Raw genomic sequence first — 57,671 nt, forward strand, 5'->3', positions numbered from 1 at the left:
CTCGTCGAGATAGAGCTCCGAGTAGCACTCATCGGAGGCGATCAGGAAGTCGTGCTCGTCGGCGAGGCGAATCAGCTGCTGGAAGTCCTCCAGCGGTGTCACGGCGCCGGTGGGATTGCCCGGCGAGCAGACGAAGACGATCTGGGTGTCACGCCACACCTCGGCCGGCACCGCCGCGTAGTCGGGACGGAAGCCATTCTCGGCGGGGCAGGGCAGGTAGGTGACCTCACCGCCGGCCAGCAGCGTCGCGCCTTCGTAGATCTGATAGAAGGGGTTCGGCACCAGTACGCGCGCTGGACGGCTGCTGTCCAGCGAGGCCTGGATGAAGGCGAACAGTGCCTCGCGGGTGCCGGTGACCGGCAGGACCTGCTGGTCGATATCCGGCGTGGCGTTGAGCGAGAAGCGCTTCTCGAGCCAGTCGGCGATCGCCTGGCGCAATTCCCCCAGACCGCCGGTGGCGGGATACTTGGCCACGCCCATGATGTGCTCGCGCAGGGTGTCGAGCACGAACTCGGGCGGCGCGTGACGCGGCTCGCCGATGGTCAGTGCAATCGGGTCCAGGGCGGGATTGGGCACGACGCCCTCGCGCAGCTTGGCCAGGGTTTCAAACGGGTAGGGCTTGAGCTGGTCGAGATCCGGGTTCATGCACGTTCCATGGGTGATGGCCGTGGCAGCCAGGCTGCCGGCCGAGCAGGGAGGAAGGCGTCCGCGAGTCACCGGACTGCCATGCAGGTCGACTCGCGATTATAGGGAAGCCGGCCGGTCCCCTCAATCGCGGGGTGCCGGCCGGCGCTTTCCGTCTGTACTCTCGTCAAGTGCCGTCACGTGCCGTCACGCGCCGTCACGCGTCTCAGCCGCGCTCGCCGACCTCGAGGACTTCGGTCAGGGCGTCACGCAGGCGTGTCTGGCGCTCGGGGTCGGTGATGGGTTCGCCGGCGCGGTCGGTGATGAAGAAGATATCCTCGACGCGCTCGCCGAGGGTGGCGATCTTGGCGGCATCGATGGCGATCTCGTGCTCCATGAACACGCGGCCGATGCGTGCCAGCAGGCCCGGGCGGTCCGAGGCGATCACTTCCAGCACGCTGCGGCCGTTGGTGTAGTCCTGACTCAGCGTGATGCGCGGCGCGATGCGGAAGTGCTTGAGCTGGCGCGGCGTATGGCGATTGACGATCACCGAGTAGTCATCCGGGTCATCCAGCTCTTCGACCAGATGGGTACGGATATCGGCCAGACGTGCGGCGTCGCGGATCGGTTCACCGTCATCGTCGAGCAGGATGAAGGTGTTGAGCGTCCAGTTGTGGCTCGAGGTGGCGATGCGTGCATCGTGGATCGAGAGCCCCAGCTGCTCCAGCGCCGCGGCGGTGGCCGCGAACAGGTTGTCCACCGAGCGAGTGTGGATGAAGACCTTGGTGCCGCCTTCGGTCATCTCCTCGGTGGGCGCGCTGGTCAGTACCAGCGGCAGCGGCTCGCCATGCTCGTCGAGCTGCGGGGCTGCCTGGCGCGCGAGGATCCCCTGGGTGTGCCAGGCCACCTCGCTGGGGGCATAGCGCACGAAGTAGTCGTCGCCGAGGCTGGCCCACAGCGTCTCGGCGTCAGTGCGGGTGGTGCCCATGCCGGCCAGCAGGGACAGCGCTTCCTCACGGGTCTCGGTGATCCACTCGTGGCGCTCCGGCGGATGCTCGAGGCCACGGCGCAGCGCCCGGCGCGTCTCCATGTGCAGCTGGCGCAGCAATGCCGCACGCCAGCCGTTCCACAGCGACGGATTGGTGGCGTTGATGTCGGCCACCGTCAGCACGTAGAGATAATCGAGGTGCGTCTCGTCGCCGACGATCTCGGCGAAGCGGGTGATGATCTCGGGGTCGGCGATGTCCTGCTTCTGGGCGGTCATCGACATCAGCAGGTGATGGCGCACCAGCCAGCTCAGGGTGCGGGTGTCGCGCGGGCTGAGGTCATGACGGCGCGCGAAGTCCTCGACTTCCTCGGCACCGATCTCGGAGTGGTCGCCACCACGGCCCTTGCCGATGTCGTGATAGAGCCCGGCGATCCACAGCAGCTCCAGCTTGGGCAGCTCGCGGATCAGGGTCGCGGCGACCGGGAATTCCTCCTCGGCATCGGGGGCACGGAATTCCTGGGCGACCTTGAGCAGGCGCAGGGTATGCGCATCGACGGTGTAGACGTGGAAGAGGTCGTGCTGCATCAGCCCGACGGCGCGCCCGAAGGCCGGCAGGTACTTGCCGAGGATGCCGTAGCGCGCCATGCGCTTGAGTACGCGGGGCACGTTGCCGCCACAGCGCATCAGCTCCATGAACAGGCTCTGGTGGCGCACGTCGTCGCGGAAGGCGTCGTCGATCTGGTGGCGATGATCACGCAGCGCGCGGATGGTGTCGGCGCGCACGCCCTCGATCTCCGGGTGCTGCGCCATCAGCAGGAACAGCTCCAGCAGCGCGGCGGGGCGGCGGCGGAACACGCCTTCCTCGCGCAGGCTGATGTAGCCGCTGCGGATCTCGAAGCGCGGATTGAGCGGCACGATGTTGACCGGCTCGTCATGGCGCAGGATGGCCTCGTCGAAGTGCTGCAGCAGCATGTCGTTGAGGCCTGCCAGGGCGGTGACATGGCGGTAGTAGCGCTTCATGAACTGCTCGACCGCCAGATGCTCGGGCGTGTCGCGGAAGCCGAACAGCTCGGCGATGGTGCGCTGGTGGTCGAACAGCAGCCGGTCCTCGGCGCGCCCGGCCAGCATGTGCAGCGCGAAGCGCACCTGCCACAGGAAGGCCTGGCCCTGGCTGAGAATGCGCAGTTCGGCATCATTCATGAAGCCCAGCGCGACCAGATTGTCGTAGCGCTCGACCCCGAAGTGACGCTTGGCGACCCAGCCGATCATCTGGATGTCGCGCAGGCCGCCGGGCGACGACTTGATGTTGGGTTCGAGGTGATATTCGGTGTTGGCGAACTTGTGGTGGCGAGCGATCTGCTCCTGCCACTTGGCCTCGAAGAAGGCTTCGGCCGGCCACAGACGGTCGGTGGCCAGACGTTCGCGCATGGCCTCGCGCAGCCGCTGAGGGCCGGCGATGACACGGGATTCCAGCAGGTTGGTGATCACGGTGACATCGGCGCGTGCCTCACGCTCGCAGTCACTCAGCGAGCGCACGGACTGGCCGATCTCGAGACCGATGTCCCACAGGAAGGTGATGAAGTCGGACAGCGCCTCACGATAGGGCGTGTCGTCGTCCTGCTCCAGCAACAGCAGCAGGTCGATGTCGGAATGCGGGTGCAGCTCGCCGCGGCCGTAGCCGCCCACGGCGAGCAGGGCGATGCCGTCATCCGGCCAGGTCTGGCGCTGCCAGGCGATGGCCAGCAGGCGGTCGATGGCGCGGGCACGACCATGGATGAGGTCGCGGATGTCGGCGCCCGCCTTGAAGCGAGCCTCGAGACGCTCCTGTACCTGTGCCAGAGCCCGCTTGAACAGCGGGATGGGTGTCTTCGTCGTGGCCAGCTCGCCGTCGAAGGTGACGGCATCGTAGAGCGCTTCACGCTCGACGAAGTGATAGTGGTGCAGGAGCATCTTGATCAACCCTCGAGGAAGGAGAGGTCCTCTTCCGTGCGACGTGTCAGTACCTCGACGCCGGTGGCGGTGACCAGCAGGGTGTGCTCCCACTGGGCCGAGAGGCTCTTGTCCTTGGTGACGGCTGTCCAGTCGTCCTTGAGGACCTTCACCTTGTAGCCACCGACATTGACCATCGGTTCGATGGTCAGGCACATGCCTTCCAGAAGCTCGGCGTCGGCACGGGCTTCGTAGCCGTCATAGTGCAGCACCTGCGGGTCTTCATGGAAGCCGGCGCCGATGCCGTGGCCGCAGAAGTCACGCACGACACTGTAGCCTGCCGCTTCGGCATGCTTCTGGATCGCACGACCGATTTCTGACAGGCGTACGCCCGGGCGTACCAGCTCGATGCCTTTATAGAGGCATTCCTGGGTGACGCGGCACAGACGCTCGGCCTGGATGCTCGGCTCGCCGACGATGTACATCTTCGAGGTGTCGCCGTGATAGCCGTCCTTGATCACGGTGATGTCGATGTTGAGGATGTCGCCTTTCTTGAGCTTCTTGTTGTCATCGGGGATGCCGTGACAGACCACGTGATTGATCGAGGTGCAGATCGATTTCGGGAAGCCGTGGTAGTTGAGCGGCGCCGGAATGCAGCCCTGAACTTCGGTGATGTGGTGGTGCGCGATGCGGTTGAGCTCGCCCGTGGTGACGCCGGGACGGACATGCTCGTCGAGCAGCTCCAGCACTTCAGCCGCCAGACGGCCGGCGACGCGCATCTTGTCGATTTCTTCAGCTGTCTTGATGGGAATGTTCATGAGGACTCGAGGCAGGAGATAAGAGGGATGAAACGCCGCCAGGCCGCGCGTGACGGGGGAATGGCGCGACGCATCGCATGCCGCGTCGGGCAGTGGCGACTTCATATCGTGGTCGAGCTATGGTATAAAGCCGCGCGCTTTCCTGCAAATTCTCCTCGATCGGCCACCTCCGGGCGCCTGGCCGAGGCGAGATTGAAGGACTGACGTACATAACCCCAATCCACACACGTTCCGTCACATGGTCCCGGGTGCCGCGCAAGCGGTCGGATCCATGGGGGACGTGGAGGCCCAACCCGATATCCAGGAGATATTCACATGGCGCAAGTCAACATGCGCGATCTGCTCAAGGCAGGCGCACACTTCGGTCACCAGACCAAGTACTGGAACCCGAAGATGTCCAAGTTCATCTTCGGCGCTCGCAACAAGATCCACATCATCAACCTCGAGCACACCCTGCCGGCGCTGAATGAAGCCGTGTCAGTGGTCGAGAAGATGGCTGCCAATGGCAACAAGATCATGTTCGTGGGCACCAAGCGCGCTGCCGGCAAGATCATCAAGGAAGAAGCTCGCAAGGCTGGCCAGCCGTACGTCAACCATCGCTGGTTGGGCGGCATGCTGACCAACTTCAAGACCATCCGTCAGTCCATCAAGCGCCTGCGTGAAATCGAGCAGATGCATGAAGACGGTACCTTCGCGAAGCTGACCAAGAAAGAAGTCCTGATGGCCACTCGTGAGCAGGACAAGCTCGAGCGCTCCATCGGCGGTATCAAGGACATGGGCGGCCTGCCGGACGCAATGTTCGTGATCGACGTTGACCACGAGCGCATCGCGATCAACGAAGCCAACAAGCTGGGCATCCCGGTCATCGGCGTCGTCGATACCAACTCCAACCCGGACGGCGTGGACTACGTCATCCCGGGTAACGATGACTCCATCCGCGCCATCCAGATCTATGTCCAGGCAATTGCAGGCGCCTGTGGCAAGAACAAGGAAGAAGAGCTGGCCGGTGAGTTCGTCGAAACTGCTTCTGAAGAAGACGCAGCAGAGTGATCCTGGCGGCTTGATCTGACTGTCACAAACGCTGCGCTACACTAAGTGCGGCATGGCCTAGCCAGGTGGCAGTCAGGTCAGGCAATGAGGGGGCCACGGCCCCCTTATTTGCGACCGTTCAGCGGTCGTGACCGAATTCCCGTATTCAAAGACGTCGACACGACAGAGGTTTCATCCCATGGCAGCTATCAGCGCATCTATGGTCAAGGAACTGCGTGAGCGTACTGCGCTCGGCATGATGGAATGCAAGAAGGCTCTTACCGAAGCCGGTGGCGACATCGAGCTGGCGATCGAGAACCTGCGCAAGAACTCCGGCCTGAAGGCCGCCAAGAAAGCTGGCCGCGTGGCCGCTGAAGGCGCCATCGTCATCAAGGTCGCCGACGACGCCAGCTACGGCGTGATGGTCGAAATCAACTCCGAGACCGACTTCGTCGCTCGTGATGACAATTTCAAGGCCTTCACCCAGCTGATCGCCGATCGTGTGTTCGCTACCAAGAACACCGACATCGCTTCCCTGATGGAAGGCGAGCTGGAAGACACCCGTGGTCAGCTGGTTCAGAAGATCGGTGAGAACATCTCCGTTCGTCGTGCCGAGCTGGTCGAAGCGCCGGCTGGCGGCGTCGTCGGTGGCTACGTCCACGGCGGCCGCATCGCTGCGCTGACCCTGCTGAACGGCGGTACTGGTGAAGCAGCCAAGGACGTCTCCATGCACGTCGCAGCCGTCAATCCGGTCTGTGCACGTCCGTCCGACATGCCGCAGGAACAGATGGACGCTGAAAAGGCCATCATCCTTGCTCAGCCGGACATGGCAGGCAAGCCGGCGGAAATCGCCGAGAAGATGTCCCAGGGTCGTCTGAAGAAGTACCTGGCTGAGAACAGCCTGACCGAACAGCCGTTCGTCAAGGATCCGAACCAGACCGTCGCCGAGTTCGTCAAGGCAGCCGGTGGTGAAGTGGTATCCTTCGTACGCATGGAAGTCGGTGAAGGTATCGAGAAGGAAGAAGTCGACTTCGCAGCTGAAGTCCGTGAGCAGGCCAGCCGCGCGTAAGGGCTGACTGTTTTCGCTTCTCATGATGGCGTGCGCATAGTCGCACGCCATCGTGTATCTGGCCCCCGCCTTCGGGCCGCCCCGTTCCCCGTATGTCAGTATCAGGAGAGATTCGCATGGCCACCATTTCCGCTGAACGCAATGCCAAGTACAAGCGCATACTGCTCAAGCTTTCCGGTGAGGCCCTGATGGGCGATGGCGATTTCGGCATCGACCCCAAGGTGCTGGATCGCATGGCGCTGGAAATCGGTCAGCTGGTGGGCATCGGCGTCCAGGTCGGCATCGTCATCGGTGGCGGCAACCTGTTCCGTGGCGCAGCCCTGCAGGAAGTCGGCATGGAGCGTGTGACCGGTGACCATATGGGCATGCTGGCGACCGTGATGAATGGTCTGGCGCTGCGTGATGCGCTGGAACGCTCCAACATCCGTTCACGCGTGATGTCTGCCATCCCGATGAGTGGCGTGGTAGAACATTATGATCGCCGTACCGCCATCCGTTATCTGACGTCTGGCGATGTGGTCATCTTCTCCGCCGGTACCGGCAACCCGTTCTTCACTACCGATTCCGCTGCCTGTCTGCGCGGTATCGAGATCGACGCGGATGCCGTCATCAAGGCAACCAAGGTGGATGGTGTCTACGACAAGGACCCGGTCAAGTTCCCGGATGCCGTGAAGTACGACAGCCTCAGCTACGATGATGCGCTGGACCAGAAGCTTGGCGTGATGGATTTGACCGCCATCTGCCTGGTACGTGACCATGACATGCCGGTGCGGGTGTTCAACATGAACAAGGCAGGCGCGCTGCTCAACCTGGTGGTGGGTGGCAAGGAAGGCACGCTGATTGATAGAGGGTAAGACTGTGATCAACGACATCAAGAAAGACGCCGAATCACGCATGAAGAAGACCATCGAGTCCCTCGGTGCCGCCTTCGGCAAGATCCGTACGGGTCGTGCGCATCCCAGCATCCTGGATGCCGTGACGGTCGATTACTATGGTAGCCAGGTACCGCTGAATCAGGTGGCCAACATCACCACCGAAGATGCGCGCACCCTGACTGTCGTGCCGTGGGAAAAGCCCATGGTGCCGAAGGTCGAGAAGGCCATCATGACTTCTGACCTGGGTCTCAACCCGTCCACCGCCGGTGACGTGATTCGCGTCCCGATGCCGATGCTGACGGAAGAGACGCGTCGCGGTTACACCAAGCAGGCGCGTGCAGAAGCGGAAAACGCCCGCGTGGCGCTCCGCAATGTGCGTCGTGACGCCAATGGCGACATCAAGAGCCTGCTCAAGGACAAGGACATCTCCGAAGACGATGCACGTCGCGGAGAAGACGAGATCCAGAAGCTGACCGACAAGTATGTGGCGGAAGTCGACAGTGCTCTGGAGCACAAGGAAACCGACCTGATGCAGGTCTGATCGGGTCTGCCGCCGGCGTTTGCCGGCGGCATCCGGTGCTCGTAGCGAGACCCCATGACGTCACCGAATTCCCCCTCCACGCCACGCCATGTGGCGATCATCATGGACGGCAACAACCGCTGGGCAAAGTCCCGCGGCTGGGCTGGCATACGCGGCCATCGCGCCGGTGCCGAAACCGTCCGCAGTACCATCCGTCGCGCTGCCGAGCAGGGCGTGGAAGTGCTGACCCTGTTTGCCTTCTCCAGTGAGAACTGGAAGCGCCCGGCCAATGAAGTCAGTGCGCTGATGGAGCTGTTTCTGCTGGCGCTCAAGCGCGAGGTCAAGAAGCTTCATCGCCACGATATCCGACTCTCGGTCATCGGCGAGCGCAGTCGTTTTTCCAATTCGATTCAAAAGCATATCCAGAGCGCCGAAGACATGACGCGCGGCAATCGCGGTATGCACGTGGTGATCTGCGCCAATTATGGCGGCCGTTGGGATATCGCCGAGGCCGCCCGCCGTCTGGCGGAGCAGGTCGAGCGCGGCGAGCTCAAGGCCGCGGATATCGACGAGTCACGTCTCGGGGCGGAAGTGTGCCTGAGCGAACTGCCGGAGGTGGATCTGTGTATCCGCACCAGCGGTGAGCAGCGCATCTCCAACTTCCTGATCTGGCAGCTGGCCTATGCCGAGTTCTATTTCTCGCCCGTACTGTGGCCTGATTTCGATGCGGCGGCCTTCGATGAAGCGCTCAGCGCCTACGCCCTGCGTCAGCGTCGTTATGGCATGACCAGCGAACAACTCGACGCCGAGGGGCTCTAGTGCTCAGACAACGAATCATCACCGCGCTCATTCTCGCGCCGCTGGCGCTGTGGGGGCTGTTCGGCCTCGACGGTGCTGCCTTTGCCACCTTCACCGGCGCTGTCGTCGCGTTGGCCGCCTGGGAGTGGTCCAACCTGTCTGGCGTGCGTGCCGGCATGGCGCGCCTGTTGTTCCCGCTGGTGCTCAGCGTGCTGATGCTGCTGGTCTGGCAGTTCGATGGCGCTCTCGCGCGTTGGCCGCTGTATCTGGCGGCACTGGCATGGCTGGTCAATCTGCGCTGGGTAATGCGCTATCCGGCCGCCAGTCAGGAATGGCAGGCGACCGGCGTGCGGCTGGGCGTCGGCGTGCTGGCACTGCTGCCGACCTGGTTCGGCTTCGTGCAGCTCAAGGCCAGTGGCGGCGAGTGGCTGCTGTATGTGCTGCTGATGGTGTGGGCGGCGGATATCGGTGCCTACTTCTCCGGCAAGCGCTTCGGCAAGCGCAAGCTGGCGCCGCGCGTCAGCCCGGGCAAGTCTTGGGAGGGCGTCTACGGTGGTCTGGTGGCCACCGGCCTGCTGGCGACCGGCTATGCGCTGGCGGGGCTGGCCGACTGGCTGCCGCTGCTGCTGGTCACGCTGGGCGTGACCGCCGTCTCGGTGCTGGGTGACCTGCTCGAGAGCATGTTCAAGCGTCAGCGTCAGATGAAGGACTCAAGCCATCTGTTGCCCGGTCATGGTGGCGTGATGGACCGCATCGACAGCCTGACCGCAGCGGTGCCGCTGTTTGCCCTGCTGTTGCCGTGGGTGTTGGGAGGTGGTGCGTGAGCACGAATGTGAACGTGAGCGTGAACCACGAGACTCCTCATGAGGCGCCTGCGCTGCAGCGCATCACCATCCTCGGCGCGACCGGCTCCATCGGGTCCAGCACCCTGGATGTGGTCGCGCGCCATCCCGAGCGCTATCGGGTGCATGCGCTCAGCGCTGCCACGCGTCACGAGGCGCTGCTGGAGCTGTGCCTGACGCATCGCCCGCAGGTGGCGGTGATCGCCTCGTGCGAGGCGGCTGCGTGGCTCAGTGAGGCCCTCAAGGGCGTCGAGAGCTATCAGGGCACGCCCATCGAGGTACGCCATGGTGAGCAGGCACTGGTCGACATCAGCGAGGCGCCTGAAGTCGATAGCGTGATGGCCGCCATCGTCGGTGCGGCTGGACTGTTGCCGACACTGGCGGCGGTGCGGGCTGGCAAGCGCGTGCTGCTGGCCAACAAGGAAGCGCTGGTGTGTGCCGGGCAGCTGTTCATGGATGCGGTGAAGCAGCACGGGGCGACCCTGCTGCCGATCGATTCCGAGCACAATGCCATCTTCCAGTGCCTGCCGGCCCAGCATCGTGATGGCCTGGCGCCGATCGGCGTCGAGAAGCTGTTGCTGACCGCCTCCGGTGGCCCGTTCCGCGATGATGCCGAATGGCCTGCCGAGCGACTGGCCACGGTGACGCCGGACGAGGCCTGTGCGCATCCCAACTGGTCGATGGGGCGCAAGATTTCCGTCGATAGCGCCACCCTGATGAACAAGGGCCTGGAGCTGATCGAGGCCTGCTGGCTGTTCGCCTGCGGGCCGGACGACATTCAGGTGGTCGTGCATCCCCAGAGCGTGATTCACTCGATGGCGGCCTACAGTGATGGCTCGGTACTGGCCCAGATGGGCAATCCGGACATGCGCACGCCGATCGCCTATGCGCTGGCGTGGCCGGAGCGTATCGATGCCGGCGTCGAGCCGCTGGACCTGTTTCAGGTCGCGCGCCTCGATTTCCGTGCCGCTGACGAGACGCGCTTCCCGTGTCTGCGGCTGGCGCGCGAGGCCATCGCGGCGGGCGGCACCTGGCCTGCGGTGATGAATGCCGCCAATGAGGTGGCAGTGGCCGCCTTCCTCGAGGGTCGCCTGGCCTTCGATCGAATCCCGGTAGTGGTGCAGGCCGTCATGCAGGCGCGTCCGCCACTGGTGGTGGATGGCCTCGAGGTGATTCTCGCCGAAGACGCGGCGGCGCGTGAGCTGGCTGCCGCCGAGTTGGCCCTCGCCGGGCCCTGAAATCCTATCTTGCACTGTCTTGTCACTTTATTCGTGAGCGTGGCAAGGCAGGCTGCCCATCTCGGGCACCAATCTCCAGGAGCGCGTGATGGGTGTGATCCAGAATATTCTTGCCGTGATCGTCGTGTTGGGGGTGTTGATCACCATCCATGAGTACGGTCATTTCTGGGTCGCGCGTCGTTGCGGCATCAAGGTGCTGCGCTTCTCCATCGGCTTCGGCAAACCCTTCTGGTCGTGGACCGATCGCCACGGCACCGAGTACGGGGTCGCCGCCATCCCGCTGGGTGGCTACGTCAAGATGCTGGATGAGCGCGAAGGGCCGGTCGATCCGGCCGAGCGTCATCTGGCCTTCAATACCAAGTCGGTGTGGAAGCGTATCGCCGTCGTCTCGGCGGGCCCGCTGGCCAACTTCCTGCTGGCCATCGTCGCCTACTGGGCGCTGTTCGTCGCTGGTACCACCACGGTGGTGCCGATGGTCGGTGCCGTGGCGCCCGACTCGCCAGCTGGCCGCGCCGGCCTTGCGCCGAAGACCGAGATCGTCGCCATCAATGGTCAGGCCACTCCCTCGTGGGATGAGGTCAACCTGCGCTTGATCGGTGCGATCGGCGATGACAGCCTGACGCTCACCACACGTGCCGAGGGTGCCAGCGCCACGCGTGAGCAGTCCCTCGACGTGACACGCTTCCTGGTCGATCAGGACCCGCCGCGTCCGCTGGTGACGCTGGGCATCACGGCCTGGCGTCCTCAGTTGCCGGCGGTGCTGGGGCGTGTGCTGGACGGTGGCGCCGCTCAGGCGGCAGGCCTGCAGGCCGGTGATCGCATCGTCAGCATCGATGGCACCCTGGTGGTCGACTGGATCGATTTCGTCGAGCGCGTGCGCGGTGCGCCGGGCGAGACGCTGTCGGTACTGGTGGCGCGAGATGGCAAGGAAGAGACGCTGTCACTGACCCCCGCCAGCAATTCGCTCGATGACGGGCGTGTGGTGGGGCAGGTCGGTGCCGGCGTCGAGAACGTCAGCTGGCCCGAGCAGTACCAGCGCGAGCTCAGCTTCGGGCCGCTGGCGGCCGTCGGACAGGCCGTCGGCAAGACCGGCGAGATGACGGTGCTGACGCTGGATTCGATCCGCAAGATGCTGGTCGGTCTGATCGCACCGTCCAACCTGTCTGGTCCGATCACCATCGCGCGTATCGCCGGCGACACGGCGCGCTCCGGCCTCGAGGCCTTCCTCGGCTTCATGGCCTACCTCTCCATCAGCCTGGGTGTCCTCAATCTGCTGCCGATTCCGGTGCTGGATGGCGGTCACCTGCTGTTCTATCTGGTGGAAGCCGTGCGCGGCAAACCACTTTCGCAAGAGGTCCAGAATGCAGGGTTGAAGATCGGCATGGCGCTGGTCGGATCCCTCATGCTGATGGCCATCTACTTCGATCTCATGCGTCTTTGGTGACGGATTCGGGGAGTCATCAGCACTCGATGGCTCCCGCAGGATGAACCGAATCTGAACTGTCGATGCCCATGGGGGTCAATTCATTGCACGGGCTGGTCAATGCGATCAACTCCCGTCATCATGCCCACACGACTTCGGCCCCGATTGCCGATCTCACTCGTAGCTGTCTTGTCAGTTGCAGGGGGTTGTGTATAAGGTGCCTGTTCACCCAAGCGGGCGGAATCCAGAGAAGCGAAGCGACTGCATGAAACTCAAGACCATTGGATTGGCAGCTGCGCTGCTCGGGGCCAGTCAGGGCGCCTTGGCCGCATCTTTTAAAATTTCGGACATCCGGGTAGAGGGCCTCCAGCGCGTGTCTGCGGGCACCGTGTTCAACGCCTTCCCCGTCTCCGCGGATCAGAATGTGGAAGAAGAGGACCTGTCCTCGGCTGCGCGTCAGCTGTTCGATACGGGCCTGTTCGACGACATCCGCCTCAAGCGTGATGGCGATGTCCTGATCATCGATGTGGTCGAGCGTCCGACGATCTCCAAGATCGAGATTGACGGCAACTCGCAGATTCCCGACGAAGACCTGCGCAAGGGCCTCAAGGAAGCAGGGCTGGCCGAGGGTCAGGTTCTGCAGCGCTCCACGCTGGAAGAGATGCAGCGTGAGCTCGAGCGTGTCTACCAGGCTCAGGGCCGCTACAGCGCGCGTATCGAGACCTCCGTCGAGGAGCTCGAGCGCAACCGCGTACAGGTCAACATCGACGTCAAGGAAGGCGCGATCGCCAAGATTCATCAGATCAACATCGTCGGCAACGATGCCTTCGATGACGAGACCCTGCGCGAACAGCTGGAGCTGGAAGACAAGCCGAGCTGGTTCTTCGGCTGGTTCTCCGATGATGAATACTCGCGTGAGAAGCTGACCGGCGATATCGAGACCCTCAAGTCCTGGTATCTCGATCGCGGTTACGTCAACTTCCAGGTGCGCTCGACCCAGGTGTCCATCTCGCCGGACAAGTCCGAGATCTTCGTCACCATCAACGTCGATGAAGGCAAGCCGTACAAGATCGGCAACATCGGCTTTGCCGGTGACCTGAAGATGAAGGAAGAGCGCGCCCGCGATCTGGTCAAGCTCGCCCCGGATGCTCTCTATTCCCAGCGTGATGTGACCGCTTCCAGCGAGGCGCTGCGCCAGGCACTGGGTGCCGACGGCTTCGCCTTCGCCAAGGTCAACGCGGTGCCGGAGGTCAATGAAGAGAGCGATACCGTCGATCTGACCTTCGCGGTCGACCCCGGCAAGCGCGCCTACGTGCGTCGCATCAACTTCAAGGGCAACACCACTACTGCAGACGAAGTGCTGCGTCGTGAGATGACCCAGCTGGAAGGTGCACCGGCCTCCACCGACAAGATCAAGCAGTCCAAGCAGAAGCTTGAGCGCCTCGGCTTCTTCAAGCAGGTCGATGTCGACACGCGTCCTGTCGCCGGCGAGCCGGACCAGCTGGACGTCAACTACAGCGTCGAGGAGCAGCCGTCGGGCTCGATCTCGGCGTCGGTCGGTTTCTCCCAGGGTGACGGTGTCATCTACGGGGTGGGCCTGTCGCAGAAGAACTTCCTGGGCACCGGTAACGAAGTCAACATCAACGCCCAGAAGTCGGATGACTACACCAACGTCAGCTTCGGCTATACCGACCCGTACTGGACGCTGGATGGCATCTCGCGCGGCTACAACATGTTCTACCGCAAGGTGGACTACGACGATGATGACGACGTCGCCAGCTACGCGACCGACAGCTTCGGTGGCGGGATCAACTTCGGTTACCCGATCAACGAGCTGTCACGTCTGAACTTCGGCGGCGGTTACGAGTTCGTGCGCGTCAAGGACTTCGACGACAGCCCGGCGGAGGTCACGCAGTTCATCGAGGATGAAGGCGAAGACTTCAATCTCTACAAGCTGACGGCCAGCTGGTCTCGCAACAACCTCAATCGTGGCATCCTGCCCACGGCGGGCAGCTCTCAGCTGCTGTCGCTGGAAGTGGCGGTGCCGGGCTCCGATGCGGATTACTACAAGCTCCGCTACAAGGGATCCAAGTTCTTCGAGCTGAGTCAGGACTGGTCACTCAAGTTCCGTACCGAGCTGGGCTATGCCAACTCGTTCTCCGGCGATACCTATCCGTTCTTCAAGAACTTCTATGCCGGTGGTCTGGGCAGCGTGCGTGGCTACAGCTCCAATACCCTGGGGCAGGCCACCACCGAACAGAACGATGGTGACGACGATACCATCGGCGGCAACATCCTGATCGAAGGTGGGGTGGACCTGATCTTCCCGATGCCCTTCATCAAGGACAAGCGCTCGGTGCAGCCGTCGTTCTTCGTCGATGCCGGTAACACCTATCTGACGTCGTGCTACGACGTGAGCTCCAGTGACACCAGCAGCTGTGAAAGCGGTGTCGATCTGGGCGAGCTGAATTACAGTGCCGGTATCGGCCTGTCGTGGATCACGCCGGTAGGCCCGCTGACCTTCAGTGTCGCCCAGCCGATCGGTGACGATGACGACGATGACACCGAGATCTTCCAGTTCTCGCTGGGCCAGACCTTCTAAGGCCGTACGAGGCCGCACCCGCTTGAGCCGGTGCGGCCTTCGTCACGACCACCGGCGGCGCTGTCCCTGTTCCGTCGCCGGTCCTCGCACCGTCGGTCACTGAGTCATCAGTGACTGAACAACAGGCCTACAAGGAGTTTGTGTGATGCGTAAATTGACCCGCGCCCTGTGTCTGGCTGGTGGCCTTGCCGCCATGGCGACTCCGATGCTGGCACAGGCCACCGAAGTCGCGGTCCTCGACTGGCGCCAGGCGCTGTTGAGTTCCGACTCGGCCAAGATTTCCATGAACCAGCTCAAGAATCAGCTGGCCGGCAAGCAGGACCAGGCCAAGGCACTCGCCAAGGAACTGGAATCCCTGCAGGCCAAGCTGCAGAAGGACGGCGCCGTGATGTCCGATTCCGAGCGTCAGTCCGTGCAGCAGCAGCTGCGCCAGAAGGGCGGCCAGTTCCAGCAGCTGCGTGGCCAGGTCCAGCAGCAGCAGCAACAGGCGGAGCAGACCTTCCTCAAGCAGTCCAAGCCGAAGCTCGACAAGGCCATCCAGCAGGTCGTCGACAAGCATGGCATCGAGCTGCTGGTCGACCGCAATGCGACGGTCTACAGCAAGGACGGTATGGACCTGACCAATGAAGTGACTCAGGTGTTCAACTCGCTCAACTGAGTGCATCCCGCGCGCGCAAGCGTGCGGGATGTGTTGCATCCGAGCATGCCAACGCGAATGCGAGCCAGAGGCGCTCAGCGCCCAGAGACAGAATGAAAAAGCGACAATTCTCTTACACTCTCGAGGATCTGGCTCAGCGGCTGGGCGCTCGTCTCGTCGGTGACCCGGCTGTCCGGGTCACCGGCCTGTCGACGCTGGTCGATGCTGAGCCCGGCGATATCGCCTTCCTCGCCAATCGCGCCTACCTCAAGTATCTCGGGGAAACCGCCGCGACTGCCGTGCTGCTGCATGAAAGCCATCTTGAAGAGTGCAAGGGCAATGCCCTCGTGCTGGACAATCCGTATCTGGCCTACGCTGAGCTGTCGCGTCTATTCGATCCGCTGGCGGTCGAGCCTCAGGCGAGCGTGCACGCCAGTGCCGTCATCGACGAGACCGCAACCCTGGGGACCAATGTCGAGGTCGGCCCGCAGGTCGTGATCGGTCCGGGCGTCAGCATCGGCGACAACACGCGCATTCACGCGGGTTGCGTGATCGGGGCTGACAGCGTGCTGGGTGAGGGCTGTCTGCTGCATCCCAATGTCACGCTCTATCATGGTGTGGTGATCGGGGCGCGCGCGGTACTCCACAGCAGCTGCGTGATCGGTGCCGATGGCTTCGGCTTCGCCCACGATGGCAAGGGCTGGCACAAGATCGCCCAGCTCGGCGGCGTGCTGATCGGCGATGATGTCGAAGTCGGCAGCTGCACCAGCATCGATCGTGGTGCGCTCGGTGACACCATCATCGGCAATGACGTCAAGATCGACTCCCAGGTCCAGATCGCGCACAACGTGCAGATCGGTGACCACTCGGCGCTGGCGGGCTGTGTCGGCATCGCCGGCTCCACCAAGGTCGGTCGCTACTGTCTGATGGGCGGCGGCGTGGGTCTGGCGGGGCACCTGGAGATCGCCGATGGCGTGCAGGTAACCGGCATGAGTCTGGTGACCAACTCCATCACCAAGCCGGGCGTCTATTCCTCCGGCACTGGCGCGATGGACAACGGCCTGTGGCGCAGAAATGCCGTACGTTTCAAGCAGTTGGATCAGTTGGCGCGACGCTTGAATCAGGTCGAGAAGAGTTTGAAGGACAAGTAGTACTGCAAGCCCGGGTAGTACCTGTCCAGAGCAGAGTCTCGCACCTGCTTGGCGCACTGTCGGGCAATGAGCGGCTGCCAGCCACGCGCAAGGACGCTATAATGCGCGCCATTGCCCGAACGGCGGTCCGGACCGTCATTACATGCCTGCCCGCGAGCGGCAGGCATTTCGTTATTTCAGAGGTTGCAAGCCAATGGTTATGGACGTCAACGAGATCCGTGAGTATCTCCCGCACCGCTATCCTTTCCTGCTGATCGATCGTGTCATGGACCTGACCCTTGGCGAGTTCATCGTCGCGCGCAAGAACGTCAGCATCAATGAGCCGTTCTTCAATGGTCACTTCCCGGAGCACCCGATCATGCCGGGCGTTCTGATCGTGGAAGCCATGGCTCAGGCGGCGGGTATTCTCGGCTTCAAGACCGTCGACAAACGTCCCGCCGATGGCTACATCTATTATCTCGTCGGAAGCGACAATGTGCGCTTCAAGCGCCCGGTGATGCCGGGTGACCAGCTCGAGATCAGCGCCCGCGTGCTGCGCGAGAAGCGTGGCATCTGGAAATTCGCCTGTCAGGCCAAGGTCGACGGCGATCTGGTCTGCGAGGCCGAAATCATCTGTGCCGAGAGGAAGGTCGCTTGATACATCCTACTGCCATTGTCGATCCCGGCGCCCGCCTGGCCGATGATGTCGAGGTCGGCCCGTTCTGCGTGATCGGGGCTGATGTCGAGATCGGCGCTGGCACGGTGGTGGGGCCGCATGTCGTCATCAAGGGCACCACCGTCATCGGTGAGCGCAACCGTATCTTCCAGTTCGCGTCAGTGGGCGAGGACTGTCAGGACAAGAAGTACGCCGGTGAGCCGACACGTCTGGAAATCGGGGATGACAACGTCATCCGCGAGGGCGTGACCCTGCATCGCGGCACCGTCCAGGATGCCAGCCTCACGCGTATCGGCAGTCGCAACCTGTTCATGGCCTACTCGCATGTCGGCCATGACTGCATCATCGGTGACGACTGCATCATGGCCAATCAGGCGACGCTGGGTGGCCATGTCCATCTCGGCAACCATGTCATTCTGGGTGGCCTGTCGGCGGTGCATCAGTTCTGCCATATCGGCGAACATGCCATGGCGGGTGGCGGCTCCATCATCACCAAGGACATCGCGGCCTTCGTGATGGTCAATGGCCATCCGGCGGAAGCGCATGGCCTCAACAGCGTCGGCCTCAAGCGTCGTGGCTTCAGTCGCGAGACCATCTCCGCGCTGAACACGGCCTACAAGACGGTCTTCCGTCAGGGCCTGACGCTGGCCCAGGCCCTCGAGCAGCTGGAAGCCGAGCCGCCGCTGGCCGAGCGCGATGTCTTCATCGCCTCGCTCAAGGCGTCCACTCGCGGTCTGACTCGCTGAGCATGCGCATCTACCTGGTAGCCGGGGAGCTCTCCGGTGACATCCTCGGTGCCAGCCTGATGCGCGCGCTCAAGGCGCGCTATCCCGATGTCGAGTTCCGTGGCATCGGCGGCCCGCGCATGCAGGCCGAAGGCTTCGACAGCCTCTACCCGCTGGAAACCCTGTCGGTGATGGGGCTGGTCGAGGTGCTCAAGCATCTGCCGGCGCTGATCAAGGTGCGTCGCCATCTGTTGCGCGACGCCCTTGAGTGGCAGCCCGACGTGATGATCGGCATCGATGCCCCGGACTTCAATCTGGGGCTCGAGCTGCGCCTGCGCAAACGCGGCATCACCACCGCGCACTACGTCAGCCCCTCCGTGTGGGCCTGGCGTCAGGGGCGCGTGAAGACCATTCGCCGCGCCGTCGATCGCATGCTGACCTTCCTGCCCTTCGAGGCCGCCTTCTATCGTGAGCATCAGGTGCCGGTGACCTTCGTCGGCCATCCGCTGGCCGATGAGTTGCCGCTCGAGGATGATCGCGCTGCTGCCCGTGGGCAGTTGGGGATCGACCCGGAAGTGCAGCTGCTGGCGGTATTGCCGGGCTCCCGCGCCAACGAGATCCGCTTTCTCGGCGAGACCTTCCTGGCCGCCATCGAGCGTCTCTGTCAGCGTTACCCCGGCCTTGAGGTGGTGATCCCGGCGGCCACGCCGCTGCGGCGCACCGAGCTCGAGTCCCTGATGGCGGAGCGCGCAGGGCTGGATCGCAGTCGCATCCATCTGGTGGATGGCCAATCGCGTGAAGCGATGACCGCCGCCGATGCCGTGCTGCTGGCTTCCGGCACCGCGGCGCTCGAGTGTCTGCTCTGTCATCGCCCGATGGTGGTGGCCTATCGCATGGCCCCGATGACGCATCGCATCGCGCGGCATATGGTCAAGACCGAGTGGATTTCCCTGCCCAATCTGATCGCCCGCGAGACGCTGGTGCCGGAGCTGATCCAGGACGCCGCCACGCCGGAGTCCATCGAGGAAAGCCTTGCGCCATTGCTGTCGCGTGCCGCCGGTGACGTCGCCCGCCAACGAGAACTGCGTGAGCGTTTCACCGCCATGCATCGTGAACTGACCTGTGATGCCAGCGCCGCGGCCGCCATCGCCATCGGTGAACTGGCCGGACGCTGATCCCGCGTGTCGCCGCCAGACATTGCACTACCCTTGATTGAATCACCTCGACAGGCAGATCGCATTGGCGCTCTGCCTGTTGTCTTACGCCTCGAGATATCATGACCGACTCTGCCGACAGCCACGCCACCACGCCTTCTGCGCGCAAGCGTAAACCCGCCGATGATTTCCCGCCGCTGGTGATTCCCTATCAGGGGCAGTTGCTGGCCGGTATCGACGAGGTCGGGCGTGGGCCGCTGGTCGGCCCGGTGGTGGCGGCAGCGGTGATTCTGGACCCGAATGACCCCATCGAGGGCATCACGGACTCCAAGAAGCTCAGCGAGAAGAAGCGTCTGGCCCTCTACGAGCAGATTCGGGCCCGTGCCTGGGCGTGGGCGATCGCCGAGGCCACCAGCGACGAGATCGATGAGCTGAACATCTATCAGGCCACGCACCTGGCCATGCGGCGCGCCATCGATGCACTGGGCGTGCGCCCGGAATACCTGCTGGTGGATGGCAATCGCCTGCCGGGGCACGAGATTCCCGGCATGGCGGTGGTGAAGGGCGACCTGCGCCACGCCGCCATCGGCGCGGCCTCGATTCTGGCCAAGGTGCATCGCGACGCCCAGATGGCGGCGCTGGATTCACGCTTCCCCGCCTATGGCTTCGCGCGTCACAAGGGCTACCCGACCCGCGAGCATCAGGCCGCCATCGAGGAACATGGCATCCTCACCCTGCATCGCAAGAGCTTCGGGCCGGTCAAGCGGCTGTTCATGTCGGGGCACGTGCCACAGGCCGTGCCGCCGGACGCGCTGATCGCGCTTCCGGCCCCGGAGCCGAGCGAGGCAAGCGAGGCGAGCCAGCAGCCCACGGCAAAAAAGCCGCCAGCCGTGGTCTGACTGATGCCAGTGAGACCACGGCATCCCCGTCAGTCGAGCCTGCCCGGGTGGATGCTGCGCCTTCAGATGCCATGCCTTCAGGCGATGGCGCTAACAGGCTATCCTTGAAGCCCGAGCCCGAGCCTTCAGTCTCGCAGCCGCCGGCGGCACCCGCAGCGACGACAGCACCCGCCGCAACCGAATCCTTCACCGTCACGCCGACTTCACGAGCCGATTCCATGACCACGCCCTTTGTTCACCTGCGCGTTCACACCGAGTTCTCCCTCGTCGATGGTCTGCCCGGCGTCAAGCCGCTGATCAAGGCGACCGCCGCGGCGGGCCAGCCGGCTGTCGCGGTGACTGACGAGGCCAACCTGTTCGGGCTGGTCAAGTTCTACTCCAATGCGCGCGCTGCCGGCATCAAGCCGATCATCGGGGCCGACATGTGGCTGATCAATCCCCAGGATGCCACGCGCCCGTATCGCCTCACGCTGCTGGCGATGAACGACACCGGCTATCGCAACCTCACCGAGCTGATCTCGCGCGGCTGGACCGATGGCCAGAAGCAGGACCGTGCCTACCTCGAGAAACAGTGGATCTTCGAGCAGGCCGAGGGCCTGATCGTGCTGTCCGGTGGCCGTGAAGGCGAGATCGGCCGTCATCTGCTGTCGGACCACGAAGACAGCGCCCGGGCGCTGCTCGGTGAATGGAAGGCGGTGTTCGGGGATCGCTTCTATCTGGAGCTGACCCGCACCCAGCGTCAGTACGAGGAAGAGTGTCTGCACCTGTCGGTGGCGCTGGCCGAGGCCACCGATACGCCGGTGGTCGCCACCAATGATGTGCGCTTTCTCAAGCGGGAGGACTACTGGGCCCACGAGACGCGCGTCTCCATCGGCGAAGGCAAGGCGCTGGATGACCCGCGGCGCGAGACCCGCTACAGCGATGAGCAGTACCTGAAGAGCGCCGAGGAGATGAGCGAGCTGTTCTCCGACATTCCCGAAGCGCTCGAGAACAGTGTGCTGATCGCGGCGCGCTGCTCGGTGACCGTGCAGCTGGGCACCTACTTCCTGCCCGAGTTCCCGGTGCCGGAAGGCATGACGATGGACCAGTTCTTCCGCAAGGTCTCGCATGATGGCCTGACGGAGCGCCTCGACAAGCTGTATCCCCACGCCAGGCATCCGCGCGACAGCGAGGCCTGGGCCGAGATCGAGCAGCGCTATCGCACGCGGCTGGATTTCGAGCTCGACATCATCCTGCAGATGGGCTTCCCCGGTTACTTCCTGATCGTCATGGACTTCATCCAGTGGGGCAAGGACAACGGCGTGCCGGTCGGCCCGGGGCGTGGTTCCGGTGCCGGCTCGCTGGTGGCCTACGCCCAGAAGATCACCGATCTGGACCCGCTGGAATATGACCTGCTGTTCGAGCGCTTCCTGAACCCGGAACGTGTCTCGATGCCCGACTTTGACGTCGATTTCTGCATGGAGAAGCGTGACCGCGTGATCGATTACGTGGCCGAGCGCTACGGGCGCAATGCGGTCTCGCAGATCGTCACCTTCGGCACCATGGCCGCCAAGGCCGTGGTGCGTGACGTGGCGCGTGCCCAGGGCAAGCCCTATTCGCTGGGTGACAAGCTCTCCAAGCTGATTCCCTTCGAGGTCGGCATCACGCTCGAGAAGGCCATCGAGCAGGAGCCGCAGCTCAAGGAATTCATCGACAACGACGAGGAAGCCCAGGAAATCTGGGAGATGGCGCTCAAGCTCGAGGGCACCACGCGCGGCACCGGCAAGCACGCCGGGGGCGTGGTGATCGCACCGACCAAGCTGACCGACTTCGCGCCGCTGCTGTGTGATGAGGACGGCAGCGGTCTGGTGGTCCAGTTCGACAAGAACGACGTCGAGGAGGCCGGGCTGGTCAAGTTCGACTTCCTGGGTCTGCGCACCCTGACCATCATCGACTGGGCGACCGAGATGGTCGACAAGATCCGTGAGCGGGAAGGGCTGGCGCCGCTGGATATCGATGATATCCCGCTGGATGACGCCAAGACCTTCGACATGCTGCAGAAGGCGGAGACGACGGCCGTCTTCCAGCTGGAATCCCGCGGCATGAAGGAGCTGATCAAGAAGCTCAAGCCCGACTGCCTGGAAGACATGATCGCCCTGGTGGCCCTGTTCCGTCCCGGCCCGCTGCAGTCCGGCATGGTGGATGACTTCATCAACCGCAAGCACGGCCGTTCCGAAGTGTCTTATCCACACCCGGATTACCAGCATGAGCTGCTCAAGCCGGTACTGGAGCCGACCTACGGCATCATCCTGTACCAGGAGCAGGTCATGCAGATCGCGCAGGTGCTGGCCGGCTATACGCTGGGTCAGGCCGACATGCTGCGCCGCGCGATGGGCAAGAAGAAGCCGGAAGAGATGGCCAAGCAGCGCGCCGGCTTCATGGAAGGGTGTGCGGGCAAGGGCATCGACAAGGACCTGGCCGGCAACATCTTCGACCTGGTGGAGAAATTCGCCGGTTACGGCTTCAACAAGTCGCACTCGGCGGCCTATGGTCTCGTCTCCTATCAGACCGGCTGGCTGAAGGCGCACTATCCGGGGCCGTTCATGGCCGCGGTGATCTCGACCGAGATGCAGACCATCGAGAAGGTGGTGCCGCTGATCGAGGAGTGCCGTCATATCGGTCTGACGGTCACGCCGCCGGATGTGAACATCGGCGGCTACAAGTTCACCGTCGACCTGGAAGGGCGCGTCGTCTACGGCCTGGGCGCCATCCGTGGCGTCGGCGAGGGCCCGATCGATGCCATCGTCAGCGCGCGCGCCGAGGGTGGCCCGTTCAGCGACATCTTCGACTTCTGCAAGCGCATCGACGCCAAGAAGATCAACAAGCGCACCCTGGAAGCGCTGATCCGCTCCGGCGCGCTGGACAACATCGGCCCGTCGCGTGCGGTGCTGATGCTGGCGGTGGAGGATGCGCTCAAGGCCGCCTCCCAGAATCACGCCAACAACGATGTCGGCATTACCGACATGTTCGGCGACGCCTTCAGCGAGCCGGAAACCGATGTCTACGCCGGCTATCGCAAGGCCCGCGAGTGGACCGACAAGGAGCGCCTCACCGGCGAGAAGGACACGCTGGGGCTCTATCTGACCGGCCATCCCATCGATGAGTATGAGGGTGAGCTCAAGCGCTTCATCAATGCGCGCATCAGTGACCTCAAGCCGTCGCGTGAGCCGCAGCGCATCGCCGGGCTGGTGATCGCCATGCGCACCATGAAGTCCAAGCGGGGCGACACCATGGCCTTCGTGACCCTGGATGACCGCACCGGGCGCATCGAGGCCTCGATGTTCGGTGAGCTCTATGATCAGGTGCGCAACAAGCTGGTGCCTGACAGCGTGGTGATCGTCGAGGGCGAGGTCAGCCAGGATGATTACTCCGGTGGCCTGCGTCTGCGCGGCAAGGACGTCACGCCGATCATCGATGCGCGGGCGCGCTTCGGTGAGGCGGTCGAGATGAGCATCGCCGCCGAGGACATCGGCGGTCGCTTCACCCAGCAGCTGACCACCTTGCTGACGCCGCATCTGGCCAGCGAAGGCCTGCCGATGCGCCTGCGTTATCGCAATGCCGCGGCGGAGGCCTGGCTGGAGCTGGGCGAGCAATGGCGCGTTGCGCCCAGTGACGAGTTGTTGATTCAGCTGGGTGAGGTGGAAGGCCAGCGCGGTGTGCGCCTCAAGTACCGTGACTGAGGTGCTGGCCCGCAGGATGGTGCCTGCCTCGCCAAGCGGCGGGGCAGGCGCAGCACCGAGATGAGCGGCGTGGGCGCAGAGTTAATCCACGCCTAACAGGCGGGCAAGGTTTGCACCTGTCGAACAGGGTGCGATAATGCCTGTCCATCTTTTCCGTACCCAATTCCATGCCGACTGTGACCGCCGCGAGCCACAGATCGCCTGAGCGTGTGCTCAGGGGGAGTGACCCGGCCGACTCGCTTTCCTGGCTGCCCGAGACGACGAACGAAACGCCTTATGAATCCCAATTATCTGGACTTTGAACAGCCGATCGCCGAGCTGCAGGCCAAGATCGAGGAACTCCGTCTGGTCGGTAACGACTCCCAGGTCAACCTGTCTGACGAGATCGCTCGCCTGCAGGAAAAGAGCACCAAGCTCACCGAGTCCATCTTCAAGGACCTCGGCGCCTGGCAGGTATCTCAGCTGGCACGTCACCCGCAGCGCCCGTATACCCTCGACTACCTCGAGAATCTGTTCACGGATTTCGATGAGCTGCACGGCGACCGCCACTACGCGGACGACGAAGCGCTGGTCGGCGGTATCGCGCGTCTCGACGACAAGCCGGTGATGGTGATCGGTCACCAGAAAGGCCGCGACGTGAAGGAAAAGGTGCGTCGCAACTTCGGCATGCCGCGTCCGGAAGGCTACCGCAAGGCCTGCCGTCTGATGGAAATGGCCGAGCGTTTCAAGATGCCGATCCTGACCTTCATCGACACCCCGGGCGCCTATCCGGGCATCGGTGCCGAGGAGCGCGGTCAGTCCGAGGCCATCGCCTACAACCTGGCGGTGATGTCACGTCTGAAGACGCCGATCATCTCCACCGTCATCGGTGAGGGTGGTTCCGGCGGCGCACTGGCCATCGGCGTGTGTGACGAGCTGAACATGCTGCAGTACTCCACCTACTCGGTGATCTCGCCGGAAGGCTGCGCCTCCATCCTGTGGAAGAGCGCCGAGCGTGCCGCCGACGCCGCTGATGCGATGGGCATCACGGCCTCGCGCCTCAAGGAGCTGGGCTTCGTCGACAACCTGATCAAGGAGCCGCTGGGTGGCGCGCATCGCAACCCGCAGTCCGCTGCCGACAGCATCAAGGCTGCGCTGGGCGAAGGTCTGGAGCGTCTTGGCGCCCTGGATACCGATGCCCTGCTGGAGCGTCGTTACCAGCGCCTGATGAGCTACGGCGCCCCGGCATGATCCCGGTGCCTCTCGCGTGATGCGCGATCGGCTCATGCCCGCGTGACCAGGACGCCTCCGGATTCTTCCGGGGGCGTTCTTGCGTTCAGGGTCGGCGCTTTCTTCTCCACTTCCTTTTCTCCACCACTTCCTTCATCCGCTTCGCGTCAGGAGCCCGACATGTCTCTGTCCCCCTCACTGGTTTCGCTGTGCCTGCGCGCTCAACCGCTGAGCGAGATGGCGGAGTCGCGGGCACTCGTCGCCGTGCGCGAGGCGCTCGAGGCCAGCGATGCCAGGCGCACGGTGTGGATCGCGCTCTCGGGCGGGCTGGATTCGGTAATGCTGGCGCGGCTGGCGGCTCGCGCGGTCAAGGACTGCCCGCGCCGACTGCGGCTGGTGCATGTGCATCACGGCCTGCAGGCAGCCAACGATGATTTCGAGCAGCTGGCGCGCAGGCTGGCCTCGCGTCTCGGGCTACCGCTTAGCGTGCGTCATCTGGCGCTGGCGGAGACAGCACTCAAGTCGCGAGGACTGGAGGCGGCAGCGCGCGAAGGGCGGCTGGCGGCACTGAGCGCCTGTCTGGCGGCGGGAGATAGCCTGTGGCTGGCGCAGCATCAGGATGATCAGGCCGAGACGCTGTTGCTCAACGCGCTGCGTGGCAGTGGCGGGCGCGGGCTGGCGGCCATGCCGCCTGAGCGGGCGCTGGCCGTGGGCGAGGCGCCTCTCGGGCAAGACCAGCTCGCCCATGAGCGGGCACGACTACTCCGGCCGCTGTTGGGCATCCCGCGCCATGAAATCCTGACATTGGCGAGCCAGCAGGGCTTGCAGGCCGGGCACGACTGGTGCGAAGACCCCAGCAATGTCGATCAGCAGTTTGATCGCAACTACTTGCGACACAGTGTCGTGCCGCTGCTGCAGGCGCGCTGGCCGCAGGCCGTGGCCAGCCTGGCGCGTTCGGCGCAGCAGTTGCAGGAAGAGCAGTCACTGCTTGATGAGCTGGCGGCCGAGCTGTTGGCGAAGGTTCAGGTGTCAGGCGCGGAGCGCCTGGCTCAGAGACAAGGACAGGAGCAGGGGCAGGGTCTGAATCAGAGACTTATTCAGGGCCTGGATCAGGGGCGGGCGCAAGAGACGCAGCTGTCACTGGCGGAGCTGGCAGGCTTGAGTGAGTCACGTCAGCGGTTGGTCCTGCGCCATCTATGCCAGTCGCGTGGCTGGCCGGTGCCGCCGCGGGGGCGCTTGATGAGCCTACAGCAGTTGATCGCCACGCCGCCCGACTCGGTGGCCGAGGTGCACTGGGCCAATGCCGAATATGCCGTCAGCGTGCGCGCGTGGCGCGGCCAGCTGTGGTGGCAGGTGTCAGATACCGTTATTGAGCAGGGTGTGCGTCATCGACAAGGCGATACCGGCTATGCGAGAAGTGGTCGCCAACCCGGCGGGACGCCTTCCTGTGAGTGGGATGCTGAGGCGCGCAAGGCATGGCGGGCGCTGGGAAGGGATGAGCAGCATGTTGCCTTCACATCGCGTCAGCCGGGAGATGTACTGCGAGTGGCAGGGCGGGGGCGGCGCGATATCAAGCGTTTGCTGCAGGAAGCCGACATCCCGCCGTGGCAGCGTGACCAGTTGCGTGTGGCACGCATGCACGACGGGACAGTCGCGGGGCTGTGGCACCCCTCGCGGGGCTGGTGGCTACTGGCCGCACTCAAAAAGCAGTGAGGCCAGCGGGCGATCTCGCCGGTGTCTTGCGCAGTGCTCGCTCAGGCATCGGCCAGTGTCAGCGTCATGCCGGCGGCTTTCTGCAGCTCGCTTTCCTGACTGAGGTCATCGTTGATCAGGCTGTGATCGCGATATTCCTCGGTCAGGTTGAGCGTCAGGTCGTCGCCTTCGGCGCTGAGGTGCATGCCGAGCACCGGCGCTTCCGAGCGTGAATGGTTGAGCATCACTGCCATGCGCAGCAGGCGTGCCAGACGCGCCAGACGCGGTTGCTGCGGCTCCGGCAGCGCCGCCAGTTCATTCTTGGGGAACTTGCGACGGTGGGCGCGGACCAGGAAGGCCAGCGCGCGCTGTTCCGGACGCGAGAAGCCGAGCAGGTCGGAATGCTCGAGCAGGTAGGCGCCATGGCGATGGAACTGGCTGTGGGAAATCGCCTGGCCGACTTCGTGGAGGTCAGCGGCCCAGCTCAGCAGCTGACGTGACGTCGCCCCCAGCGCCCAGTCGCCGGCGACCTGATCGAACAGCTGCAGGGCGGTGTCGCGCACATTGCTGGCGTGGCGGGTATCGATGCCGTAACGACGCTGCAGCGACTCGATGGCTGACAGACGCGAATCCTCCGGCGTGTTGCGCCCGATCAGATCGAACAGCACGCCTTCACGCAGCGCGCCGTCGGAGTAGCGCATCTGCTCCAGTCCCAGTGCCTCGAAGACGCCGCACAGGATGGCGATGCCCGCCGGGAAGACAGTGGCGCGATCGCTCTTCAGGCCCGGCAGACTGACCTTGTCGAGGCGCTTGAACTCCAATAGCGCCGCGCGCAGCTTGTGCAGTCCCTCACGTGTGACCACGCCATGCGGGGCCCAGCCGTGCGCTTCCAGCACGTTGGCGGCGGCCTTGATGGTGCCGGAGGAGCCGACCGGGTCATCCCAGCCCATCTCGCGATAGGTGCGCTGGATGCTGGCCAGTTCCGAGCGTGCGGCCAGCTCGGCGCGGCGCATGCGCTTCTCGCTGATCTCGCCGTCCTGGAAGAAGGCCTTGGTATAGGCGACGCAGCCCATGTGCAGGCTTTCCAGCAGCTGGGGCTCGAACTGCTCGCCGATGATGAACTCGGTGGAACCGCCGCCGATATCGACGATCAGGCGCTTGCCGTGCACATCGGCCAGCGCATGCGCCGCGCCCAGATAGATGAGGCGGGCTTCTTCGCGCCCGGCGATGATCTCGATGGGATGCCCCAACAGAGCCTCGGCACGCTCGATCAGTTCTTCACTGTTATGCGCGGCGCGCAGGGCGTTGGTGCCCACGACCCGCAGATGGTCGGCCTCGATGCCATCGATGAAGGGCGCGAACTGGGCGAGGCAGTTGAGGGCGCGCTCCATGGCTTCCTCGCTGAGCATGCCGTCTTCGTCCAGCCCTGCCGCCAGCTGGACCTTCTCACCCTGCTTGGCCACGACCTGCAATTGCCCCGCCTGGTGGTTGGCCAGCAACAGGTGGAAGCTGTTGGAACCCAGATCGATGGCGGCCAGCTTCAGCAGCGGGGCCTCATTGCCGGCGCTGCCTTCATCAGAGGCGGTGGGTTGCGGGTGCTGGGAGGGTGCTGATTCACTCAAGGGCGGAGTCCTTTACGGCGGGTCATTCATGGCAGGCATCATGCACTGCCTCCTTCACGCCAACTCCTGCGACGGCTTCCTTGCGTAGCGACCATGGCGCAATGAAGTTGTCGTGAGCGTGGGCGGCCACCGGGCGCGAGCCTGCTGCGGGAAGATGACGCTGGCAGCAGGTCGCGGCGGCGACTCTCGCAAGATTGCGGCGACTGGCCAGAGGTGTCAAACCGGTGGCACACACGGCGCCACCACCACGAGGGGCTGGCGGCACATTCAGCGCATGGGGCATGCTATTCTAGCGGCGTGATATGACAGAACGACGAAGTCGCGGGTCATCATCACGCACAATGAGTCGCAAGCCATCACGCAGCACAATCAGCAAGACCAACCGGGTCTGGGAGATAACGTCGCGATGAGCGAACGTGTGGTACCGATTGCAGAAAGGGACTTCGAATCCGTGGTGCTGGAGAGCGAGCATCCGGTGCTGGTGGATTTCTGGGCTTCCTGGTGCGGGCCGTGCAAGAGCGTGGCACCGACGCTGGAATCCCTGGCCGAGGAATACGAAGGGCAGCTCAAGATCGTAAAGGTCGATGTCGATGAAGCCCCTGAACTCGCCGCCCGCTTCGGCGTGCGCGGTGTGCCGACATTGATGCTGTTTGTGGGCGGCAATGTCGAAGCCAGCAAGGTGGGCGCCATGCCGCGCGCGCAGCTGGCAGCCTTTCTGGATGCCAATCTGTGAGTCGGGCCTTGCCGCCGCCGGGTGCCTTGAGCCGTCAGTGAAAGCGCCACGTCAGCGGCGGCTATCGTAGCGCTGGCTGGCCGGTGGTGAGCGCTTCAGGCAGCGCCGGGTGCGCCACCAGGCCGCCGGGGCTTGCGTTCAGGGGCCGGCTTGACTACCATCGAGGCGTTCGCCTGATTACACGCTCTCTGATTGCGTCATGTCGACCGTCCCACGGTCCCCCAGTTGTCAGCCAGCCCTCTGGTAATGCTGCCCGCGACACGCCGGCCAGCCACCAGGCGATTCATACCGCTAGATTCCATATCGAGAAGACTTTTCTGTCAGGAAGCATGACGCTCCGTGTCCCTTCGACCGGTCCGTCGTCGCTGGACATCCGTAGCTCGACACTCCGTTGCTGAATTCGTAGTTCGGCCGTGGTGAGTGATCTTTCCTGAACTTTTGGCACCTGTCTTCATCCAGCTCAGGCGCTTGCCTCCGGGAATGCTGTCGAGTTCTGTCTGCACCTTTGCAGTGCCGGTCCTTGCCTTCTGCCCGTCTTCTCGATTCCCTTCTTATCTATCAGCCCTGCTGACCTGAGCCACGTTCAAACAAAGCCGATGAATCTTACCCAACTCAAGCAAAATACTGTCCCCGAACTGCTGGAACTTGCCCAGACGATGGGCATCGATAATCTGGCACGTTCGCGCAAGCAGGACATCATCTTCGCCATCCTCAAGAAGCACGCGAAAAGCGGTGAGGACATCTACGGCGACGGCGTTCTGGAAATCCTGCAGGACGGCTTCGGCTTCCTTCGAAGTGCAGACTCTTCCTACCTCGCGGGTCCTGATGACATCTACGTTTCACCGTCCCAGATCCGTCGCTTCAATCTGCGCAAGGGCGACACCATCTCCGGCAAGATTCGTCCGCCGAAGGAAGGGGAGCGTTACTTCGCGCTGCTCAAGGTCAATCAGATCAACTTTGACCGCCCCGAGAATGCCAAGCACAAGATCCTGTTCGAGAACCTGACGCCGCTGTTCCCCCAGTCGCGTCTGCTGATGGAAATCGGCAACGGTTCCACCGAAGACATCACCTCGCGCATCCTTGATCTGACCGCGCCGATCGGCAAGGGCCAGCGTGGCCTGATCGTCTCGCCGCCCAAGGCGGGCAAGACGATGATGCTGCAGAACATCGCCGCCTCCATCACGCGCAACAACCCCGAATGCCACCTCATCGTGCTGCTGATCGATGAGCGTCCCGAGGAAGTCACCGAGATGTCGCGCACCGTGCGTGGCGAAGTCGTGGCCTCCACCTTCGATGAGCCGCCGGCCCGTCACGTCCAGGTCGCCGAGATGGTGATCGAGAAGGCCAAGCGTCTGGTCGAGCACAAGAAGGATGTCGTCATCCTGCTCGATTCCGTGACCCGTCTGGCGCGTGCCTACAACACCGTGGTGCCGTCCTCTGGCAAGGTGCTGACCGGTGGTGTCGACGCTCACGCGCTCGAGAAGCCGAAGCGCTTCTTCGGTGCCGCGCGTAACATCGAAGAAGGCGGCAGCCTGACCATCCTCGCCACGGCGCTGGTCGATACCGGTTCCAAGATGGACGAAGTCATCTTCGAGGAATTCAAGGGCACCGGTAACATGGAAGCTCACCTCGACCGCAAGCTGGCCGAGCGTCGCGTCTTCCCGGCCCTCAACATCCGTCGCTCCGGCACGCGTCGTGAAGACCTGATCGCGTCCGAGGATGAAATGCAGCGCATGTGGATCCTGCGCAAGCTGCTCAACCCGATGGAAGATGTGGCAGCCACCGAGTTCCTGATCGATCGCCTGAAAGATACCAAGACCAATCTCGAGTTCTTCGAGGCCATGAAGCGCCGCTGATCGATACTTGGCCCAGCCGGCTGGCTGGCCATGCTCTCGACAGGTGCTTGCCATGTGCTTGCCAGGACGCCCACTTCCCGCCCGGGAAGTGGGCGTCTTGCGTTGCTGACCTGCCGAGTGCCGGCTGGCAATGGTATGCTCGGGACTTGATCAAGCCGAGCGGAAACTCCCATGCAGTATCGAGACTTACGCGATTTCATCGCGGCGCTGGAAGAGAAGGGCGAACTCAAGCGCATTCGTGCCGAGGTGGACCCCTATCTGGAGATGACCGAGATCTGCGATCGCACCCTGAAGGCGGGTGGTCCGGCGTTGCTGTTCGAGAACGTCAAGGGCCACAGCATGCCGGTGCTGGGCAATCTGTTCGGCACGCCGCGGCGCGTGGCGCTGGGCATGGGGCAGGAATCCGTCGAGGCGCTGCGCGAAGTCGGCGAGCTGCTGGCCTTCCTCAAGGAGCCTGAGCCGCCCAAGGGCTTCCGGGATGCCTGGGACAAGCTGCCGATCTTCAAGCAGGTGATGAGCATGGGGCCGAAGAAGGTCAAGCGTGCGCCCTGTCAGGAGATCGTGCTGGAAGGGGATGATGTCGATCTCGACATGATTCCGATCCAGCACTGCTGGCCCGGGGATGCCGCGCCGTTGGTGACCTGGCCGCTGGTGATCACGCGCGGTCCGCACAAGGAGCGCCAGAACCTCGGCATCTATCGTCAGCAGAAGCTCGGCAAGAATCGCCTGATCATGCGCTGGCTGGCACACCGTGGCGGCGCACTGGACTTCCGCGAGTGGCAGAAGGCCCATCCGGGCGAGCCCTTCCCGGTCGCGGTGGCACTGGGTGCCGATCCGGCCACCATCCTCGGCGCTGTCACGCCGGTGCCGGATTCACTCTCCGAGTATGCCTTTGCCGGTCTGCTGCGCGGCTCGCGCACCGAGTTGGTCAAATGCGGCCTGTCGGATCTCGAAGTCCCGGCCAGCGCCGAGATCATCCTGGAAGGTTATCTGTATCCGGATGACGTGGCACCGGAAGGCCCCTACGGCGATCACACCGGCTATTACAACGAGGTGGAGACCTTCCCCGTCTTCACCATCGAGCGCATCACCCATCGGCGCGACCCGATCTATCACTCCACCTATACCGGGCGTCCGCCGGATGAGCCGGCGATTCTCGGCCTGGCGCTCAATGAAGTCTTCGTGCCGATTCTGCGCAAGCAGTTCCCGGAGATCGTCGACTTCTATCTGCCGCCGGAAGGCTGCTCCTACCGCATGGCGGTGGTGACGATGAAGAAGCAGTACCCCGGCCACGCCAAGCGCGTGATGATGGGGGTCTGGAGCTTCCTGCGTCAGTTCATGTACACCAAGTTCGTGATCGTGCTGGATGATGATGTCGATGCCCGCAAGTGGGAAGATGTCATCTGGGCCATCACCACGCGCATGGACCCGAGCCGTGATACCGTTCTGGTCGACAATACGCCGATCGATTATCTGGACTTCGCCTCGCCAACGGCGGGTCTTGGCTCCAAGATGGGCATGGACGCGACCAACAAGTGGCCCGGCGAGACGGACCGCGAGTGGGGCGAGCCCATCGTGATGAGCGAAGAGATCACATCCCGTGTCGATGAACGCTGGGACAGTCTGGGCATTCTGGACTGATTCCGCGACAGACCATCAACACCCATGCATTTACCCTGTCGTTGCGCGGCGCGCTGGCGGCAGGCATCAGATAACAAGAGGATACGATGACGGCGCGGACCCTGACCTGTCATGTCGAGAGTGTGGAAGATCTGACCCCGGACGTGTTTCGTGTGCGCTTCGCCGCACGTCCCGAGGCCCTGGCGCACGCGCCGGGCCAGTATCTCGAGATGAAGCTCGATGACACCACCTGGGTACCGTTCTCCATCGCCAATGCCGCCAGTGATGATGGCGTGCTCGAGCTGCATATCCAGCATTGGCCGGAGCGCAGCAATTCCGCGCGTCTGCGCAGCCTGCTGGTCGCGGCCAATCAACTAGAGCTGCGTCTGCCCAGTGGCGAGTGCGTGCTGGACCTCGACGACCCCAGCCCCATCGTGCTGATCTGTGCCGGCACCGGGTTCTCGCAGATGCACGCCATGCTGCAGGCGGCGTTTGCGCGTGGCCTGACCCAGCCCATCGAACTGTGGTGGGCGGCGCGCGAGCGACGTGATCTGTATCTGGAGAGTGCGGCGCTCAACTGGGCCGCCAGTCAGCCCAACTTCCGTTATTTCCCGGTGCTGGAAGAAGCGCCGGAAGTCGGTGATGCCCACCATCGCGCGCTGGAAGCGGCCGGTGTCGAGGCCGCTTTCAATGGCCATCTGGGGCGTATCGATGAGGCGCTGCGCAAGCACGCGGGCAGCATGGCGGGCAAGCGCGTCTATCTGTCCGGCTCGCCGGGCATGGTCTATGCCTGTGTCGATGCGCTGACGCCATTGGGGGTCGAGGCCAGCGCGCTGAGCTCCGATGTGTTCAGCTATGCGCCACGCGAGCCGCTGCTGGACCCGGCGCTGGTCTCTGCCTGAGGCAGCCTGACATTGCTTGAAGCCGCCTGACATTGCCTGAAGGAGTCGAGTGAATGAGTCAGTCTCCGATACTGATCACCGGTGGCGCCCAGCGTCTGGGGCGCTATTGTGCCGAGCGACTGATCGATGATGGTCATCCGGTCATCATCAGTTATCGACGCGAGCGGGAAGAGCTCGACGCCCTGCGCGCGCTGGGCATTCGCACCGTGCAGGCGGATTTCTCCAGCGAGGCAGGCATCCAGGCCTTCATCGCGGCGATTCGTGAGCTGACTCCGACATTGCGGGCCATCGTGCACAATGCCGGCGACTGGGCGCCGGATGGCGACGGCGAGGGGCAGGGCGAGCTGTTCGAGCACCTGTTCCGTGTCCACATGCAGGCGCCGTACCTGATCAATCTGGCGCTGCGCGATCTGCTGGAAGCCGGAGTCGAGACGCAGGCGGACATCGTCCACATGAGTGACTTCGTGGTCCAGAAGGGTTCGCGCAAGCATGCGGCCTACGCGGCCAGCAAGGCGGGACTCGAGAACCTGACCTTGTCGTTCGCGTCGATGTTCGCGCCACGCATACAGGTCAACACCATCGCGCCGGCGCTGATCATGCTGCGCCCGGGCGATGATGATGACTATGCCGAGCGTGCGCGTGCCAAGTCGTTGATGCAGCAGGTGCCCGGGCCCGGCGTCATCTGGCAGGCACTGCGCTATCTGCTGGATAGTCCCTATGTCACGGGCACGACCCTGCCGGTGGATGGTGGCCGCCACCTGCGCTGATAGCTTGCGTCAGTGGTCTTTAGGCCATCGCTTCTGGTATCCAAGACCTGACGCTCACGACACGACATTGGGCATATGAGCACCGCACTAAAAAGCCCCCGCTTCTCAGCGGGGGCTTTTTTCGTTGGCGCGACATCCTGCACCAGCGAAGCGCTTACAGGATATGGCGGCCTTCGACCGGCGTCAGCTGACCCTTCTTGAGGGTCGGCCCCATCTGGTTGCCGGAGGGGGCGCCCTGCGGACTTTCCAGCGTGATCACCAGGTCGCTGTCGGGGAAGGCGGCCAGATACTCCTTGGGCACCTCGACCTTCATGGTGCCGGAGTGCGGCAGGATGCCCAGTGACATCGGCTCCTTGCCATCCTTGGCCATCAGCCACAGCTCGCAGACCTTGCCGGGGGCCGGCGCTTCGGGCCTGACGGCCTGCACCATCATCTCGCCCGAATGGGAGGCGTTGACGATCCAGCCGGGGCTGCTGTCAGAGTTGTTGACCACGAACACGTAGTCGCTCTCCATGCCCGCGTTGTGCCCCAGGCTGAAGGTCAGGGTGACTGCCAGCGCCAGGCTGAACGCCGTGGCGGTCATACCCTGCCACAGGCCCAGGCGACGCCACCAGGGCTGACGGGCGGTGCCCGTCGCCTCGGCGATGCCTTGCCAGACATGGGCCGGTGGCGTGACGGGGGGAAGCTGTTCATTGAACACGTTGAGATGCTCGCGCCAGCGCTCCACATCACGTTGCAGGTCGTGGCTGACGGCCAGCAGTGACTCGAATGCCGCGCGCTCGTCGCGTGTCAATGTGCCGAGCGCATATTCGCCCGCTGCGGCTTCGCGCAGTTCCGGGTCGCTCAGATCAAATGACTCATGCATGTCTTCAACCTCTCGAGTCCACGACGGACCCAGCTCTTGACGGTGCCCAAGGGCTGGTCCAGTTGATTGGCCAGATCCTGGTGGGTGAGGCCTTCGAAGTAGGCCAGTTCCAGGGCGCGGCGTTGATCGTCATTCAGCTCGGCCAGGCACTGGTGGAGTTCACCACTGTGCTGGGCCAGGTCGACATCTGCCTCGATATCACTCCGCCCCGGCATGGCGGCGATCAATTCATCGCTGTCATGCTCGCTGGGTCGCTGTCGACGTATCCAGTCGATGGCGATGTTGCGGGTCATGGTGCCGAGCCAGGTCATCGGGCGGGCGCGGCCGGCGTCATACTGGGCGGCGGCGGCCCATACCCGGATGTAGACCTGCTGAAGACAATCCTGCGCGGATGCCTCATGTCTCAAGATACGCAGCAACTGAGCGTATAGATGCGCACTGGTTGCTCGATAGAGCTGATCCAGTGCCTTGGCATCCTGCCGGGCGCATCCCGACAGATACTCAATCAGTGCATCATTTCGGGAATCCTGCATGCATGCATTCCAAGCTGTGGGCGCGGTGTCAGGCACCGCTGGACGAATGCGTGTTGCCGATCATGTTGCTCGACAACCAAAGATTATACTGATGCCACTTCAGGCTGATAGCCCTTCTTTATGCGTGCGGGCAAAGGTTTGTTGCCGGTTCACGCTTGCGCAGGACGATCTGGAGTGCAAGGATAGTCCTATCACCATTTTCATCGTCACTACTGGATACCGGCCCGACCCATGAATCAGACCACCAGCCACCGCCCGTTCACTGTCGCTGCCTGCCCTTCGGGCCAGGTCGTGACGGCGGCGTGTGCGGCCGGCTATTGGTATTGGTTTACACAGGGGCGCGCCTGAGGTTACGGCGCGCCTGTCTCGTACGGGCTGCCACCACCTTGAAGAACCCCCGGTCGCAGCCACGGCCGGGGGTTCTTGCGTTTCGGGCCTTGCGAAATCCATGACGAGAGGCATGTCACCCTAACGTGCCGACAATGATTGCAGCATGAATGACGAGAGGAATGACCATGCGCACCACTATCCTGACTACCCGCTTTTCTCTTGCCTCCGCTCGGGTCGTGCATGGTTATTGGCGCTGGCGATTTAGCGGCGTCCTGCCTCTTTCCGCTGTCACCGCGGGGCAGGGCGAGCAACACCGGGGTGACGATTCGCGAAGTCCCTGTCTGTCAGAATGAATATTGCGTGATGGAGCCAAGGCTTCATCACAGGAGAGAAGACCATGAACGCCAGCCTTGAACGCGTGTTGACCGCCAACCCGCACACTGCCGACGCCACTGTTGACCCCTTGACTGCCGAGAACGCCACCGTGACCCGCTCTGATGCCGCCCAGACACCGACCACACCCGGACGCATCAGTCGTGAAGCCCTGCCCAGCGCCAGCGAATTGCGCGAGCAGCTGCCGGTGGACGCCGACCTGGCCGGCCAGATTCGCCGGCATCGCGATGAGATCAACGCCATTCTCGCCGGCGACGATGATCGTCTGCTGGTGGTGGTCGGGCCGTGCTCCATCCATGATCTCAAGGCCGCGCGCGAGTACGCCCAGCGCCTGGCGGTGATCGAGCCGCAGGTACGTGATCGCCTCAAGCTGGTGATGCGTGTCTATGTCGAGAAGCCGCGCACCACGGTGGGCTGGAAGGGGCTGGCCTATGATCCGCATCTGGATGGCAGCGATGACATGGCCACCGGCCTGCGTCAGGCACGCGAGCTGATGCGCGAGATCAACCAGCTGGGCCTGCCGGTGGCGACGGAGCTGCTGCAGCCGCTGACCGCCGCCTACCTGGAAGACCTGCTCGGCTGGGCGGCCATCGGCGCCCGCACCACCGAGTCGCAGATCCATCGCGAGATGGCCTCCGGCCTCGGCTGTGCAGTGGGCTTCAAGAACGGCACTGACGGAGGCGTCGAGGTCGCCGTGCAGGCCATCGGGGCGGCGGCGCATGGGCATCGCCACTTCGGCATGGATGACAGCGGACGTCCGGCGCTGATCGAGACCGCGGGCAACCCGCATACCCATGTGGTGCTGCGCGGCGGCCATGGCCAGCCCAACTATGACGCCGCCTCGGTGGCCGCTTGCCGGCGTGAGCTGGAAGGCGCTGGCCTGACGCCGCGTCTGATGGTCGATTGCAGCCACGCCAATTCCCGCAAGGACCACCGCCGCCAGAGCGAAGTGATGCTGGATGTGCTCTCTCAGCGCCTGGCGGGGGATGATGCCTTGATCGGCGTGATGCTCGAGAGTCACCTCAATGAAGGCAAGCAGGCCTTGCCGGCAGCGGAGAAGCTCTCCCAGCTGCGTCATGGCGTGTCCGTCACCGATGCATGCCTGGGCTGGGAAACCACCGAGCACCTGCTGAGCCTGGCCGCCGAGCGCTTGCGCGAGGCCTGAGATCAAACGCCAGACTCGCGCCTCGATGGAAGGATGACGTCGCGCTTGCCTGATGTTTGCTGAATTTGTCGGCTTGTCCTGAAGTCCCCAGCGCCCAACGGTCGAAAGGCCGTTGGGCGCTGTCGTCTCTTGCCCTTGTTGCCCGTTCGTCACGGAATTGTCATCGGGCTCGCGTATCACTCTTGTTGCCTTCGGCATGCCCTCAAGGGGCATGCCTGAACAGAACAACCCGAAACCTGACTACGGGGAAGCGACATGAGCAAGGAAATCGAAGACCATCGCCTGCTTAATCCCAGCAGCAACGAGACGTTCTCATCCGTCATCGAACGACACATCTCGCGTCGTCGTGTCCTGCAGGGTGGCCTGGGCATGGCGGCTGCCAGCATGCTGGGTGGTTTCGGTCTTGCGGGGCTGAGCACCACGGCCAACGCCGCCAGCAACGCTGCGGGCGAGAAGACGGCTCTGGCACTGGCCTTCGAATCGATCAAGGGTTCACGCACGGATGCAGTCGTGGTTCCCAAGGGGTATACCGCACAGGTGCTGGCGCCGTGGGGTACGCCGCTCAATGCCAAGGCACCCAAGTGGAGCAAGGACCTGGCGATGACGCCGGAGATCCAGCTCAACACCGTCGGCATGCATCACGATGGCATGCACAACTTCGCCTTGAGTGACGACACGGCCTCCAGCAACTTCCTGCTGGTCATGAACAACGAATACATCGATCAGGATGCTCTGTGGGCACCCAAGGGCGGCGCGACCAATGCGGATTCCGGCAAGCGTCCGGCCGATGAAGTGCGCACCGAGATCAATGCCCATGGCGTGACCATCGTCGAGGTCAAGAAGGCCAGCAACGGCAAGTGGGAAGTGGTGGGCGATTCGCGCTACAACCGCCGCTACACCAGCGCCAGCGAAATGAAGCTGAGCGGCCCGGTAGCGGGCAGCGATTACGTCAAGACGGCCTTCTCGCCGGATGGCATGCGCACCCGTGGTACCAACAACAACTGCGCCAACGGCTACACCCCGTGGGGCACCTACCTGACCTGCGAAGAGAACTGGCCGGGCTACTTCGTCAAGCGCAGCGATCGTCAGCTCGATGACAACCGCATCGGCATCGAGACCGAGCGTGGCCGCTATGGCTGGGAAACCGCCGCCGGGGATGCCAGTGAAGTCGATGGCGAGTTCGCGCGTTTCGACAACACGCCGACGGCAGACAGCGCCGACAAGGATTACCGCAACGAACCGCGGACCTTCGGCTATATCGTCGAGATCGACCCCTACACCGGCGAGCAGGCCATCAAGCGCACCGCGCTGGGCCGCTTCCGTCACGAAGGTTGCTGGCCGGGCAAGCTGGTCGAGGGTGAGCCGGTGGTCTTCTACTCCGGTCACGATTCGCGCAACGAGTACATCTACAAGTTCGTGTCGGACGCCAAGTGGGACGCCGCTGATGCCCGTGGCGCCGGTGACTTCAAGGACCGCCTGGCGATCGGCGACAAGTACCTGGACAAGGGCACGCTGTATGTCGCCCAGTTTTCCGCCGATGGCACCGGCACGTGGCTCAAGCTGACGCCGGACGCCGTGACCAAGGATGGTCGCACCCTGGCCGAGGCACTGGGGCTTGCGGCCGATGACCTGGCTGGCATCATCATCCACACCACCGATGCGGCTGACCTGATGGGCGCGACCCCGATGGATCGTCCGGAGTGGGGTGCGGTGGACCCGGTGTCCGGTGAGGTCTACATGACGCTGACCAACAACTCCAAGCGCACCGAGGAAGGCACTGATGCCGCCTTCACCAACGATGGCACCGCCATCGAGGAGCCGGGTGTCGGTTACAAGACCGCGCCGACCAACGCGGCCAATCCGCGTGGCAACAACGAAGCGGGTCAGATCATCCGCTGGCGTGAAGCGGGCGATCACACGGCCTTCGATTGGGAGATCTTCGTGTTCGGCGCAGCGGCCAGCGATGCCGACAACCTGTCCGGCCTGACCGAGATGAACGAGTTCGCCAGTCCCGATGGCCTCTACTTCGACGGCCGCGAAGGACAGGACAGCATCCTGTGGATCCAGACCGACAACGGCTACGAAGGCATCACCGAGGTCACCAATGACCAGCTGCTGGCGGTCGTGCCGGCAGGTCTCGAGCAGGCCGAGGGAGATGCGGCCGTGATCGGTGCCGACAACCAGGCGCAGCTCAAGCGCTTCGCGGTGGGCCCGAACGGTTGTGAAGTCACCGGGATCTTCACCACCCCGGACAAGACCGCGATGTTCATCAACATCCAGCATCCGGCCAACTGGCCGCAGAGCGATGATGCCACCGCCGAGACCGATGGCAGCGTGCGTGCCCGCGCCGCGACCGTGGTCATCCAGCGCGAAGATGGCGGCCAGATCGGCGTCTGATGTAAGCCGCGCGTCAGGTGTGAACGCGAAGCCCCCGTATCGATGATACGGGGGCTTTTTCATGCGCCTGAACCTGGCCCCGCTTCGCTTGAGGGCGCTTGGTCGATCAAGCGGGTGGGGAGGGCCAACGACAACGGCCCCCACGCAAGCGTGAGGGCCGAGAGTCCAGCGGTCTGTCTTTAGCTCATCTGATTTGAGAGCTGACCTGATTTGAGAGCTGACCTTGGCGAGCGCGATCAGGCCTTGGCGGCGTAGGCGAACAGCAGGGTTTCCTGCACGCTGATCGGTTCCGCGTCGCCGGCATCCAGCTGGGTGTAGTGGCCATCGCTTTCCAGACGCCAGCTCTGGCAGTTGTCGACCAGATAGGTGTCCAGGTCCTTGCGGATACGCTGGGCCAGCTTCTTGTCGAGCAGCGGGAAGCAGGTCTCGACGCGGTGGAACATGTTGCGCTCCATGTAATCCGCGCTGGAGCACCAGGTTTCCGGCTGGCCGGCATTGTGGAAGTGGAAGGTACGCGTGTGCTCGAGGAAGCGGCCGATCACCGAGCGTACGCGGATGTTGTCGGAAATCCCCGGCACGCCCGGGCGCAGACAGCAGACGCCGCGGATGATCAGGTCACACTGCACGCCAGCCCGCGAGGCGCGGTATAGGGCGCGAATCAGCTTGGGCTCGGTCAGTGAATTGCATTTGATGATGATGTGGGCGCGCTTGCCTTTCTCGGCGTTGCGCGCTTCACGGTCGATCATCTCCACCATGCGCTCATGCAGCGTGAAAGGCGCGTGCAGCAGCTTCTCGATATTGCGCTGCTTGCCCATGCCGGTCAGCTGCTGGAAGACCTTGTGGACGTCCTCGCACAGCGTCTCGTTGGCGGTCAGCAGGCTGTAATCGGTGTACAGGCGCGCCGTCTTGGCATGGTAGTTACCGGTGCCCAGGTGCGCGTAGTGACGCAGCTCGCCGTGTTCACGTCGCACGATATGCAGCATCTTGGCGTGGGTCTTGTAGGCCATCACGCCGTAGATGACGATGGCGCCGGCTTCCTGCAGGCGTGAGGCCAGCTGCAGGTTGTCGGCCTCATCGAAGCGCGCCCGCAGCTCGATCACCACGGTGATCTCCTTGCCCTGACGTGCGGCTTCCACCAGCGAGGAGACGATGTTGGAGTCGGCGCCGGTGCGATAGAGGGTCTGCTTGATGGCCAGCACGTTCGGGTCACGCGCCGCCTCGGCGAGCAGGTTCTCGACCGGGGAGAAGGACTGGAAGGGGTGATGCAGCAGGATGTCCTCGCGACGGATCGCATCGAACAGGCTGTTGTCGCCCTTGAGTGCCTTGGGAATGCCCGGAGTGAACGGGGCGTAGAGCAGGTCCTCGCGGCCGACGTCGCCGATGACTTCCATCAGGCGGTTGAGGTTGACCGGGCCCTTGACCTGATAGAGGTCACGCGTTTCCAGATCGAACTGCTTGAGCAGGAAGGTGTAAAGCGCTTCCGGGCAGTTGTCCGCCACCTCGAGACGCACCCCGTCGCCGTAACGGCGCGCCAGCAGCTCGCCGCGCAGCGCGGAGGCCAGGTCGGAGACATCCTCGGCATCCACCGAGAGGTCGGCGTTGCGGGTCAGGCGGAACTGATAGCAGCCCTTGATCTTCATGCCCGGGAACAGCTCCTGGGCGTGAGCGTGAATCATCGAGGACAGGAAGACGTATTCGGTGTACCCCTGCTCGACGAGGCCATCCGGGATGCGGATCAGACGCGGCAGCGAGCGCGGGGCCGGCAGGATGGCCAGGCCACCTTCACGACCGAAGGCATCCTTGCCTTCCAGCTCGACGATGAAGTTGAGGCTCTTGTTGACCAGGCGCGGGAACGGGTGCGACGGGTCGAGACCGATCGGGCTGATGACCGGCTGGATCTCTTCCTCGAAGTAATCGCGCACCCAGGCCTTCTGGGCATCGTTCCACTGATTGCGGCGACGGAAGCGGATGTGCTGCTCTTCCAGCGCGGGGATCAGGTCCTCGTTGAGCATGCGGTACTGGCGTTCGACCTGCTCATGCGTGATGCGGGAGACCTCATCGAGCACCTTGCTCGGCAGCATGCCGTCACAGCCGGGGTCGGTGCGATCGAAGGCGATCTGATGCTTGAGACCCGCCACGCGAATCTCGAAGAACTCGTCCATGTTGGACGTGAAGATCAGCAGGAACATCAAGCGGTTGAGCAGCGGATGCGAGGTATCCTTGGCCTGCTCGAGTACGCGGATGTTGAACTGCAGGTTGGACAGCTCGCGATTGAAGTACAGCGCCGGATCAGCGAGATCAGCCTCGGGGGAGGGGGTGGCCTTGGCATGGATACCGGTACGCGTCCGGTTGACGCGCAGGGGCAGCGGTTCCTGAGCCGGCGGCTCATCCGCCGCCAGCTCGATCTCGCCTTCCCGTGGGGTGGATGCTGCCTTGGGGGCAGCATCCTTGTCGCGACTGTCAGCGACTTCCGGCAGGGTCGCCGTGTTGGTGTCGGTGTCTTGCTTGGGCGTCTGTTCCATCATCAACTCCATGATCCCGGTCAGCCGCATCCGCAATGGCCGGGGTTGTCAAAGGCGGTTTTTCTGCGCCAGCAATTCGGCCGCCTGGCGAGCAAAATAGGTGAGGATGCCGTCGGCACCCGCACGCTTGAAGCACATCAGCGACTCGAGAATGACCTTGTCGGCATCCAGCCAACCGTTCTGGAAAGCCGCCATGTGCATGGCGTACTCACCGCTGACCTGATAGGCGAAGGTCGGCACTTCCAGCTCGCGCTTCACACGCGTTACCACATCAAGATAGGGCATGCCCGGCTTGACCATCACCATGTCAGCGCCCTCGGCGATGTCCATCGCCACCTCATGCAGGGCTTCGTCGCTGTTGGCGGGGTCCATCTGGTAGGTCTGCTTGTCGGCCTTGCCCAGATTGCCGCTCGAACCGAGCGCGTCACGGAACGGGCCGTAGTAGTTGGAGGCGTACTTGGCCGAGTAGGCCATGATGCGCGTGTTGATCAGGCCTTCCTGTTCCAGCATGGCGCGGATGGAGCCGATGCGGCCATCCATCATGTCGGAGGGCGCGATGACATCGGCACCGGCTTCCGCGTGTGACAGCGCCTGCTTGATCAAGGTCTCGACGGTGCGGTCGTTGAGCACGTAGCCGTCTTCGTCGAGGATGCCGTCCTGACCGTGAACGGTGTAGGGGTCGAGCGCGACATCCGTGATGACGCCCAGCTCCGGCAGCGCTTCCTTCAAGGCGCGCACGCAACGCTGCACCAGGCCGTTGGCATTGTAAGATTCTTCGGCATACAGCGTCTTGGCCTCGGCATCGACCACCGGGAAGAGCGCGATGGCCGGCACGCCCAGTGCGTGGACGGCGCGGCATTCTTCGACCATGAGGTCGATGGACAGGCGTTCGACGCCCGGCATGCTGGGCACGGCTTCACGACGCTGGGAGCCTTCGAGAACGAAGACCGGCAGGATCAGATCATCGGCCGTCAGCTGATTTTCACGCATCAGGCGGCGAGAGAAGTCGTCCTTGCGCATACGGCGCATACGAGTCGCAGGAAACTGGCGCGGGGTATGTTGGCTCAAGAAATGCTCTCCGGGTCGGGTGGTCCGCTCCCGTGATGGTCGCAGGCAGTCTAGGTCTATAATATTTCATTAATATTACAGTGATGCCAGCGGTCATGGGGCAAGGCCGGTCACGTGAGGTGCCAGCAAGGGCTGAACATGACGACAAGGCGTCTGTCGGGCGACGAGAAGGCCTGGCTTGCGGCCTGCAAGTGGGTGGCCCGTGACGGGAGCCGTCGTCCCTGTGGCAGGGTCAATCCAGTATATCAGCGTTGACTTGTGGCCACAGGCGCAGGAGATGTGTCGCGGTGTCGCGCCTCATGCACACCCCGTATGGGGCGGGTGTGTGGGGCTGCAAGACGAGTCCGGACACCGCGGCAAGCCTCCGGCACCAGAGCCTTGATGGCATACGAGTGGACGAGGAGCAGCACTTGAGTTGTGCCAGGGCCGCCCATAGTCTTGAGAGGATGCGCAGTGACATGCCTCGCCTGCACGCCTGTCACTGTCTGCCGCGTGGTGGTCGCGCAGCTTCGGTGCCGCTGAAGCGTCTCGCGCCTGGCATGACGCCGGGCATGACGCTGGGCATGAAATCAGGCTCGGCATTCGAATCAGTCACGCGCTTGTATTAGTCTTTTCTGACCTGTCCGGCAATCGCCGCGCACAGCTCATCGTCAATGGAGTAACCCATGACCAAGCAGGTAGCCCTGATCCTTTCCGGTTGCGGTGTCTTTGATGGCTCCGAGATCTATGAAACTACCCTGACGCTGCTGCGTCTCGATCAGCTGGGCATTGCCTATGAGTGCTTTGCACCGGATGTCGCGCAGCACCACGTGATCAATCACGGCACTGGCGACGAGATGGAGGAGACCCGCAACGTGCTGGTCGAGTCCGCGCGTCTGGCACGTGGCAAGGTGCGCCCGCTGGAAGAGCTGTCAGCGGACGACTTCGATGCGCTGATCCTGCCCGGCGGCTTCGGCGCCGCCAAGAATCTGTGTGACTTTGCCGTCAAGGGTGAGGACCTCGAACTCGTCGCGGGCCTGCAGGACGCGGTGCAGCCCTTCCACGCGGCCGGCAAGCCGATCGGCGTGATGTGCATCGCGCCGGTGATGGTGCCCAAGCTGCTGGGTGAGGGCATCTCGGTCACCATCGGCAACGATGCCAGTGTCTCCGGGGCGATCAGCGCCCAGGGCGGCCTGCACAAGAGCTGTGAGGTGACGGACATCGTCGTCGACGCCGCCAACCGTGTCGTCACCACCCCGGCCTACCTGCTGGCGGAGCGCATCAGCGAAGCGGCCCAGGGCATCTTCAAGCTGGTCGAGCGCATCGATAGCTGGATCGAGGACGACAAGGCGCGTGCCGCCGAGCAGGACTGACCTCGACACGCCGGTGCGTCTGGCGTGATAGCGCGTGGCTGGTGTGAGCAAGCTCCCTGGAAACACAAAGCCCCCAGAAACAGAAAGCCCCGCCGGTGGCCCGGCGGGGCTTTCTGTTTTGATGCTGTGATTCTGAGGCTCTGATTCTGGCGCCCTGTTTCTGATGCCCGACTACTGGCAGCCTCGTTCAGGGCGTGTCCTGCGATGCCTCATCGTCTGAGGCCGCACGCCGGCGCTTGAAGAGGCGCGAGGCCAGAATGCCGACCTCGAACAGCAGCCACATCGGGATCGCCAGCAGCGACTGCGAGATCACGTCCGGCGGTGTCAGCAGCATGCCGACCACGAAGCAGGCGATCACGATATAGGGGCGCTTCTTGCTCAGTGCCTCTACCGTGGTCGCACCGGTCCAGATCAGCAGGAAGGTGGCGATGGGAATCTCGAAGGCGACCCCGAAGGCGAAGAACAGCTTGAGGACAAAATTCAGGTACTGATTGATGTCCGTCATGATCGCCACGTTCTCGGGGCCCGTGGTGGTGAAGAACTGGAACAGCAGCGGGAACACCACGTAGTAGGCGAAGGCCGCACCGGCATAGAACAGCAGGATGCTGGAGGCCAGCAGCGGCAGGGCCAACGCCTTCTCGTTCTCATAGAGGCCCGGCGCGATGAACGCCCAGGCCTGATAGAGCACGGCGGGAATCGCCAGGAACAGCGCCACCACCAATGTCAGCTTGAAAGGCGCCAGGAAGGGCGAGGCCACTTCGGTGGCGATCATCTGCGAACCCGGTGGCAGCAATGCCATCAGCGGTTCGGCGACATACAGGTAGATCTGGTTGGAGAAGCCGTACAGCGCGGCGAATACCACCAGCACCACCAGGGTGGCGCGCAGCAAGCGCGAGCGTAGCTCGATCAGGTGCTCGATGAGCGGCGCATGTGCGGCGTCGCCCTGACCACCTGACGGTGAGGCATGTGGATCACTCATCAGGAACGTGGCTCTCGTGATTCACGGGTGTCGGAAGCAGTGCTCGGCTCGGTGGCCGGCGCACCATTCTCGGCAGGGCGGGGGCTGGTCTCAGCGCCGGAGGCGCCTGCATCGCGGGGCGTGCTGGACTCGGTGATGCCGCGCTCGACATCGCGTGCCTCGTTGCGCGCATGAGCGAGCGTCTCGTCGAGCTGCTTCTTCTGCTCGTTGAGCGTCTGACGCAGTTCCTCGGCTTCCAGCTGGGCACTGATTTCCTGCTGAATGCCCGAGACACTGCGCTTGATGCGTCCCAGCCACAGACCCGCAGTGCGGGCGGCCCGGGGCAGACGCTCCGGGCCGAGCACGATCAGCGCCAGCAGCGCGATCAATGCCAGTTCAAAAAAGCCGATATCGAACATGCGGGTTACGAGCGCTTGTCAGCGGTATCGCGGCTCTCGGCCTCGACATCGATGGTGTCGCCACGCTTTTCCTCATGCGCGACCTTCTGCTGGGCAGTCGGCTCGTCGCTCTTCTTCTCTTCTTCCTTCATCGCGCCCTTGAAGCCCTTCACGGCACCGCCGAGATCAGAGCCGACGTTGCGCAGCTTCTTGGTCCCGAAGATCAGGATGATGATGCCGAGCACGATGAGAAGCTGCCAGATACTGATGCCACCTAACATGGGAAATTCTCCATTTGGGCCGCTGACACCGGGTCATTGGGCCTTGAGACTTGCAGGGTGCTGGCACCGCTGCCGGAAAGCCGACTTGCGCCGGAAGAATACGGGTCCTTCACTGGCCGCGAGCGGCCTTTTCATCATGGCCGGAAACACCGAAGCGGCGTGCCAGCTCATCCAGCACTTCCTGATGATCCAGCCCCAGGTGCGACAGCATGACCAGTGAATGGAACCACAGGTCAGCGGTCTCACCGATCACGGCACGCTGCGAGTCCACGTCGTCGTGAGCGAAATCCTTGGCGGCCAGTACGGTTTCGGTCGCCTCTTCGCCAATCTTCTCCAGTACCTTGTTGAGGCCCTTGTGATGCAGGCTCGCGACATAGGAGGAGGTCGGGTCAGCGTCGCGCCGTTCTGCCAGTACCACTGACAGACGGTTGAGAATATCACTCATGAATCATCATTCCTGAAAGCTTGGGTCTTGCGTTAAGTCATCGAGTTCTGCGCTGGCGGCACACCTTGCACGGCAAACGGCACGGCGTGGGCAGGCGACTCAGGATGCAAGTGTTATATGTCATTCATATTGCACTGCGTCCCATGGGGCGGCAAGTGTCGTTGCGCGACGGGCCAGTCAGGCCATCATGTCTGCCTGCGTCTAGCGCCACAGCAATAACACGATTCCCAGTCCTGCGCCCACCAGTACCGCCACGGGCTGGGTCTCCGCCCAGGCCATCAGGGGCTGCCAACCGAACGCGCCGGCCACCAGCAGCAGGCCCGCGCGCAGCCGCCAGCTGGTGCTGGAGGCGTGATTGACCCGATCGCGCAGCGTGGTGATGGCTTCTGTCTGGCGTTGACGGGCGCGATGCTCGTCCTCGATGCGCTCCATGGCCTGGAAGGCCATCGCCGGCAGCTGTGGCAGCTGATGCGACAGCTCCGGTGCCTGCTTGACCATCTCGGCCCAGAACGCCTTGGGGCCAGCGCGCTCCTTCATCCAGCGCTCCAGATAGGGGCGGGCGGTGGCCCACAGGTCGAGGTCCGGATACAGCTGGCGGCCGAGGCCCTCGATGTTGAGCAGGGTCTTCTGCAGCAACACCAGCTGCGGCTGGACTTCCATGTTGAAGCGGCGCGCGGTCTGGAACAGCCCCAGCAGGACCTGGCCGAAACTGATGTCCTTGAGCGGCTTCTCGAGAATCGGCTCGCAGACGGCGCGGATGGCAGCGGCGAATTCGTTGGCGCGTGTGCCTTCGCCGACCCAGCCGGACTCGATGTGCAGCGCCGCGACCTCGTAGTAATCCTGGCGGAAGAAGGCCAGCAGGTTGCGCGCCAGATAGTCCTGGTCCTCGCGGGTCAGGCTGCCGACGATGCCGCAGTCGATGGCGATGAACTGCGGGTCGTGCGGGTTCTCGCGCGAGACGAAGATGTTGCCGGGGTGCATGTCGGCGTGGAAGAAGTTGTCGCGGAATACCTGGGTGAAGAAGATCTCCACGCCGCGCTCGGCCAGCTTCCTGAGGTCGGTGCCCTGCGCCGTCAGCTCCTCGATATCGGCGACCGGAATGCCGCGGATGCGTTCCTGCACCATCACGCGGCGGCGCGTCAGTGGCCAGTGGATGGCCGGGACGTAGAGCAGCGGCGAGTCGAGGAAGTTGCGCTTGAGCTGGGAGGTGTTGGCGGCCTCCTTGTGCATGTCGAGCTCGTCGAACAGCGTCGCCTCGTAGTCGGCGACGACCTCGACCGGGCGCAGGCGACGGGCTTCCGGCGAGACCTTCATCAACAGGCGCGCGAACATGTAGAGCAGGCCGATGTCCTTGCGCATCACTTCCTCGATGCGTGGTCGGATGACCTTGACCACCACGTCCGAGCCATCGTGCAGGCGTGCGGCATGTACCTGGGCGATGGAGGCGGAGGCCAGAGGCTGGGCCTCGAATTCGGCGAAGGCTTCCTCGACCGACATCTCGAGTTCCTGCTCGACCAGCTCCCGCGCGACCTGGTTCTCGAACGGCGGCACCTGATCCTGCAGGCGCTTGAGTTCGTCGGCGATGTCCGGCGGCAGCAGGTCGCGGCGCGTCGAGAGCATCTGGCCGAACTTGATGAAGATCGGGCCCAATGCCTCGAGTGCCAGACGCAGACGCTCGCCACGCGTGCGTCTGCCGATGGGGAACAGACGCAGCGGCGACAGCTTGAGCAGCGGGCGCAGCAGGGCCGGCACGCGTCCCGGTGGCACCAGGTCGTCGAGGCGGTAGCGGGCGATGACCCACAGGATGCTCAGCAGGCGATAGAGTCTCACGACGGCTGGCACTCCCGCTCGGCAGGTTGATGAGAGGTGGCGGCCTCGAGATGACGGCGCAGCCGCGCCAGCCGCGCTTCGGTGCGGTCCAGACACTGGGTCAGCTCGGTCAGCTCGTCGCGCGCGACGCGCATCTGCGCCTGACCGGGTAGCCAGCGCGCCTCCTCGGTGAGGTACTCGCGCAGGTCCAGCTCCAGCTCGCGGCGGCTGATCAGGCCGAAACGCCCGAGGCTGCGCAGGCCGCTGGCCAGGCTATGGCCGGGGGCTTCGCCGAACCATTCACTGAGCGCGCCTTCCCAGTCCAGGTCGAGGTCCATCACCAGGTCACGGGCGCTCTCCAGCAGATGGATACGCCCACGCACGGCGAGGCGGCCCTCGAACATCAGGCGCTCGATGGATTCACCGGACAGCAGGGCGGCGGCGGTCTCCATGTCGAGCTCCACCACCACATCGCCATCGCTCTCGTTGGCCTGGGGCAGGCGCAACAGGTGCAGGCCCTGCAGGTCGAAGTGCACCAGCAGGTCGAAGGCGGGGCGTTCGACACGCACCAGCAGGCGTCGGCCTGCCAGTGCATTCAGGCGCGACGTCGAGGCCGGGTCGCGAGCAAGCAGCTGATTCAGCGTCCGCTCAGCGGTCGCCAACAGCAGGGGGGTCAGCAATGCCATGACAGCCTCAGAGCTTGATACCGCGGTGCAACGCGACGATGCCGCCCGTCAGGTTGGTGTACTCGACGCGCTCGAGACCGGCCTCTTCCATCATTCCGGCCAACGTCTTCTGGTCGGGGTGCATGCGGATGGACTCGGCCAGGTAGCGGTAGGAGTCGGCGTCGCCGGCGACCATCTCGCCCATCTTGGGCAGCAGCCGGAAGCTGTACTGGTCATAGGCGGTGGAGAGCAGCGGATTGACCGGCTTGGAGAATTCCAGCACCAGCAGACGGCCACCCGGCTTGAGGATGCGCTGCATGGAGCGCAGGGCCTTGGCCTGGTCGGTGACGTTGCGCAGCCCGAAGGCGATGGTGATGATGTCGAAGGTGTTGTCCGGGAAGGGCAGGGCCTCGGCATTGGCCTGCACGTATTCGACGTTGCCGCCGACGCCACGGTCGAGCAGCTTGTCGCGGCCGACGTTGAGCATCGAGGCATTGATGTCGGCGAGCACCACGCGGCCTTTCGGGCCGACCAGACGCGAGAACTTCAGCGTCAGGTCACCGGTGCCGCCGGCGATGTCCAGCACCGACTGGCCGGGACGGGCGCCGGCACGCTCCAGGGTGATGCGCTTCCACAGACGGTGGATGCCGAACGACATCAGGTCATTCATCACGTCGTACTTGGCGGCGACACTGTGGAAGACGTCCGCGACGCGGCCTGCCTTCTCGTCCACGGCAACTTCCTGATAACCGAAGTGAGTCGTACGCTTGTCCATGACTTCCCCTGTTGTGACGCCGCCGTGGCGACGTCAGCACAATATGGTGAGCTTTCGCAGTGGCTCGATTGTAACCGCTGGCCAGCGGGCTGTCTTTTGGCAAGACGTCGACTCGGACATCTTGCCGCGCCCAGTGGCATCAGTGGCTTACAGCTGGTTGAGCGGAATGCCCAGTGGTTCGCGCGAGGCGCCGGCCTCTTCCAGCTGGCGCAGGTAGTAGGCCCACATGGCGTCGCGGCGATTGGCCAGTTCCCACAGGTATTCCCAGGTATACAGGCCGCTGTCATGGCCATCATCGAAGTGCAGCTTCAGCGCGTAGCGGCCGCTCTGGGTGATGTTGGTCAGCCCGACGTAGCGCATGCCGACCTGCAGGGTTTCCTGGCCGACACCGTGGCCACGCACTTCCGCCGACGGCGACATCACGCGCAGGAATTCGGTGCTCAGGCGGAAGCTCTGGCCATCGGCGTAGCCCAGTTCCAGTTCGCGCTCTGACTTGTGGTAGTGCACGCGCGTCGGTACCGGGCCCTCTTCGCCATCGCGGGCATGGCGCTCATTGAGGCGGTAGTCGCGCTGCTGGCCGCTGGTATCAGCGTCGTGGGACGCGGCGGCGTCCTTGGGAGTGTCGTGGCTCATCGGGGCATCCTCGGGCTTGCATGCCGCGCGGCGGCGTGGGGCGCAGGGCGGCATGGCGAAGGCAGATAGGCGTCGAGCGCGGCGCTTGGCCGGTCGATGTGTCTTGTGCGCATGATGCACTGACGCCCGATCCGGGCCAAGCCGGATCGGGCGTCAGAAGTCCCCTCAGGAACGGGACTGGCTTCCATGAGGGGCTGTCAGGCGCGTGAGCGTGTCGTCAGAGGATGTAGCGCGACAGGTCTTCATCACGCGCCAGATCACCCAGGCGGGCATCGACGTAGGCGGCATCGACCTTGAGTTCGCCGGGCTGATCGCCACCCTCGTAGGAGATCTCTTCCAGCAGACGCTCCATCACGGTGTGCAGACGACGGGCGCCGATGTTCTCGGTGCCTTCGTTGACCTGATAGGCGATCTGGGCGATGCGCTCGATGGCGTCATCCGCGAAGCTCAGCTCGACGCCTTCGGTCGCCAGCAATGCCTTGTACTGACGGATCAGGGCGGCGGACGGCTCGGTCAGGATGCGCTTGAAGTCTTCCGGCGTCAGGGCGTTGAGTTCGACACGGATCGGCAGACGGCCCTGCAGCTCCGGAATCATGTCCGACGGCTTGGACAGGTGGAAGGCACCGGAGGCGATGAACAGGATGTGGTCGGTCTTGACCATGCCGTGCTTGGTGGACACGGTGGAGCCTTCGATCAACGGCAGCAGATCGCGCTGCACGCCTTCGCGGGACACGTCGCCGCCACTGCCGGATTCGCCACGCTTGGCGACCTTGTCGATCTCGTCGAGGAAGACGATGCCGTTCTGTTCGACGGCCTCGATGGCACGGCTCTTGAGGTCTTCATCGCTGACCATTCTGGCCGCTTCTTCCTCGTGAACCAGCTTGAGCGCTTCCTTGACGGTGATGCGACGGCTCTCTTTCTGCTGCTTGCCCATGTTGGAGAACATGGACTGCAGCTGGCTGGTCATCTCTTCCATCCCCGGCGGGGTGGCGAAATCGAGACTCTGGCTGGCCGGGCTCAGCTCGATGTCGATTTCCTTGTCATCCAGCTGACCTTCGCGCAGCTTCTTGCGGAACATCTGGCGCGTGCTGCTGTTGTTGGCGGCAGCGTCGTACTCTTCGCCACGCACCCGCGGCAGCAGGGCGTCGAGGATGCGCTCTTCGGCGGCATCTTCGGCCTTGTCGCGCACTTCCTTCATGGCGTCTTCACGCACCAGTTTCATCGCGACCTCGACCAGGTCGCGGATGATGGATTCCACGTCACGGCCGACATAGCCGACCTCGGTGAACTTGGTCGCCTCGATCTTGAGGAAGGGCGCGCCGGCCAGCTTGGCCAGACGACGGGCGATCTCGGTCTTGCCGACACCGGTCGGGCCGATCATCAGGATGTTCTTCGGCGTGACTTCCGGGCGCAGATCGTCATTGAGCTGCATGCGGCGCCAGCGGTTGCGCATGGCAACCGCCACGGCGCGCTTGGCTTCAGGCTGGCCGACGATGTGCTGATCGAGGGCGTTGACGATTTCCTTCGGGGTCATCTGGGACATCTCAGGACAGCTCCTCGATGATGGCATTGTGGTTGGTGAAGACGCAGATATCGGCCGCGATGGAGATGGACTTCTCGGTGATCTCGCGGGCGGAAAGCTCGGTATTCTCGATCAGGGCGCGGGCAGCGGCCTCGGCGTAGTTGCCGCCGGAGCCGATGGCCAGCACGCCGTGCTCGGGCTCGACCACGTCACCGTTGCCGGTGATGATCAAGGAGGCATGCTTGTCGGCGACCACCAGCATGGCCTCCAGCTTGCGCAGGGCGCGGTCTGAGCGCCACTCCTTGGCAAGTTCCACGGCGGACTTCACCAACTGGCCCTGATACTTCTCGAGCTGCGCTTCGAAGCGTTCGAACAGCGTGAAGGCATCGGCGGTACCACCGGCGAAACCGGCCAGTACCTGATTGCGATACAGACGACGCACCTTGGCGGCGTTGCCTTTCATGACAGTGTTGCCAAGGGATACCTGGCCGTCACCAGCCAGGGCGACCTGGCCGTTGCGACGCACGGAGACGATCGTGGTCATGGATAACTCCTGAGAGAGCATGCCGGCGATTGGAATAAGGTGAACGGGGCCGGGCATGGCATTTCTGGGCAGACGAGGCCGTGGCCTCGTCGCGTAAAACGGGTGGTGATCGTCAGCCTGGCGCTTGCCACTGCTTGCCGCGATCCTGCACCGCCTGATGGGCGGCACGCGGGCCTGATATCTCACCGGAATGCTGTAGATGGGGGCGCCGATACGGGTTTCAAGTCATCGGCGACTCAGCGTTGACTGCGATCGGCCCTGGTCTGTGCCCTCATGCAACGAGCCCGCTCAAAAATGAGCGGGCCCGTCTGTCGCAAGGCTCACGCCTGGCTTACTGCAGCTTGATCAACAGGGGCTCGATGCCCTGGGTGTTCATCAGGTCCTGGGCGCGATTGAGCTCGCGGGTGTCCTTGTAGGGACCGACCTGCACCCGGTGCCAGACGGTACCACCGGAGGCGTTGACGTCACTGACCTTGGCCAGCAGGCCAAGGTCCTTGAGCTTGCCGGCCAGCTTCTTGGCATCGCTCATCTCGCGGAAGGACGCCGCCTGCAACATGTAGTTGGTCAGCGAGGCCTCGGACTTCTTGGTGCTCTCGGCGCTGCCCGGACGCGGCGTGGACTTGTACTCATCCACCTTGGGCGCGATCACCTCGGTTTCCGGCAGCAGGGTGTAGAACTCGAAGGTCGGCATGTTGCCGGCGGACTCTTCGGGGGCTTCCTTCTGCTGCTGGTTGCCCTGTTTGGCGGCCTGCTGCCCGTTCTGCTGTCCGTTCTGCTGCGTGTTGGCCTTGGGCACGATGGCCGCGACCGGCAGACGCGGGGCCTGTTTCTCGAAGTACTGCGCGAGAGCGAAGCCGGCGATCAGACCGATGATGCCCCACAGCCAGCCGGGCAGACCACGGCTCTGGCTGGCAGCGGGTTGCCGACGGGGGCTCGCCCCCTGGCGGGAGGCGGGCTTCTTGTTGGCGGGGCGGCGAGCAGCCATGGCTTACATCTCCTCGGGAGCGCTGACACCCAGCAGGGCCAGGCCGTTGCGGATGACCTGAGCGGTCGCCAGACCCAGCGCCATGCGCGCATTGCGGGTCGCGTCGTCCTCGACCATCACCTTCACCGCGTTGTAGCAGGTGTGGAAGTCGGAGGAGAGGTCCTGCAGGTACTGGGCGACCTGCTGCGGCTCGCGCACCTTGGCGGCGTGGGCGACGACGTCCGGGAACTGCGCCATGCGATTCATCACGGCCTTTTCCTGGTCGCTGGTCAGCAGGGTGAGCTGCGCCATGGCCAGGGCTTCGTCGAAGGGCTTCTCTTCGCGGCTGGCCTTGCGCAGCACGCTGTGCACGCGGGCATGAGCGTACTGGATGTAGTAGACCGGGTTGTCATTGGACTGGGAGCGCGCCAGGTCGATGTCGAAGGTCAGCTGGGAGTCGGCGCGACGTGCCGCCAGGAAGTAGCGGGTCGCATCGCGGCCGACTTCCTCGATCAGGTCGCGCAGGGTCACGTAGCTGCCGGCACGCTTGGACAGCTTCACTTCCTCGCCGGAGCGCATCACGGTGACCATCTGGTGCAGCACGTAGTCCGGCCAGCCCTTGGGGATGTCCGCCTGCAGAGCCTGCAGACCGGCACGCACGCGGGTCACGGTGGAGTGGTGATCGGCGCCCTGCTCGTTGATGACCTGGGTGAAGCCACGCTGCCACTTGTCGAGGTGGTAGGCGACGTCGGGCAGGAAGTAGGTGTAACCGCCGTCACGCTTGCGCATCACGCGGTCCTTGTCATCACCGAAGTCGGTGGTACGCAGCCACAGGGCACCGTCGTCTTCATAGGTGTAGCCGTTGTCGACCAGGCGCTTGACGGTCTCCTCGACCTTGCCGTCGCTGTAGAGCGAGGACTCGAGGAAGTAGACATCGAATTCGACGCCGAAGGCCTTGAGGTCGAGATCCTGCTCGTGGCGCAGGTAGGCGACGGCGAAGACGCGGATGGCCTCCAGGTCATCGGGGTCCGCGGCGCCGGTCACCTGCTTGCCATCGGCTTCGACGGTGTCGCCGGCCATGTAGGAGGCGGCCAGTTCGCTGATGTAGTCACCGCGATAGCCATCGGCCGGCCAGCTGGCGTCATCCGGGCCCAGGCCCTTGGCGCGCGCCTGGACGGAGAGCGCCAGATTGTTGATCTGGGCGCCGGCGTCGTTGTAGTAGAACTCGCGCGTGACGTCGTGGCCGGTGGCGGCCAGCAGGCGGCACAGCACGTCGCCGACCGCGGCACCGCGGCCGTGACCGACGTGCAGCGGGCCGGTCGGGTTGGCGGAGACGAACTCGACCTGCACCTTCTCGCCGGCACCCACGTCGCTGTGACCGAAGCTGTCGCTTTCGCTGAAGACGCGACGCACGATGTCGGCTACCGCACCGGTATCAGCGAAGAAGTTCAGGAAGCCGGGGCCGGCGATCTCGACCTTGGAGACGGCATCGGAGGCCGGCAGCGCCGCGATCAGCTTCTCGGCCAGATCGCGCGGCTTCATGCCGGCGGCCTTCGACGTCATCATCGCCAGATTGCTGGCGTAGTCGCCGTGGCTCTTGTCCTTGGTCGGGTCGACCTTGATCTGCGGGCTGGCGTCGGCGGGCAGGGTGCCGTCGGCCTTGAGGGTTTCCAGGGCCTGGCCCAGCAGTTCGATGATCGTCTCTTTCATGGAATATCGGTCTCTTCACGGCTCGGGTCGCACCGCGTGCCATACAGCAGGCGGTTGCAGGCATCAGGCCTGCGGGCAATGGGGGAGTGCGGATGTCGCTGCACGATGGCGGGCATTATCACCGATCCTGCGGCTTGCATAAACCGTCGTGATCAATCGCGCCGCATTCCGCGCCCTGCAGGGATAGTGGTCAGTTCATCGCAAGCGGCGTGAAGGGCTGTCACGCCGCTTGCGTATCACTCAGGCCATGCCGATGGGATCGACATCCAGCGACCAGCGCAGGCGGCGCGCGTCGCGGTCCTGCTCGCAGAGCGTCACCAGCCAGGCCGCCGCTTCATGCAATGGGCCGCGTTTCGCACAGCGCAACAGCAATTGGGCGTGATAGCGATTCTGGCGACGCTCCATCGGTGCGGGCACCGGACCGAGGCAATCCACCTTGAGATTGGCAGCCTCGAGGTGCTGGCGCAGGGCGCCACCGACCTTCAACAGCCACTGTTCGACCTGCTGCTGGTCGGTGGCCTCGGCGCGCAGCAGTGCCAGATGGCTGAACGGCGGCAGCTGGGCGATGCGGCGCTCTTCGAGCAATTCCCCCGCCAGCTGCGGGTAGCCGGCCTGAATCAGCGTCAGCAGGTTGGGGTCTTCCGGGTGGCGCGTCTGGATCAATACCTCACCGGGGCGCTCGGCGCGTCCGGCACGCCCCGCGACCTGCACCAGCAGCTGCGCGGACTGCTCAAGTGCGCGGAAGTCGGCGGCATAGAGGCCGCTGTCGGCGTTGACCACTACCACCAGGGTGACGTGGGGGAAGTGGTGGCCCTTGGCCAGCATCTGGGTGCCGACCAGCAGGCAGGGCTCGCCACGCCGGATCACCGCCAGCGCCTCGCTCATGGCGTCCTTGCGCTGGGTGCTGTCGCGGTCGATGCGCAGCACCGGTACGTCGGGGAATTTCTCGCTGAGCAGCTCTTCGGTGCGCTCGGTGCCCGCGCCCTGCGGGCGAACATCCCCGCTGCCACAGGCTGGGCAGGCATCCGGCAGCGGGCGGGTGCGCTCGCAGTGGTGGCAGGTCAGCTGGGGTGGATGGCGATGCAGGGTCATGCGGGCATCGCAGTTGTCGCATTCGGCGATCCAGCCGCAGGCATGGCAGGTCAGGGTCGGCGCGAAGCCACGTCGATTGATGAACACCAGCACCTGATCCCCCTGGGCGAGGCGCTTCTCGATCGCCTCCAGACTCTGGGTCGAGAGACCGCCCAGCGTCATGCGGCCGCGCAGGTCGACCGGGTGCAGGCGGGCCGGCTGACTGCGTCCGGCGCGCTGATGCAGGTGCAGATGCGTGAAGCGCCCCTCGCGTGCATGGCGCAGGCTCTCAAGAGACGGCGTGGCGCTGCCGAGCACCACGGGTATGCCTTCCTGCTTGCCGCGCACCAGGGCCAGATCGCGGGCGTGATAGCGCAGGCCGTCCTGTTGCTTGAAGGAGCCGTCGTGCTCTTCGTCGACGATGATCACACCGAGTCTGGCCATCGGCGTGAAGATGGCGGAGCGGGTACCGATCACGATGCGCGCCCGGCCGCTGCGGGCGGCTTCGAAGCCATCGAGGCGTTCACCATCGCTGACGCCGGAGTGCAGCATCACCTGCGGCACGCGGAAGCGTCTGCGGAAGCGCTCCAGCGTCTGGGGGGTCAGGCCGATCTCGGGCACCAGCACCAACGCCTGGCCGCCGCGGTCCAGCACCGCCTCGATCAATTGCAGGTAGACCTCGGTCTTGCCGGAACCGGTCACGCCCTCCAGCAGCGTGGGCGAGAAGCGGCTCAGGCCTTCATGCAGACGCGAGAGGGCGCGACCCTGCTCATCATTGAGGGCCAGGCCGGGTTCGGCGAGCACGCCCTTGTTGGCCTGCTCCGGCGTGGCGCCGGTCACCGGCTCCTCACGGGATTCGATGTAGCCGCGGCCGCGCAGGGTCTCCAGCTGCTGGCGGGTGAAGCCCTGGGCGGTAATGGCGCTGTGCACCAGGCCATGACGATGCTGAGCGAGCAGCTCCAGTAACGCGATCTGGCGGGTGGCTCGCCCCAGGCTTGCCGGCTCGGTGGCGCGGCCCTTGTCGGTCAGCGTCCAGCGCTCACGGGTACGCGCCTCGAGGGCGCGCCCCTGACGCAGCAGCGAGGGCATCGCCTGGGCGAAGGTGTCGCCGAGTGAGTGCTGGTAATAGCGCGCGGTAAACTGACATATCCACAACCAGTCGGCCGGCAGCGGTT

At 63.9% G+C, this 57,671-nt stretch carries 46 protein-coding genes and 1 pseudogene (2 of these 47 only partly in view); 26 read left to right on the plus strand and 21 right to left on the minus strand.

Annotated elements, in window-relative coordinates; genetic code table 11:
* The 3 genes from dapC to map form a co-directional block, all read right to left on the minus strand.
* Positions 1-645, minus strand: partial view of a succinyldiaminopimelate transaminase gene (gene dapC, locus MSG32_RS15025; RefSeq protein WP_248380516.1) — the 5' portion only. It extends 555 nt beyond the left edge of the window; only the first 645 of its 1,200 coding nucleotides appear in the window; its start codon is at positions 643-645; the stop codon falls past the left edge of the window.
* 205 nt (positions 646-850) lie between these two features.
* Positions 851-3,562 carry a [protein-PII] uridylyltransferase gene (locus tag MSG32_RS15030; protein WP_248380518.1) on the minus strand — a complete coding sequence of 904 codons (2,712 nt, stop codon included), beginning with the start codon at positions 3,560-3,562 and terminating at the stop codon, positions 851-853.
* A gap of 5 nt (positions 3,563-3,567) precedes the next feature.
* Positions 3,568-4,359, minus strand: coding sequence for a type I methionyl aminopeptidase (gene map, locus MSG32_RS15035; protein ID WP_043333030.1), 792 nt, complete (start codon positions 4,357-4,359; stop codon positions 3,568-3,570).
* Between the two features lie 315 nt (positions 4,360-4,674).
* On the opposite strand from map, the gene rpsB reads away from it, so the two are divergent.
* The 18 genes and pseudogenes from rpsB to tilS all read left to right on the plus strand — a co-directional run bounded on the left by rpsB (position 4,675) and on the right by tilS (position 26,617).
* Entirely contained in the window at positions 4,675-5,409 is a 735-nt protein-coding gene (gene rpsB, locus MSG32_RS15040; protein ID WP_043333027.1) for a 30S ribosomal protein S2, read from the plus strand.
* Between the two features lie 178 nt (positions 5,410-5,587).
* Entirely contained in the window at positions 5,588-6,457 is an 870-nt protein-coding gene (tsf, locus tag MSG32_RS15045) for a translation elongation factor Ts (RefSeq protein ID WP_043333025.1), read from the plus strand.
* 116 nt (positions 6,458-6,573) lie between these two features.
* Positions 6,574-7,311 carry a UMP kinase gene (gene pyrH, locus MSG32_RS15050; RefSeq protein ID WP_225347344.1) on the plus strand — a complete coding sequence of 246 codons (738 nt, stop codon included), beginning with the start codon at positions 6,574-6,576 and terminating at the stop codon, positions 7,309-7,311.
* Between the two features lie 4 nt (positions 7,312-7,315).
* Entirely contained in the window at positions 7,316-7,873 is a 558-nt protein-coding gene (gene frr, locus MSG32_RS15055; protein ID WP_043333023.1) for a ribosome recycling factor, read from the plus strand.
* Between the two features lie 54 nt (positions 7,874-7,927).
* Positions 7,928-8,671 carry a polyprenyl diphosphate synthase gene (gene uppS, locus MSG32_RS15060; RefSeq protein WP_043333020.1) on the plus strand — a complete coding sequence of 248 codons (744 nt, stop codon included), beginning with the start codon at positions 7,928-7,930 and terminating at the stop codon, positions 8,669-8,671.
* Entirely contained in the window at positions 8,671-9,474 is an 804-nt protein-coding gene (locus MSG32_RS15065) for a phosphatidate cytidylyltransferase (RefSeq protein ID WP_054556524.1), read from the plus strand. The genes uppS and MSG32_RS15065 overlap by 1 nt, the downstream gene beginning before the upstream one ends.
* Positions 9,471-10,730, plus strand: a complete 1,260-nt coding sequence (gene ispC, locus MSG32_RS15070; protein WP_248380520.1) for a 1-deoxy-D-xylulose-5-phosphate reductoisomerase — start codon at positions 9,471-9,473, stop codon at positions 10,728-10,730. The genes MSG32_RS15065 and ispC overlap by 4 nt, the downstream gene beginning before the upstream one ends.
* An 88-nt stretch (positions 10,731-10,818) precedes the next feature.
* A complete protein-coding gene (gene rseP, locus MSG32_RS15075; protein ID WP_043333016.1) occupies positions 10,819-12,174 on the plus strand; it encodes a sigma E protease regulator RseP in 1,356 nt (451 codons plus the stop codon).
* 244 nt (positions 12,175-12,418) lie between these two features.
* Positions 12,419-14,755, plus strand: a complete 2,337-nt coding sequence (gene bamA, locus MSG32_RS15080; protein ID WP_248380522.1) for an outer membrane protein assembly factor BamA — start codon at positions 12,419-12,421, stop codon at positions 14,753-14,755.
* 145 nt (positions 14,756-14,900) lie between these two features.
* The gene (locus MSG32_RS15085) at positions 14,901-15,413 is read left to right on the plus strand and encodes an OmpH family outer membrane protein (RefSeq protein ID WP_043333014.1); all 513 of its coding nucleotides are present in this window, start codon (positions 14,901-14,903) and stop codon (positions 15,411-15,413) included.
* A gap of 92 nt (positions 15,414-15,505) precedes the next feature.
* On the plus strand, positions 15,506-16,543 hold the full coding sequence (gene lpxD, locus MSG32_RS15090) for a UDP-3-O-(3-hydroxymyristoyl)glucosamine N-acyltransferase (protein ID WP_248380524.1): 1,038 nt from the start codon (positions 15,506-15,508) through the stop codon (positions 16,541-16,543).
* A 193-nt stretch (positions 16,544-16,736) separates the two neighbouring features.
* Positions 16,737-17,180 (plus strand): 3-hydroxyacyl-ACP dehydratase FabZ, encoded by a 444-nt coding sequence (gene fabZ / locus MSG32_RS15095; protein WP_043333010.1) that lies wholly within the window; start codon positions 16,737-16,739, stop codon positions 17,178-17,180.
* Positions 17,177-17,944 (plus strand): acyl-ACP--UDP-N-acetylglucosamine O-acyltransferase, encoded by a 768-nt coding sequence (lpxA, locus tag MSG32_RS15100; protein ID WP_043333008.1) that lies wholly within the window; start codon positions 17,177-17,179, stop codon positions 17,942-17,944. The genes fabZ and lpxA overlap by 4 nt, the downstream gene beginning before the upstream one ends.
* 2 nt (positions 17,945-17,946) lie before the next feature.
* On the plus strand, positions 17,947-19,098 hold the full coding sequence (lpxB, locus tag MSG32_RS15105) for a lipid-A-disaccharide synthase (RefSeq protein ID WP_248380526.1): 1,152 nt from the start codon (positions 17,947-17,949) through the stop codon (positions 19,096-19,098).
* Between the two features lie 101 nt (positions 19,099-19,199).
* Positions 19,200-19,844: pseudogene (gene rnhB / locus MSG32_RS15110) on the plus strand (ribonuclease HII); the annotation flags it as partial.
* A gap of 350 nt (positions 19,845-20,194) precedes the next feature.
* Positions 20,195-23,695, plus strand: coding sequence for a DNA polymerase III subunit alpha (gene dnaE / locus MSG32_RS15115; RefSeq protein ID WP_054556522.1), 3,501 nt, complete (start codon positions 20,195-20,197; stop codon positions 23,693-23,695).
* A 276-nt stretch (positions 23,696-23,971) separates the two neighbouring features.
* Complete coding sequence (gene accA / locus MSG32_RS15120) at positions 23,972-24,925, plus strand: acetyl-CoA carboxylase carboxyl transferase subunit alpha (protein ID WP_043333001.1); 954 nt, start codon at positions 23,972-23,974, stop codon at positions 24,923-24,925.
* A 159-nt stretch (positions 24,926-25,084) separates the two neighbouring features.
* Positions 25,085-26,617 carry a tRNA lysidine(34) synthetase TilS gene (gene tilS / locus MSG32_RS15125; protein ID WP_248380528.1) on the plus strand — a complete coding sequence of 511 codons (1,533 nt, stop codon included), beginning with the start codon at positions 25,085-25,087 and terminating at the stop codon, positions 26,615-26,617.
* 41 nt (positions 26,618-26,658) lie between these two features.
* On the opposite strand, the gene ppx is transcribed toward tilS, so the two are convergent.
* The gene (ppx, locus tag MSG32_RS15130) at positions 26,659-28,143 is read right to left on the minus strand and encodes an exopolyphosphatase (protein ID WP_215824645.1); all 1,485 of its coding nucleotides are present in this window, start codon (positions 28,141-28,143) and stop codon (positions 26,659-26,661) included.
* A gap of 481 nt (positions 28,144-28,624) precedes the next feature.
* Between ppx and trxA the strand changes: the two genes are divergently transcribed.
* From trxA to folM, 5 genes are all read left to right on the plus strand, one after another.
* A complete protein-coding gene (gene trxA, locus MSG32_RS15135; protein WP_043332999.1) occupies positions 28,625-28,951 on the plus strand; it encodes a thioredoxin in 327 nt (108 codons plus the stop codon).
* Between the two features lie 596 nt (positions 28,952-29,547).
* On the plus strand, positions 29,548-30,807 hold the full coding sequence (gene rho / locus MSG32_RS15140) for a transcription termination factor Rho (RefSeq protein ID WP_043332997.1): 1,260 nt from the start codon (positions 29,548-29,550) through the stop codon (positions 30,805-30,807).
* A 171-nt stretch (positions 30,808-30,978) separates the two neighbouring features.
* On the plus strand, positions 30,979-32,448 hold the full coding sequence (ubiD, locus tag MSG32_RS15145; protein ID WP_054556519.1) for a 4-hydroxy-3-polyprenylbenzoate decarboxylase: 1,470 nt from the start codon (positions 30,979-30,981) through the stop codon (positions 32,446-32,448).
* A gap of 86 nt (positions 32,449-32,534) precedes the next feature.
* Positions 32,535-33,329 carry an FAD-binding oxidoreductase gene (locus tag MSG32_RS15150; protein ID WP_043332993.1) on the plus strand — a complete coding sequence of 265 codons (795 nt, stop codon included), beginning with the start codon at positions 32,535-32,537 and terminating at the stop codon, positions 33,327-33,329.
* A 53-nt stretch (positions 33,330-33,382) separates the two neighbouring features.
* Complete coding sequence (gene folM, locus MSG32_RS15155) at positions 33,383-34,096, plus strand: dihydromonapterin reductase (RefSeq protein WP_248380530.1); 714 nt, start codon at positions 33,383-33,385, stop codon at positions 34,094-34,096.
* A gap of 154 nt (positions 34,097-34,250) precedes the next feature.
* Here the strand turns inward: folM and MSG32_RS15160 are convergent, their stop codons facing one another.
* Both MSG32_RS15160 and MSG32_RS15165 read right to left on the minus strand, forming a co-directional pair.
* Positions 34,251-34,961 (minus strand): anti-sigma factor, encoded by a 711-nt coding sequence (locus MSG32_RS15160; RefSeq protein WP_107335921.1) that lies wholly within the window; start codon positions 34,959-34,961, stop codon positions 34,251-34,253.
* Positions 34,940-35,494, minus strand: coding sequence for a sigma-70 family RNA polymerase sigma factor (locus tag MSG32_RS15165; RefSeq protein WP_043332989.1), 555 nt, complete (start codon positions 35,492-35,494; stop codon positions 34,940-34,942). Before MSG32_RS15165 ends, MSG32_RS15160 begins: the two co-directional genes overlap by 22 nt.
* Positions 35,495-36,221: 727 nt before the next feature.
* Between MSG32_RS15165 and MSG32_RS15170 the strand changes: the two genes are divergently transcribed.
* Both MSG32_RS15170 and MSG32_RS15175 read left to right on the plus strand, forming a co-directional pair.
* Positions 36,222-37,382, plus strand: coding sequence for a 3-deoxy-7-phosphoheptulonate synthase (locus tag MSG32_RS15170; protein ID WP_248380532.1), 1,161 nt, complete (start codon positions 36,222-36,224; stop codon positions 37,380-37,382).
* Between the two features lie 255 nt (positions 37,383-37,637).
* Positions 37,638-39,779, plus strand: a complete 2,142-nt coding sequence (locus MSG32_RS15175) for a PhoX family phosphatase (RefSeq protein ID WP_248380534.1) — start codon at positions 37,638-37,640, stop codon at positions 39,777-39,779.
* Between the two features lie 236 nt (positions 39,780-40,015).
* Here MSG32_RS15175 and ppk1 read toward each other — a convergent pair whose 3' ends face one another.
* Positions 40,016-42,301 carry a polyphosphate kinase 1 gene (gene ppk1 / locus MSG32_RS15180; protein WP_248380536.1) on the minus strand — a complete coding sequence of 762 codons (2,286 nt, stop codon included), beginning with the start codon at positions 42,299-42,301 and terminating at the stop codon, positions 40,016-40,018.
* A gap of 48 nt (positions 42,302-42,349) precedes the next feature.
* Positions 42,350-43,369 carry a porphobilinogen synthase gene (gene hemB, locus MSG32_RS15185; protein WP_213113592.1) on the minus strand — a complete coding sequence of 340 codons (1,020 nt, stop codon included), beginning with the start codon at positions 43,367-43,369 and terminating at the stop codon, positions 42,350-42,352.
* Positions 43,370-44,034: 665 nt separating this feature from the next.
* On the opposite strand from hemB, the gene elbB reads away from it, so the two are divergent.
* Positions 44,035-44,721 carry an isoprenoid biosynthesis glyoxalase ElbB gene (elbB, locus tag MSG32_RS15190; protein WP_054556514.1) on the plus strand — a complete coding sequence of 229 codons (687 nt, stop codon included), beginning with the start codon at positions 44,035-44,037 and terminating at the stop codon, positions 44,719-44,721.
* 187 nt (positions 44,722-44,908) lie between these two features.
* On the opposite strand, the gene tatC is transcribed toward elbB, so the two are convergent.
* The 13 genes from tatC to MSG32_RS15255 form a co-directional block, all read right to left on the minus strand.
* Positions 44,909-45,700, minus strand: a complete 792-nt coding sequence (tatC, locus tag MSG32_RS15195) for a twin-arginine translocase subunit TatC (protein WP_131432770.1) — start codon at positions 45,698-45,700, stop codon at positions 44,909-44,911.
* Positions 45,700-46,098, minus strand: coding sequence for a Sec-independent protein translocase protein TatB (tatB, locus tag MSG32_RS15200; RefSeq protein ID WP_131432769.1), 399 nt, complete (start codon positions 46,096-46,098; stop codon positions 45,700-45,702). The genes tatC and tatB overlap by 1 nt, the downstream gene beginning before the upstream one ends.
* 5 nt (positions 46,099-46,103) lie before the next feature.
* Positions 46,104-46,358 (minus strand): Sec-independent protein translocase subunit TatA, encoded by a 255-nt coding sequence (gene tatA, locus MSG32_RS15205; protein ID WP_043332981.1) that lies wholly within the window; start codon positions 46,356-46,358, stop codon positions 46,104-46,106.
* 109 nt (positions 46,359-46,467) lie between these two features.
* Positions 46,468-46,803, minus strand: coding sequence for a phosphoribosyl-ATP diphosphatase (locus MSG32_RS15210; RefSeq protein WP_043332980.1), 336 nt, complete (start codon positions 46,801-46,803; stop codon positions 46,468-46,470).
* A gap of 201 nt (positions 46,804-47,004) precedes the next feature.
* Complete coding sequence (ubiB, locus tag MSG32_RS15215) at positions 47,005-48,633, minus strand: ubiquinone biosynthesis regulatory protein kinase UbiB (protein WP_043332979.1); 1,629 nt, start codon at positions 48,631-48,633, stop codon at positions 47,005-47,007.
* Positions 48,630-49,298 (minus strand): SCP2 sterol-binding domain-containing protein, encoded by a 669-nt coding sequence (locus tag MSG32_RS15220; RefSeq protein ID WP_131432768.1) that lies wholly within the window; start codon positions 49,296-49,298, stop codon positions 48,630-48,632. Before MSG32_RS15220 ends, ubiB begins: the two co-directional genes overlap by 4 nt.
* A gap of 7 nt (positions 49,299-49,305) precedes the next feature.
* Positions 49,306-50,052, minus strand: coding sequence for a bifunctional demethylmenaquinone methyltransferase/2-methoxy-6-polyprenyl-1,4-benzoquinol methylase UbiE (ubiE, locus tag MSG32_RS15225; protein WP_043332974.1), 747 nt, complete (start codon positions 50,050-50,052; stop codon positions 49,306-49,308).
* A 147-nt stretch (positions 50,053-50,199) separates the two neighbouring features.
* Positions 50,200-50,559 (minus strand): DUF971 domain-containing protein, encoded by a 360-nt coding sequence (locus MSG32_RS15230; protein WP_043333080.1) that lies wholly within the window; start codon positions 50,557-50,559, stop codon positions 50,200-50,202.
* Positions 50,560-50,902: 343 nt separating this feature from the next.
* The gene (hslU, locus tag MSG32_RS15235; protein ID WP_248380538.1) at positions 50,903-52,228 is read right to left on the minus strand and encodes an ATP-dependent protease ATPase subunit HslU; all 1,326 of its coding nucleotides are present in this window, start codon (positions 52,226-52,228) and stop codon (positions 50,903-50,905) included.
* A gap of 1 nt (position 52,229) precedes the next feature.
* Positions 52,230-52,751 carry an ATP-dependent protease subunit HslV gene (gene hslV, locus MSG32_RS15240; RefSeq protein ID WP_043332970.1) on the minus strand — a complete coding sequence of 174 codons (522 nt, stop codon included), beginning with the start codon at positions 52,749-52,751 and terminating at the stop codon, positions 52,230-52,232.
* Between the two features lie 331 nt (positions 52,752-53,082).
* Positions 53,083-53,736 (minus strand): SPOR domain-containing protein, encoded by a 654-nt coding sequence (locus tag MSG32_RS15245; protein WP_043332968.1) that lies wholly within the window; start codon positions 53,734-53,736, stop codon positions 53,083-53,085.
* Positions 53,737-53,739: 3 nt separating this feature from the next.
* Positions 53,740-55,425 (minus strand): arginine--tRNA ligase, encoded by a 1,686-nt coding sequence (argS, locus tag MSG32_RS15250; protein WP_043332965.1) that lies wholly within the window; start codon positions 55,423-55,425, stop codon positions 53,740-53,742.
* A 240-nt stretch (positions 55,426-55,665) separates the two neighbouring features.
* On the minus strand, positions 55,666-57,671 hold the 3' portion of the coding sequence (locus MSG32_RS15255) for a primosomal protein N' (RefSeq protein WP_248380548.1). It continues 253 nt past the right edge of the window; only the last 2,006 of its 2,259 coding nucleotides appear in the window; the start codon falls outside the window, past its right edge; it ends in the stop codon at positions 55,666-55,668.

It is taken from the genome of Cobetia sp. 1CM21F (assembly GCF_023161745.1).
Taxonomy (GTDB): domain Bacteria; phylum Pseudomonadota; class Gammaproteobacteria; order Pseudomonadales; family Halomonadaceae; genus Cobetia; species Cobetia amphilecti.

Coding starts and splice junctions, on each gene's coding strand:
- rpsB (WP_043333027.1), top strand. CDS start 4,675: ATGGCGCAAGTCAACATGCGCGATCTGCTCAAGGCAGGCGCACACTTC.
- lpxD (WP_248380524.1), top strand. CDS start 15,506: ATGAAAAAGCGACAATTCTCTTACACTCTCGAGGATCTGGCTCAGCGG.
- uppS (WP_043333020.1), top strand. CDS start 7,928: ATGACGTCACCGAATTCCCCCTCCACGCCACGCCATGTGGCGATCATC.
- lpxB (WP_248380526.1), top strand. CDS start 17,947: ATGCGCATCTACCTGGTAGCCGGGGAGCTCTCCGGTGACATCCTCGGT.
- hslU (WP_248380538.1), bottom strand. CDS start 52,228: ATGTCCCAGATGACCCCGAAGGAAATCGTCAACGCCCTCGATCAGCAC.
- bamA (WP_248380522.1), top strand. CDS start 12,419: ATGAAACTCAAGACCATTGGATTGGCAGCTGCGCTGCTCGGGGCCAGT.
- MSG32_RS15245 (WP_043332968.1), bottom strand. CDS start 53,736: ATGGCTGCTCGCCGCCCCGCCAACAAGAAGCCCGCCTCCCGCCAGGGG.
- accA (WP_043333001.1), top strand. CDS start 23,972: ATGAATCCCAATTATCTGGACTTTGAACAGCCGATCGCCGAGCTGCAG.
- MSG32_RS15085 (WP_043333014.1), top strand. CDS start 14,901: ATGCGTAAATTGACCCGCGCCCTGTGTCTGGCTGGTGGCCTTGCCGCC.
- MSG32_RS15150 (WP_043332993.1), top strand. CDS start 32,535: ATGACGGCGCGGACCCTGACCTGTCATGTCGAGAGTGTGGAAGATCTG.
- MSG32_RS15030 (WP_248380518.1), bottom strand. CDS start 3,562: ATGCTCCTGCACCACTATCACTTCGTCGAGCGTGAAGCGCTCTACGAT.
- MSG32_RS15220 (WP_131432768.1), bottom strand. CDS start 49,298: ATGGCATTGCTGACCCCCCTGCTGTTGGCGACCGCTGAGCGGACGCTG.
- fabZ (WP_043333010.1), top strand. CDS start 16,737: ATGGTTATGGACGTCAACGAGATCCGTGAGTATCTCCCGCACCGCTAT.
- tatA (WP_043332981.1), bottom strand. CDS start 46,358: ATGTTAGGTGGCATCAGTATCTGGCAGCTTCTCATCGTGCTCGGCATC.
- tilS (WP_248380528.1), top strand. CDS start 25,085: ATGTCTCTGTCCCCCTCACTGGTTTCGCTGTGCCTGCGCGCTCAACCG.
- elbB (WP_054556514.1), top strand. CDS start 44,035: ATGACCAAGCAGGTAGCCCTGATCCTTTCCGGTTGCGGTGTCTTTGAT.
- tatB (WP_131432769.1), bottom strand. CDS start 46,098: ATGTTCGATATCGGCTTTTTTGAACTGGCATTGATCGCGCTGCTGGCG.
- ubiD (WP_054556519.1), top strand. CDS start 30,979: ATGCAGTATCGAGACTTACGCGATTTCATCGCGGCGCTGGAAGAGAAG.
- pyrH (WP_225347344.1), top strand. CDS start 6,574: ATGGCCACCATTTCCGCTGAACGCAATGCCAAGTACAAGCGCATACTG.
- map (WP_043333030.1), bottom strand. CDS start 4,359: ATGAACATTCCCATCAAGACAGCTGAAGAAATCGACAAGATGCGCGTC.
- argS (WP_043332965.1), bottom strand. CDS start 55,425: ATGAAAGAGACGATCATCGAACTGCTGGGCCAGGCCCTGGAAACCCTC.
- rho (WP_043332997.1), top strand. CDS start 29,548: ATGAATCTTACCCAACTCAAGCAAAATACTGTCCCCGAACTGCTGGAA.
- tsf (WP_043333025.1), top strand. CDS start 5,588: ATGGCAGCTATCAGCGCATCTATGGTCAAGGAACTGCGTGAGCGTACT.
- MSG32_RS15170 (WP_248380532.1), top strand. CDS start 36,222: ATGAACGCCAGCCTTGAACGCGTGTTGACCGCCAACCCGCACACTGCC.
- trxA (WP_043332999.1), top strand. CDS start 28,625: ATGAGCGAACGTGTGGTACCGATTGCAGAAAGGGACTTCGAATCCGTG.
- ubiE (WP_043332974.1), bottom strand. CDS start 50,052: ATGGACAAGCGTACGACTCACTTCGGTTATCAGGAAGTTGCCGTGGAC.
- ppk1 (WP_248380536.1), bottom strand. CDS start 42,301: ATGGAACAGACGCCCAAGCAAGACACCGACACCAACACGGCGACCCTG.
- tatC (WP_131432770.1), bottom strand. CDS start 45,700: ATGAGTGATCCACATGCCTCACCGTCAGGTGGTCAGGGCGACGCCGCA.
- MSG32_RS15160 (WP_107335921.1), bottom strand. CDS start 34,961: ATGCATGAGTCATTTGATCTGAGCGACCCGGAACTGCGCGAAGCCGCA.
- MSG32_RS15175 (WP_248380534.1), top strand. CDS start 37,638: ATGAGCAAGGAAATCGAAGACCATCGCCTGCTTAATCCCAGCAGCAAC.
- folM (WP_248380530.1), top strand. CDS start 33,383: ATGAGTCAGTCTCCGATACTGATCACCGGTGGCGCCCAGCGTCTGGGG.
- hslV (WP_043332970.1), bottom strand. CDS start 52,751: ATGACCACGATCGTCTCCGTGCGTCGCAACGGCCAGGTCGCCCTGGCT.
- rseP (WP_043333016.1), top strand. CDS start 10,819: ATGGGTGTGATCCAGAATATTCTTGCCGTGATCGTCGTGTTGGGGGTG.
- MSG32_RS15165 (WP_043332989.1), bottom strand. CDS start 35,494: ATGCAGGATTCCCGAAATGATGCACTGATTGAGTATCTGTCGGGATGC.
- MSG32_RS15210 (WP_043332980.1), bottom strand. CDS start 46,803: ATGAGTGATATTCTCAACCGTCTGTCAGTGGTACTGGCAGAACGGCGC.
- dnaE (WP_054556522.1), top strand. CDS start 20,195: ATGACCACGCCCTTTGTTCACCTGCGCGTTCACACCGAGTTCTCCCTC.